General features: G+C 65.5%; 53 protein-coding genes and 3 tRNA genes (2 of these 56 running past the window's edge). 31 read left to right on the top strand and 25 right to left on the bottom strand.

Annotation, left to right across the window (positions count from 1 at the left end; all coding sequences use genetic code 11):
- From JLK41_RS17045 to JLK41_RS17030, 4 genes are all read right to left on the bottom strand, one after another.
- Positions 1–192 carry the 5' end (the start) of an EAL domain-containing protein gene (locus JLK41_RS17045; RefSeq protein ID WP_047586710.1) on the bottom strand. 972 nt of this gene lie to the left of the window's left edge, so only the first 192 of its 1,164 coding nucleotides appear in the window; it begins with the start codon at positions 190–192; its stop codon lies off the left edge, out of view.
- Positions 193–306: 114 nt separating this feature from the next.
- Positions 307–594: a hypothetical protein gene (locus JLK41_RS17040; RefSeq protein WP_047586713.1), complete on the bottom strand. Its 288-nt coding sequence runs from the start codon at positions 592–594 to the stop codon at positions 307–309.
- A complete protein-coding gene (locus tag JLK41_RS17035) occupies positions 591–950 on the bottom strand; it encodes a phage holin family protein (RefSeq protein WP_150605789.1) in 360 nt (119 codons plus the stop codon). Before JLK41_RS17035 ends, JLK41_RS17040 begins: the two co-directional genes overlap by 4 nt.
- Positions 951–958: 8 nt before the next feature.
- Positions 959–1,276, bottom strand: a complete 318-nt coding sequence (locus JLK41_RS17030; RefSeq protein ID WP_037053213.1) for an ElaB/YgaM/YqjD family protein — start codon at positions 1,274–1,276, stop codon at positions 959–961.
- Between the two features lie 370 nt (positions 1,277–1,646).
- Between JLK41_RS17030 and JLK41_RS17025 the strand changes: the two genes are divergently transcribed.
- A complete protein-coding gene (locus JLK41_RS17025; protein ID WP_037053212.1) occupies positions 1,647–2,855 on the top strand; it encodes an ammonium transporter in 1,209 nt (402 codons plus the stop codon).
- Positions 2,856–2,932: 77 nt separating this feature from the next.
- Here the strand turns inward: JLK41_RS17025 and JLK41_RS17020 are convergent, their stop codons facing one another.
- From JLK41_RS17020 to purM, 3 genes are read right to left on the bottom strand one after another with little or no spacing between them, the layout of a single operon-like run.
- Positions 2,933–3,649, bottom strand: a complete 717-nt coding sequence (locus JLK41_RS17020; protein ID WP_210389428.1) for a DUF3108 domain-containing protein — start codon at positions 3,647–3,649, stop codon at positions 2,933–2,935.
- Positions 3,650–3,657: 8 nt separating this feature from the next.
- Positions 3,658–4,302, bottom strand: coding sequence for a phosphoribosylglycinamide formyltransferase (gene purN / locus JLK41_RS17015; RefSeq protein ID WP_210389427.1), 645 nt, complete (start codon positions 4,300–4,302; stop codon positions 3,658–3,660).
- Positions 4,302–5,360 (bottom strand): phosphoribosylformylglycinamidine cyclo-ligase, encoded by a 1,059-nt coding sequence (gene purM / locus JLK41_RS17010; protein ID WP_037053207.1) that lies wholly within the window; start codon positions 5,358–5,360, stop codon positions 4,302–4,304. Before purM ends, purN begins: the two co-directional genes overlap by 1 nt.
- Positions 5,361–5,747: 387 nt before the next feature.
- On the opposite strand from purM, the gene JLK41_RS17005 reads away from it, so the two are divergent.
- The 3 genes from JLK41_RS17005 (at position 5,748) to hda (ending at position 8,650) form a co-directional block, all read left to right on the top strand.
- Positions 5,748–6,788, top strand: a complete 1,041-nt coding sequence (locus JLK41_RS17005) for a DUF2066 domain-containing protein (RefSeq protein ID WP_210389426.1) — start codon at positions 5,748–5,750, stop codon at positions 6,786–6,788.
- 72 nt (positions 6,789–6,860) lie between these two features.
- On the top strand, positions 6,861–7,949 hold the full coding sequence (locus JLK41_RS17000) for an AI-2E family transporter (RefSeq protein ID WP_134675432.1): 1,089 nt from the start codon (positions 6,861–6,863) through the stop codon (positions 7,947–7,949).
- Complete coding sequence (gene hda / locus JLK41_RS16995; RefSeq protein ID WP_037053203.1) at positions 7,946–8,650, top strand: DnaA regulatory inactivator Hda; 705 nt, start codon at positions 7,946–7,948, stop codon at positions 8,648–8,650. The genes JLK41_RS17000 and hda overlap by 4 nt, the downstream gene beginning before the upstream one ends.
- 28 nt (positions 8,651–8,678) lie before the next feature.
- Here the strand turns inward: hda and JLK41_RS16990 are convergent, their stop codons facing one another.
- From JLK41_RS16990 to arsC, 4 genes are read right to left on the bottom strand one after another with little or no spacing between them, the layout of a single operon-like run.
- Positions 8,679–9,362, bottom strand: a complete 684-nt coding sequence (locus tag JLK41_RS16990) for an alpha/beta fold hydrolase (protein WP_210389425.1) — start codon at positions 9,360–9,362, stop codon at positions 8,679–8,681.
- Positions 9,362–9,772, bottom strand: a complete 411-nt coding sequence (locus JLK41_RS16985) for a DUF2069 domain-containing protein (protein ID WP_037053201.1) — start codon at positions 9,770–9,772, stop codon at positions 9,362–9,364. The genes JLK41_RS16990 and JLK41_RS16985 overlap by 1 nt, the downstream gene beginning before the upstream one ends.
- 2 nt (positions 9,773–9,774) lie before the next feature.
- On the bottom strand, positions 9,775–10,371 hold the full coding sequence (wrbA, locus tag JLK41_RS16980; protein WP_152489190.1) for an NAD(P)H:quinone oxidoreductase: 597 nt from the start codon (positions 10,369–10,371) through the stop codon (positions 9,775–9,777).
- Positions 10,368–10,721 (bottom strand): arsenate reductase (glutaredoxin), encoded by a 354-nt coding sequence (gene arsC, locus JLK41_RS16975; protein WP_037053199.1) that lies wholly within the window; start codon positions 10,719–10,721, stop codon positions 10,368–10,370. Before arsC ends, wrbA begins: the two co-directional genes overlap by 4 nt.
- A 137-nt stretch (positions 10,722–10,858) precedes the next feature.
- On the opposite strand from arsC, the gene JLK41_RS16970 reads away from it, so the two are divergent.
- Both JLK41_RS16970 and JLK41_RS16965 read left to right on the top strand, forming a co-directional pair.
- Complete coding sequence (locus JLK41_RS16970; protein WP_134675435.1) at positions 10,859–12,076, top strand: YihY family inner membrane protein; 1,218 nt, start codon at positions 10,859–10,861, stop codon at positions 12,074–12,076.
- 425 nt (positions 12,077–12,501) lie between these two features.
- On the top strand, positions 12,502–12,702 hold the full coding sequence (locus JLK41_RS16965) for a hypothetical protein (protein ID WP_210389424.1): 201 nt from the start codon (positions 12,502–12,504) through the stop codon (positions 12,700–12,702).
- Between the two features lie 48 nt (positions 12,703–12,750).
- On the opposite strand, the gene JLK41_RS16960 is transcribed toward JLK41_RS16965, so the two are convergent.
- Positions 12,751–13,143 (bottom strand): hypothetical protein, encoded by a 393-nt coding sequence (locus JLK41_RS16960; RefSeq protein ID WP_210389423.1) that lies wholly within the window; start codon positions 13,141–13,143, stop codon positions 12,751–12,753.
- A 114-nt stretch (positions 13,144–13,257) separates the two neighbouring features.
- Positions 13,258–14,664: a PilZ domain-containing protein gene (locus tag JLK41_RS16955; RefSeq protein WP_210389422.1), complete on the bottom strand. Its 1,407-nt coding sequence runs from the start codon at positions 14,662–14,664 to the stop codon at positions 13,258–13,260.
- Between the two features lie 30 nt (positions 14,665–14,694).
- Here JLK41_RS16955 and JLK41_RS16950 point away from each other — a divergent pair, with 30 nt between their 5' ends.
- The 4 genes from JLK41_RS16950 (at position 14,695) to JLK41_RS16935 (ending at position 18,720) form a co-directional block, all read left to right on the top strand.
- Positions 14,695–15,171, top strand: a complete 477-nt coding sequence (locus JLK41_RS16950) for a TlpA disulfide reductase family protein (protein WP_210389421.1) — start codon at positions 14,695–14,697, stop codon at positions 15,169–15,171.
- 100 nt (positions 15,172–15,271) lie between these two features.
- On the top strand, positions 15,272–16,444 hold the full coding sequence (locus JLK41_RS16945; RefSeq protein ID WP_210389420.1) for an MFS transporter: 1,173 nt from the start codon (positions 15,272–15,274) through the stop codon (positions 16,442–16,444).
- A 219-nt stretch (positions 16,445–16,663) separates the two neighbouring features.
- On the top strand, positions 16,664–17,341 hold the full coding sequence (locus JLK41_RS16940; protein WP_037053189.1) for a response regulator transcription factor: 678 nt from the start codon (positions 16,664–16,666) through the stop codon (positions 17,339–17,341).
- Positions 17,338–18,720, top strand: a complete 1,383-nt coding sequence (locus JLK41_RS16935) for an ATP-binding protein (protein WP_037053187.1) — start codon at positions 17,338–17,340, stop codon at positions 18,718–18,720. The genes JLK41_RS16940 and JLK41_RS16935 overlap by 4 nt, the downstream gene beginning before the upstream one ends.
- Positions 18,721–18,951: 231 nt before the next feature.
- Here the strand turns inward: JLK41_RS16935 and JLK41_RS16930 are convergent, their stop codons facing one another.
- Positions 18,952–19,950 (bottom strand): AraC family transcriptional regulator, encoded by a 999-nt coding sequence (locus tag JLK41_RS16930; protein ID WP_037053181.1) that lies wholly within the window; start codon positions 19,948–19,950, stop codon positions 18,952–18,954.
- A gap of 165 nt (positions 19,951–20,115) precedes the next feature.
- Here JLK41_RS16930 and JLK41_RS16925 point away from each other — a divergent pair, with 165 nt between their 5' ends.
- Both JLK41_RS16925 and JLK41_RS16920 read left to right on the top strand, forming a co-directional pair.
- The gene (locus tag JLK41_RS16925; RefSeq protein ID WP_037053179.1) at positions 20,116–21,255 is read left to right on the top strand and encodes an acyl-CoA dehydrogenase family protein; all 1,140 of its coding nucleotides are present in this window, start codon (positions 20,116–20,118) and stop codon (positions 21,253–21,255) included.
- 91 nt (positions 21,256–21,346) lie between these two features.
- Positions 21,347–22,528, top strand: a complete 1,182-nt coding sequence (locus JLK41_RS16920; RefSeq protein WP_210389419.1) for a CaiB/BaiF CoA transferase family protein — start codon at positions 21,347–21,349, stop codon at positions 22,526–22,528.
- A gap of 37 nt (positions 22,529–22,565) precedes the next feature.
- Here the strand turns inward: JLK41_RS16920 and JLK41_RS16915 are convergent, their stop codons facing one another.
- The 3 genes from JLK41_RS16915 to JLK41_RS16905 all read right to left on the bottom strand — a co-directional run bounded on the left by JLK41_RS16915 (position 22,566) and on the right by JLK41_RS16905 (position 24,590).
- Complete coding sequence (locus tag JLK41_RS16915) at positions 22,566–23,060, bottom strand: SprT family zinc-dependent metalloprotease (protein ID WP_037053176.1); 495 nt, start codon at positions 23,058–23,060, stop codon at positions 22,566–22,568.
- Between the two features lie 169 nt (positions 23,061–23,229).
- Positions 23,230–23,829: a Yip1 family protein gene (locus JLK41_RS16910; protein ID WP_037053175.1), complete on the bottom strand. Its 600-nt coding sequence runs from the start codon at positions 23,827–23,829 to the stop codon at positions 23,230–23,232.
- Positions 23,830–23,996: 167 nt separating this feature from the next.
- The gene (locus tag JLK41_RS16905) at positions 23,997–24,590 is read right to left on the bottom strand and encodes a DNA-J related domain-containing protein (protein ID WP_047590731.1); all 594 of its coding nucleotides are present in this window, start codon (positions 24,588–24,590) and stop codon (positions 23,997–23,999) included.
- 101 nt (positions 24,591–24,691) lie between these two features.
- Here JLK41_RS16905 and ttcA point away from each other — a divergent pair, with 101 nt between their 5' ends.
- The 3 genes from ttcA to JLK41_RS16890 all read left to right on the top strand — a co-directional run bounded on the left by ttcA (position 24,692) and on the right by JLK41_RS16890 (position 28,267).
- The gene (gene ttcA / locus JLK41_RS16900) at positions 24,692–25,516 is read left to right on the top strand and encodes a tRNA 2-thiocytidine(32) synthetase TtcA (RefSeq protein ID WP_037053173.1); all 825 of its coding nucleotides are present in this window, start codon (positions 24,692–24,694) and stop codon (positions 25,514–25,516) included.
- A 915-nt stretch (positions 25,517–26,431) separates the two neighbouring features.
- On the top strand, positions 26,432–27,493 hold the full coding sequence (locus tag JLK41_RS16895; RefSeq protein WP_037053172.1) for a 3-deoxy-7-phosphoheptulonate synthase: 1,062 nt from the start codon (positions 26,432–26,434) through the stop codon (positions 27,491–27,493).
- Positions 27,494–27,595: 102 nt separating this feature from the next.
- On the top strand, positions 27,596–28,267 hold the full coding sequence (locus JLK41_RS16890; protein WP_210389418.1) for a DNA-3-methyladenine glycosylase I: 672 nt from the start codon (positions 27,596–27,598) through the stop codon (positions 28,265–28,267).
- Here JLK41_RS16890 and JLK41_RS16885 read toward each other — a convergent pair.
- From JLK41_RS16885 to JLK41_RS16865, 5 genes are all read right to left on the bottom strand, one after another.
- Entirely contained in the window at positions 28,257–28,508 is a 252-nt protein-coding gene (locus tag JLK41_RS16885) for a YheU family protein (RefSeq protein WP_037053170.1), read from the bottom strand. The genes JLK41_RS16890 and JLK41_RS16885 overlap by 11 nt on opposite strands.
- Positions 28,509–28,579: 71 nt before the next feature.
- Complete coding sequence (locus tag JLK41_RS16880; RefSeq protein WP_210389417.1) at positions 28,580–31,324, bottom strand: hybrid sensor histidine kinase/response regulator; 2,745 nt, start codon at positions 31,322–31,324, stop codon at positions 28,580–28,582.
- A gap of 157 nt (positions 31,325–31,481) precedes the next feature.
- Positions 31,482–32,681 carry an osmoprotectant NAGGN system M42 family peptidase gene (locus JLK41_RS16875; RefSeq protein ID WP_037053167.1) on the bottom strand — a complete coding sequence of 400 codons (1,200 nt, stop codon included), beginning with the start codon at positions 32,679–32,681 and terminating at the stop codon, positions 31,482–31,484.
- Between the two features lie 64 nt (positions 32,682–32,745).
- Positions 32,746–34,485 carry an N-acetylglutaminylglutamine synthetase gene (gene ngg, locus JLK41_RS16870; RefSeq protein ID WP_210389416.1) on the bottom strand — a complete coding sequence of 580 codons (1,740 nt, stop codon included), beginning with the start codon at positions 34,483–34,485 and terminating at the stop codon, positions 32,746–32,748.
- Positions 34,486–34,611: 126 nt separating this feature from the next.
- The gene (locus tag JLK41_RS16865; RefSeq protein WP_210389415.1) at positions 34,612–36,381 is read right to left on the bottom strand and encodes an N-acetylglutaminylglutamine amidotransferase; all 1,770 of its coding nucleotides are present in this window, start codon (positions 36,379–36,381) and stop codon (positions 34,612–34,614) included.
- Between the two features lie 108 nt (positions 36,382–36,489).
- Here JLK41_RS16865 and JLK41_RS16860 point away from each other — a divergent pair, with 108 nt between their 5' ends.
- From JLK41_RS16860 to JLK41_RS16845, 4 genes are all read left to right on the top strand, one after another.
- Complete coding sequence (locus tag JLK41_RS16860) at positions 36,490–36,963, top strand: MarR family winged helix-turn-helix transcriptional regulator (RefSeq protein WP_037053159.1); 474 nt, start codon at positions 36,490–36,492, stop codon at positions 36,961–36,963.
- Between the two features lie 97 nt (positions 36,964–37,060).
- Positions 37,061–37,136 (top strand) — tRNA-Val (locus JLK41_RS16855).
- Between the two features lie 32 nt (positions 37,137–37,168).
- Positions 37,169–37,245, top strand: a tRNA-Asp gene (locus JLK41_RS16850).
- 98 nt (positions 37,246–37,343) lie between these two features.
- Positions 37,344–37,420: transfer RNA gene (locus JLK41_RS16845), tRNA-Asp, on the top strand.
- Between the two features lie 189 nt (positions 37,421–37,609).
- Here the strand turns inward: JLK41_RS16845 and JLK41_RS16840 are convergent.
- A complete protein-coding gene (locus JLK41_RS16840; protein WP_037056265.1) occupies positions 37,610–38,695 on the bottom strand; it encodes an AraC family transcriptional regulator in 1,086 nt (361 codons plus the stop codon).
- Complete coding sequence (locus JLK41_RS16835; RefSeq protein ID WP_037056263.1) at positions 38,692–39,717, bottom strand: carbon-nitrogen hydrolase family protein; 1,026 nt, start codon at positions 39,715–39,717, stop codon at positions 38,692–38,694. The genes JLK41_RS16840 and JLK41_RS16835 overlap by 4 nt, the downstream gene beginning before the upstream one ends.
- Before the next feature lie 202 nt (positions 39,718–39,919).
- On the opposite strand from JLK41_RS16835, the gene JLK41_RS16830 reads away from it, so the two are divergent.
- The 5 genes from JLK41_RS16830 (at position 39,920) to JLK41_RS16810 (ending at position 46,253) form a co-directional block, all read left to right on the top strand.
- Positions 39,920–41,953, top strand: coding sequence for an NADPH-dependent 2,4-dienoyl-CoA reductase (locus tag JLK41_RS16830; protein WP_037056259.1), 2,034 nt, complete (start codon positions 39,920–39,922; stop codon positions 41,951–41,953).
- 66 nt (positions 41,954–42,019) lie between these two features.
- A complete protein-coding gene (locus tag JLK41_RS16825) occupies positions 42,020–42,451 on the top strand; it encodes a nuclear transport factor 2 family protein (protein WP_037056258.1) in 432 nt (143 codons plus the stop codon).
- Positions 42,452–42,809: 358 nt separating this feature from the next.
- Positions 42,810–44,177, top strand: a complete 1,368-nt coding sequence (locus tag JLK41_RS16820; protein ID WP_080756991.1) for a chromosome partitioning protein ParA — start codon at positions 42,810–42,812, stop codon at positions 44,175–44,177.
- A gap of 2 nt (positions 44,178–44,179) precedes the next feature.
- Positions 44,180–45,121, top strand: a complete 942-nt coding sequence (locus JLK41_RS16815) for a 1-aminocyclopropane-1-carboxylate deaminase/D-cysteine desulfhydrase (protein ID WP_210389414.1) — start codon at positions 44,180–44,182, stop codon at positions 45,119–45,121.
- 22 nt (positions 45,122–45,143) lie between these two features.
- A complete protein-coding gene (locus JLK41_RS16810) occupies positions 45,144–46,253 on the top strand; it encodes a cyclic nucleotide-binding domain-containing protein (RefSeq protein WP_047586351.1) in 1,110 nt (369 codons plus the stop codon).
- A gap of 28 nt (positions 46,254–46,281) precedes the next feature.
- Here JLK41_RS16810 and JLK41_RS16805 read toward each other — a convergent pair whose 3' ends face one another.
- Positions 46,282–47,211: a DUF1853 family protein gene (locus JLK41_RS16805; RefSeq protein WP_210389413.1), complete on the bottom strand. Its 930-nt coding sequence runs from the start codon at positions 47,209–47,211 to the stop codon at positions 46,282–46,284.
- Positions 47,212–47,296: 85 nt separating this feature from the next.
- On the opposite strand from JLK41_RS16805, the gene JLK41_RS16800 reads away from it, so the two are divergent.
- The 7 genes from JLK41_RS16800 to JLK41_RS16770 form a co-directional block, all read left to right on the top strand.
- Complete coding sequence (locus JLK41_RS16800) at positions 47,297–48,184, top strand: NAD(+) kinase (RefSeq protein ID WP_037056253.1); 888 nt, start codon at positions 47,297–47,299, stop codon at positions 48,182–48,184.
- A complete protein-coding gene (locus tag JLK41_RS16795; RefSeq protein WP_210389412.1) occupies positions 48,185–49,159 on the top strand; it encodes a metallophosphoesterase in 975 nt (324 codons plus the stop codon). It abuts the gene before it with no gap.
- Positions 49,156–50,013, top strand: coding sequence for a rhomboid family intramembrane serine protease (locus tag JLK41_RS16790; RefSeq protein WP_047586347.1), 858 nt, complete (start codon positions 49,156–49,158; stop codon positions 50,011–50,013). The genes JLK41_RS16795 and JLK41_RS16790 overlap by 4 nt, the downstream gene beginning before the upstream one ends.
- An 88-nt stretch (positions 50,014–50,101) precedes the next feature.
- The gene (locus JLK41_RS16785; RefSeq protein ID WP_037056249.1) at positions 50,102–50,365 is read left to right on the top strand and encodes a YeaC family protein; all 264 of its coding nucleotides are present in this window, start codon (positions 50,102–50,104) and stop codon (positions 50,363–50,365) included.
- The gene (locus JLK41_RS16780; RefSeq protein WP_210389411.1) at positions 50,365–51,210 is read left to right on the top strand and encodes a DUF2797 domain-containing protein; all 846 of its coding nucleotides are present in this window, start codon (positions 50,365–50,367) and stop codon (positions 51,208–51,210) included. Before JLK41_RS16785 ends, JLK41_RS16780 begins: the two co-directional genes overlap by 1 nt.
- 60 nt (positions 51,211–51,270) lie before the next feature.
- Positions 51,271–53,928 carry an aminopeptidase N gene (gene pepN, locus JLK41_RS16775; RefSeq protein ID WP_210389410.1) on the top strand — a complete coding sequence of 886 codons (2,658 nt, stop codon included), beginning with the start codon at positions 51,271–51,273 and terminating at the stop codon, positions 53,926–53,928.
- 483 nt (positions 53,929–54,411) lie between these two features.
- On the top strand, positions 54,412–55,213 hold the start of the coding sequence (locus JLK41_RS16770; protein ID WP_210389409.1) for a DUF1302 domain-containing protein. It continues 1,232 nt past the right edge of the window; the window shows 802 of its 2,034 coding nt (coding positions 1–802); it begins with the start codon at positions 54,412–54,414; its stop codon lies off the right edge, out of view.

Below are 55,213 nucleotides of genomic sequence, written 5' to 3'. Positions count from 1 at the left end.
ATCCTCGCGAACCTGGCGGTCGAGTCGGCGCAGCGCCGCCGGTGGCGTTTTCGGATCGGCGAACAGTGGCCCGGCCGAGTGCATCCGGCCATCGGCGTCACGCAGGCGAGCCAGCGCCTCGACACCTGCGATACGGCCCGTGGCGGTGTCGATGAAGGGTTGGAAGACGGCGAAAGGCAGTCCGTCGATCACCTGGGTGTCCTTAGCGTCAGCGGTTGAGCCACCGAGTGGTGGAGGATCACTCGAGCAAGCAAGATCGCGGCCAGCTCAGGACTAGACCAGCCATGCTGGCCGTTTGCCTGCCTTTCAGCGACGTCGCAGGAGTGGCGCGACGATCAGCGCCAGGCGCGCCCAGCGACGCCAGCCCCGTTTGCCGCCCAGCAGGCCGGCCAGCGCCAGCACGCCGCCGGTGAGCAACAATGGTGCATTGCCGGTGCGCAGGCGTTTGCCGTATTCGCGCACCTGCTGCAGCGGTTCGCTGATCTGCAGCACTTCATGGCGCACCTCCTGGCGATGCATTTCCAGGCGCATGCGCAGCACGGCCTTGCGCAACTGGCGGCGCGAAGCGCCCGGGGGCAGGGTAGGCAGGGTCATGGCAGCAGTTGCTCGCGGTCTCGTTGCAGTTCCTCCAGGCTGGCGCTGAAGGGCGGTTCTGCGTTGCGCAGGCTGAGCAGCAGCCAGGCGACGCAGCCGAGCAGGCCCAGGCCGTAGAACAGGCACAGGCCGATGGCGACTTCCAGGCGATGGCTGTCCCAGTAGAGGATCAGCAGCAGCGCGGACAGACCGATCAGCAGCAGCAGGGCGAAGCCCAGGCACAGTCCGCCCAGAAGCAGCGAGCGCAGGGCCTGGTTGCGCTGGTCTTCGAGTTCGTGGGCGAACAGCGCCACGTGCCCCTGCAGCAGGCCCAGCAGCGCTGCGCCGAGGCGACGTGGCGATGGCCCGGTGGGCATGGGCGCGCTCAACGGCGGCTGATCAGCAGGCCGATGACCAGGCCGATGGCGGCCGACAGGCCCAGTGCCTGCCACGGGTGCTTGTGCACGTAGTCCTCGGTGGCATCGACCGCGATCTTGCCTTGCTCGCGCACGCCGGCCTCGGCCTTGTGCAGCGTGTCGCGGGCGCGGCCCAGGCTGCTGCGGATGTCGTCGCGTAGCGCCTCGGCTTGCTCGCCGGCCAGGCTGGCGGAATGTTGCAGGAGCTTTTCGGTGTCGCTGACCAAAGCCTGGAATTCATCCAGCAGGGCGTCCTTGGTGCTAGGCGTAGCGGCTTTGCGTGGCATAGAGCAGTCCTCTGCGTAGGGGGTGTAAGGGTTACGAGTGTTCTGTGGCGCGAGGGTTCCAAGAGGATAGTCGGGAAGTGACTGGCTTGGCGTTTGGTATAGCGCTTGCAACTTGTCGGTGCGCGAGGGTGGTCGAATGCTCCCTGATGGGGCTGTTTCGGCCTGGCTCAGGATGGCCGGATTCGCACATAACTATTTGATTAACAAGAATTAAGCATCGATTTACGAGTTTTTGGTGGTGCCATTTTGGGGCCGCCTGCCAGCACTCTTCGAGGGCGCGCACAATCGCTTGGCTGCATTGTGGTGCGTGATTTCGGGGTCGTGCCTTCGTTTGGTGCCTTTTCTTCTGCCTCTGGAGTTTTCTCGCCCGATGGAAAACATCAACAGTGCCGTGGCCACGCTGATCCACGGCTCCAATACCCTGTTCATCCTGCTGGGTGCGATCATGGTTCTGGCCATGCATGCCGGCTTCGCCTTTCTCGAAGTGGGGACGGTGCGGCAGAAGAACCAGGTCAACGCGCTCTCCAAGATTCTCTCGGACTTCGCCATCTCGGCCCTGGCCTATTTCTTCATCGGCTACTGGATCGCCTACGGCATCACCTTCCTCGAGCCAGCCGCAGTGTTGACCGAGAACCACGGCTATGGGCTGGTGAAGTTCTTCTTCCTGCTGACCTTCGCTGCTGCCATTCCGGCGATCATCTCCGGCGGTATCGCCGAACGGGCCAAGTTCGGTCCGCAGCTGTGCGCCACGGCGCTGATCGTCGCCTTCGTCTATCCCTTCTTCGAGGGCATGATCTGGAACGGCAACTACGGCCTGCAGGCCTGGCTGGAGGGGCGCTTCGGTGCGGGCTTCCATGACTTCGCCGGGTCGGTGGTGGTCCACGCGGTAGGTGGCTGGCTGGCGTTCGGCGCGGTGACGCTGCTGGGGCGCCGCAATGGCCGCTATCGCGATGGCAAGCTGGTCGCCATGGCACCGTCGAACATCCCGTTCCTGGCGCTGGGCTCGTGGATCCTGATCATCGGCTGGTTCGGCTTCAACGTGATGAGTGCGCAGACCCTTGAGGGCGTCAGCGGGCTGGTCGCCGTCAACTCGCTGATGGCCATGGTCGGCGGTACCGTCGCAGCGTTGCTGGTCGGGCGCAACGACCCGGGCTTCCTGCACAACGGCCCCCTGGCCGGCCTGGTGGCCGTCTGTGCCGGTTCGGACCTGATGCATCCGGTGGGTGCGCTGGTCACGGGGGCCATCGCCGGCGCGCTGTTCGTCTGGGCATTCACCGCGACCCAGGTGAAGTGGAAGATCGACGACGTGCTCGGCGTATGGCCGCTGCATGGCCTGTGCGGGGTGTGGGGCGGCATCGCCTGCGGCATCTTCGGCCTCGAGGCCCTGGGCGGCCTGGGCGGGGTGAGCCTGGCCAGCCAGGTGATCGGTACTGCGCTGGGCGTTGCGGTGGCCCTGGCCGGCGGTTTCCTGGTGTATGGCGTGCTCAAGGCATCCCTGGGTATCCGCCTCAGTCAGGAGGAGGAGTACAACGGCGCCGACCTCTCGATTCACAAGATCGGTGCGGTCAGCCAGGACTGAGCACGGCGCCGCGAGGCGGGGCCGGATCCAGGCAATAAAAAACCGGGCAGTTGCCCGGTTTTTTATTGCCTGTGAGATCAGTCGCGGCGGCCTGCGACCTGCTTGCCGTCGACCGTGCCTTCCTTGAGCATGATCTGGTATTCCTTGCCGTCGGTTTCCACCTGGTGCAGGCGCACCAGCAGGTGCCCCCAGTCCTTGGCGAACCACAGCACGGTCTTGCGGCTGCTCTGCGTGGGGTCACGGACGCGCTCGACCTTGATCGCATCGATCAGGCCGGCCTTGGTGCGCACCACTTCCTCGCCGAGCACGCGGAAGTCGTAGGTCTCGATCTCGTCGCCATCGACCACCTGGTAGCTGACGCTCTTCTTGCCGGCGGCGACGTCCTGTTGCAGGGCGATCTGGTAGGTCGACTTGTCCAGCAGGCCACGGTTGAGCGGGAAGTTCACGGCGTCGCCACGGTCATTGCCGATGACTTGCTTCTGCTCCCAGTCGAAGTCCTGCTCGACCTTCTTGCCCTTGCCCAGACCGCTGCGGTTCAGGCGGTAGGTCAACGGCATGAGGGTCTGGTTGTCGACCCGGAAGGTGCTTTCCTCGGTCAGGCCGGCGACCAGCATCGAGGCTTCGAAGTTGAGGGTCCAGCGGCCGTCGGCATCCTGCTTGAGGCTGCGTTCGGCGCTGCCGCTGACGGGCAGCTGTTTCCAGTCCGCGGTGTAGCTGGCGGAGAAGGGCAGCAGGTCTTCGGCAAGAGCGGGCAGGCTGAGCAGGGTCAGGGCGAACAGCAGGGCACGACGCATAGAGTCTCCTAGGTTCGGATCAGGTGGCCGCCAGCGGGCAGCGGCTTGCCGTCCAGCATTGCGCCTTGCGCACCAAGACGCAAGCGCCCTTCGGCAAACCAGCGAACCGCCAGCGGGTAGATCGCATGTTCCTGCTGGTGCACGCGACGGGCCAGGCTCTCGGCCGTGTCGTCCGGCGCGACCGGCAGCACTGCTTGTACGACCAGAGGGCCACCATCGAGTTCCTCGGTGACGAAGTGCACGCTGCAGCCGTGCTCGGCGTCTCCGGCTTCCAGGGCGCGCTGGTGGGTGTGCAGGCCCTTGTGCCTGGGCAGCAGCGAAGGGTGGATGTTGAGCAGGCGACCGCTGTAGTGGGCGACGAAACCAGGGGTGAGGATGCGCATGAAGCCGGCCAGCACCACCAGCGCGGGCTGGTGGGCGTCGATGGCCTGGATCAGTGCGGCATCGAAGGCTTCGCGGCCATCGAACTGCTTGTGGTCGAGCAGTTCGGTGGCGATGCCAGCTCGCCTGGCGCGTTCCAGGCCATAGGCATCGGCGCGGTTGCAGACCACCGCAGCGATGCGAGCCGGGTTGCCGTCGTGGGCGATGCTGTCGATCAACGCCTGCAGATTGCTGCCTGAACCGGAGATCAGGACGACGACATTGCAGGGCATCAGTGGCCTTTCAGGTTGTTCAGCTGAACCTGCGCCGCGCCTTCGGCCGCCGCGTTGATCTGGCCGATGACCCACGGCTCCTCACCGCTGGCACGCAGGCTGGCCAGGGCGGTTTCGACCTGATCCTGGGCCACGCAGATGACCATGCCGACGCCGCAGTTGAGTACGCGGTGCATTTCGTGCTCGTCGACGTTGCCTTGTTCCTGCAGCCAGTCGAACACCGCCGGGCGCTTCCAGCTGGCCACGTCGATCACGGCCTGGGCGCCTTGCGGCAGCACGCGCGGGATGTTGTCCAGCAGGCCGCCGCCGGTGATGTGGGCCATGGCCTTGACCGCGCCGGTGTCCTTGATCAGCTTGAGCAGCGGCTTGACGTAGATGCGCGTCGGCGCCATCAGCAGGTCGGTCAGCGGCTTGCCGTCCAGTTGCACCTGCTCGATGTCGGCGCCGGAGACTTCGATGATCTTGCGGATCAGCGAGTAGCCGTTGGAGTGCGGGCCGGAGGAGGGCAGCGCGATCAGCGCGTCACCGGTGACCACCCTGGAACCGTCGATGATCTCGCTCTTTTCCACCACGCCGACGCAGAAGCCGGCCAGGTCGTAGTCCTCGCCTTCGTACATGCCCGGCATCTCGGCGGTTTCACCACCGACCAGGGAGCAGCCGGCCAGCTCGCAGCCGGCGCCGATGCCGGTGACCACGGTGGCGGCCACGTCGACGTTGAGCTTGCCGGTGGCGTAGTAATCGAGGAAGAACAGCGGCTCGGCGCCACAGACCACCAGGTCGTTGACGCACATGGCGACCAGGTCCTGACCGATGCTGTCGTGCTTGTTCAGGTTCAGCGCCAGGCGCAGCTTGGTGCCGACACCATCGGTACCGGAGACCAGAACGGGCTGCTTGTAGCCGGCCGGGATCTCGCACAGGGCGCCGAAGCCACCCAGGCCACCCATGACTTCCGGACGGGCGGTGCGCTTGGCCACGCCTTTGATGCGTTCGACCAGGGCTTCACCGGCATCGATGTCGACACCTGCGTCCTTGTAGCTGATGGAGGGTTGCTTGCTCATAGATCCGGGCCTTTGGATGGGGAGTTCGTGTAGGCGCCGACTGGGCGCAGGCTCATGCACAGAGCCCGGCGCGCATAGCGGCTGGCGAAGGCGCGCGATTTTATCAGGCTTGCCCGGTAGCGGCCACTCGCACGCATGCGCTTTGTCGCCGGGCCTGCCTGCGGTTGCCGGGGCACCAGCGGCTGTTTAAGGTATAGGCCTTTGCGCACGCCGGCAGACCGTTGCATGACTGCCTGCGTTGCCATTGCTGCGTCGAAGCCGGCCCGCAATGCTCGTTCACTGTGCGTGAAATCGAGCGTTGCGGGCCGGCTTTTGCCTGGCACTGGCCGACGCTCGGGCTGTTCAGCTGCCTGCGCCGCGTGCCGCCATCCCTAGCGAGAGTTCGCCATGCGTCTGTCTGTCCGCCTGATGTTCATCTGTCTCACCTGCCTGGGCCTGCCGGCCATGGCCGCGCCGGTCGCCGAGCTGTACCAGGTCCGTGAGGCGGTTGCCGACCAGCAACCGGAAAACCGCGATGTCGCCATGCAGCAGGCGCTGCAGACGCTTGTCCAGCGTCTGACCGGTGACACCAAGGCGCTGCAGAACGCTGGACTGGAGGGATTGCGCAAGGACCCGCAGCAGATCGTCAGCCGTTACGGCTACGAAGGCGATGCGCTGGTGGTCGAGTTCGACCCGGCCAGCACCGACCGCGAGTTGCGCAAGGCTGGCCTGGCGCTCTGGGGCAGCAATCGCCCGGCGATCCTGACCTGGTGGCTCAGTGAATCCGTCGGTGGCAGCCAGTTGATCGGCGAGAGCCAGGGGGCGGCAGCGACGCTGCGCGCGGCGGCCCAGCACCGTGGCTTGCCGTTGCGTCTGCCGCTGGCCGATCTCAGTGAGCAACTGGTGGCAACCGGCGAAGCCCTGGCGGCCAATGACCCGCAGGCCTTGCGCGAGGCCTCCGAGCGCTACGCCGCCGACGCCATGCTGGCTGTGCAGGCCACCGAGGCAGGTGGCGCCTGGCAGGCGACCTGGCGCCTGTGGCTGGGCGATGAGCGCGAGCAGGGCAAGGCGGAGGCGGCCGACCAGGCGGCGTTGGCCGATGCCGTGATGCTGGCGGTCAATCAGCGTCTGGCGCCACGTTTTCTGGTCAAGCCAGGCGCGGCGCAGAGCCTGACGCTGGTGATCGAGGGGGCCGACCTGGGCCGCTTCGCCGCGCTGGAGCGCCTGCTCGAGCCGTTCGCCGCGCGCCTGGTGGATGTCGACGGGCAGACGCTGACCTACCAGGTCAGCGCCACCGCCGAACAACTGCGTGCACAGCTGGCCCTGGGACACCTGCAGGAAGTGACCGAGCCAGTAGATGCTGGCGAGCCGGTCGCCGGGCCGGACGGGACCGGCAGCGAAGCGCCGCAGGTGAAACCGCGCACCGATCAGCTGCGATTCCGTTGGTAGACTACAGGGCGGGCTGAGTGTGCAGCCCTGTCACGCGGCGCCTGGGCGCCGTTTCGCATCGAGGACGCGAGCATGACCGATTCCACTCGTTGGCTATGGATGGCCGGGCTGTTTCTGCTCGGCTGGCTGCTGTACCTGCTGCACCCGATTCTTTCTCCTTTCCTGATCGGCATCCTGCTGGCCTACCTCGGCGATCCGCTGGTCGATCGCCTGGAGCGTCATCGCCTGTCGCGCACCGGCGGTGTGGTCGTGGTGTTCGCCCTGTTCGCGCTGGTGCTGCTGATCCTGTTGCTGGTCCTGGTACCCATGCTCGGCCGCCAGCTGGTGCGCCTGTATCAGCTGGCGCCGGAGATGCTCGACTGGCTGCAGGGCACGGCGCTGCCCTGGACGCAGTCGCACCTGGGGCTGCAGGATGTGCTGCAGCTCGATCAGCTCAAGCAGGTGTTCACCGAGAACATCGGCAAGACCACCGACGTGCTCAAACTGGTGCTGGCCCAGGCGACGTCCTCGAGCCTGGCGTTCCTCGCCTGGCTGGGCAACCTGCTGCTGATTCCGGTGGTGAGCTTTTACCTGATGCGTGACTGGGACCTGCTGGTCGAGCGCATGCGTCGCCTGTTGCCGCGCCAGCGCGAAGGGCTGGTGGTGAAACTGACCAGCGAATGCCATGAGGTACTGGGCGCCTTCCTGCGTGGGCAGCTGCTGGTGATGCTGGCGCTGAGCGTCATTTATGCCTCGGGGCTGATGCTGGTCGGCCTGGAACTGGGGCTGTTGATCGGCCTGCTGGCCGGCCTGGCGAGCATCGTGCCGTACATGGGCTTCATCGTCGGGATCGGTGCGGCGCTGACCGCCGCGCTGTTCCAGTTCGGCCTCGATCCCTACCCGCTGCTGGGCATCGGCGTGGTGTTCATGATCGGCCAGATGCTCGAAGGGATGGTGCTGACGCCAATGCTGGTGGGGGATCGCATCGGCCTGCACCCGGTGGCGGTGATCTTCGCTATCCTCGCGGGCGGCCAGCTTTTTGGCTTCACCGGGGTGCTGCTGGCGCTGCCGGTGGCTGCCGTGATCATGGTTTTGCTGCGTCATGCTCATGATTTATATAAACTTTCCGGTCTTTACGGAGAGTCCAATAGCGGTTCCGATGAACCGCCGAGCCCTGCATGAAACCAATCCAGCTTCCCTTGGGGGTGCGTCTGCGTGACGACGCGACCTTCGCCAACTACTACCCCGGTGCCAATGCGGCGGCGCTGGGCTATGTCGAGCGTCTGTGCGAGGCCGATGCCGGCTGGACGGAGAGCCTGATCTACCTGTGGGGTGGCGAAGGCGTAGGGCGCAGTCACCTGCTTCAGGCGGCCTGCCTGCGTTTCGAGCAGCGCGGCGAAGCGGTGGTCTATCTGCCGCTCGGCGAGGTGGTGCAGCACGGCCCGGAACTGCTCGACAACCTCGAACTGTGCGAGCTGGTCTGCCTCGATGACCTCGATGCGGTGGCCGGGCGCAGCGATTGGGAGGAGGGCCTGTTCCACCTGTTCAATCGCCTGCGCGACAGCGGCCGGCGCCTGTTGCTGGCCGGCACCATGTCGCCGCGCGAGCTGCCGATCCAGCTGCCGGACCTGAAGTCGCGGCTGACCCTGGCGCTGGTCTTCCAGCTGCACGAGCTGTCCGACGAAGACAAGCTGCGCGCCCTGCAGCTGCGTGCCTCGCGACGCGGCCTGCAGATGAGCGATGACGTCGGTCGCTTCATCCTGACCCGTGGTGAGCGCAGCATGAGTGCGTTGTTCGAGCTGCTGGAACGCCTGGATCAGGCTTCGCTGCAGGCCCAGCGCAAGCTGACCATTCCCTTCCTCAAGGAAACGCTGGGCTGGTAGGGGCTGGCGTGGGTATCTGCCACAGTCGCTAGCCTTGCTGCTTAGCCATGTCCGCCATGAAGGTGCGAATCGCCTGTGCGCAGGCGTGTGGACGTGTCTGCAGAATGAAATGCGGCCCGTCCAGGCGGACCTGGCGCAGGTCATCGCAATGCGCGGCAAGGCTGCCGGCTGCCCTGGCCGCAACCAGCCGATCCTGTTGTGGCCATAGCTGCAGGGCGGGCACGGCGAGACGTCCTTGCGCTGCCCGCAGTCCTGCCAGGCTGCCGAGGCGGGCACGTAGCAGCGCTTGATCCAGACCGCGAACTTCCTCCTGTACCCGTCTCAGTACTGCATCCTCGACGTCGCGACCCAGGCACAGCGCGCGCAGTATCGGCGCATGCGTGACCAGTGCCGGTGGCATGGGCATGTGCCTGAACAGCGCGAGGAATGGGGACGGGCGGGTCAGGAAGGTGGCGGCGAAGATGACGGCGCGCAGGCCTTCGGGTTTTCGCAGCGCCAGGCGAAACGCCAGTGGGCCCGAGAAGGATTCACCCAGCAGTACGAAGGGGGCATGCCCCAGCTCAGCGAGCAACCTGTCGGTCAGGCTGGCGTAATCCTGCGGGCCTTGATCCGGGAGTGCGAGCGGCTGGCAGTCGACATCCCGCAGCGCGTCGAGCAGAGGGGCGAAGAGGTTGCTGCTGCCGTTGAGTCCTGGCAGCAGCACCAGACGCATCAGGCGTCTCCTGCCAGCTTGCGGTCGTACTGGAAGCGCCAGCGGGTGTAGAGCAGGGCGCAGCAGAACAGGTTGAAGCTGATCAGCGCCTCCAGCACACCGAACAGGGCGCGTGCCGGGTCGATGGCGGCGAGCACGCCCTGGATGAAGTAGAGGTTGACCACGAAGCAGGCCCAGGCGTGGGCGCGGGCGTTGCCCAGGACGATGCCGGGGGCGAGCAGCGCCAGCGGCAGCAGCTGGATGGCCAGGACCACGCCGATGCGTGCGCCGTGCAGGTCGGCGAAGGCCAGGTTCCAGACCAGCAGCAGGAGCAGCAGGGCGACGAAGCTGAACAGGCTGAGCGCGCGGCTGAGCTTCATGCGTGGTTGCAGCCACTCGAGGCTGGGCAGCGGTTTCTTCTCACGGGCCACGATCAGCGCTCCAGTTTGCTGGCGGTCTGGGCCAGGCGTTGGCCAAGTGCGCGGCACAGGGCGGTTTCATGTTCGTCCAGTGCCCGTTTGCCATCGCCGCCGGCATGGTGGCTGGGGCCGTAGGGGGTGCCGCCGCCGCGTGTGTCGAGCAGCGCCGACTCGCTGTAGGGCAGGCCGCAGAGCAGCATGCCGTGATGCAGCAGGGGCAGCATCATCGACAGCAGCGTGGTTTCCTGGCCGCCATGCAGGCTGGCGGTGGAGGTGAACACGCCGGCAGGTTTGCCGACCAGCTCGCCGGTCAGCCACAGGTTGCTGGTGCCGTCGAGAAAATATTTCAGGGGCGCGGCCATGTTGCCGAAGCGGGTCGGGCTGCCCAGGGCCAGGCCCGAGCAGTGCTTGAGGTCATCCAGGGTCGCGTACATCGCGCCGTCCTCGGGCACATCGGGGGCGACCGCCTCGCATTCGCTGGAAACCGCCGGCACCGTGCGCAGGCGCGCTTCCAGGCCGGCCATCTCCACGCCACGGGCGATCTGTCTGGCCATCTCCGCGGTGGCGCCATGGCGGCTGTAGTAGAGCACCAGGATATAGGGCGAACTCATGCCAGCAGCTCCAGCACCTTCTCCGGCGGGCGACCGACCACGGCCTTGTCGCCGGCGACCAGGATCGGACGTTCGATCAGCTTCGGGTGGCTGACCATGGCGTCGATCAGCTGCGCCTCGTCGAGGCTGGCGTCGGCCAGGCCCAGGGCCTTGTACTCGTCTTCGCCGGTGCGCAGCAGGGCACGGGCGCCGATGCCGAGCTTGCCGAGGATGCTCGCGAGCTGTTCGGCAGTAGGCGGCGTTTCCAGGTAGCGCACGACAGTGGGCTGCAGGCCTCGGGCCTCGAGCAGTTCCAGGGCACCGCGCGATTTGGAGCAGCGCGGGTTGTGATAGAGGGTCAGGTCGGTCATGGTGGCTCGCATCCGGCGTGAAGTGGCGGGTATTCTAACCGCCTGGTGCGCGGATGCACGAAAACCACCGGGTGACTCGGGTGCGACCTTTTCTCGCGGCGCACGGTCTGTTCAGGTTTGAAGGCTAAGGAGAGGTCATGCAGCGTCATCTCAGGGATTGGCTGGGGTTCTGGCTGAGTCTGTACCAGCGTTTCATGGAGAACCGCGGGGCGGGTAACGCGGCGGCGCTGACCTACACCACGCTGTTCGCCGTGGTGCCGATGATGACCGTGACCTTCGCCATGCTGTCGGCGATTCCGGCGTTTCAGGGCGTCGGCGAAGAGATTCAGGCGTTCATCTTCCGTAATTTCGTGCCCTCGACCGGCGAGACGGTGCAGGAATACCTGCGTGAATTCACCACCCAGGCGCGCCAGCTGACCTGGTTCGGCGTCGGGCTGCTGGCGGTGACGGCCTTTCTCATGCTGGTGACCATCGAGAAGACCTTCAACGTGATCTGGCGCGTGCGTCAGCCGCGTCGCGGGATGTCCAGCTTCCTGCTCTACTGGGCGATCCTCAGCCTGGGCCCCTTGCTGCTTGGCGCGGGGTTCGCGGTGAGCACCTATATCGCCTCGCTGGCGCTGATTTCCGGGCCGGATGCCGTGCTGGGAGCCAAGACCCTGCTGGCCTTCGCGCCGCTGCTGTCCAGTATCGCGGCCTTCACCCTGCTCTACGCAGCGGTACCCAACACGCGGGTGCCCTTGCCCCATGCACTGCTCGGCGGGCTGTTCGCCGCGATTCTGTTCGAGGTCGCCAAGGCGCTGTTCGGCCTCTATGTCCGCCTGTTCCCCGGTTACCACCTGATCTACGGGGCGTTCGCCACCGTGCCGCTGTTTCTGGTGTGGATCTACCTGTCCTGGCTGATCGTGCTGTTGGGTGCCGAGCTGGTGTACGGCCTGTCGCAGCCTCGCCACTGGCGGCGTGAACCGATCGCCAAGGCGCTGATCCTGCTGGTGATCCTGCGCTTGCTGTTGAAGCGTCAGCAGAAGGGGGAAGCGCTGCACCACGGCGACCTGCAGCGCGCCGGCTGGCGTCTGCCGGAGGACCAGTGGGCCGAGGTGCTGAGCTTTCTCGAGCGCGAGCGCCTGGCATGCAAGGTCGGTAATGCGGGCTGGGTGCTGTGCCGGGACCTGCACAACTTCACCCTGCATCAGTTGCTGGAGCTCAGCCCGTGGCCGTTGCCCAACGTCTCGCAGTTGCCTGCGCAGCTCGACGAGCCCTGGTACCCGAGCCTGTGCAAGGGTCTCGAGCACCTGCAGAACGAGCGCGAAGAACAGTTCGGTATCAGCCTGGCGCTCTGGTTGCCGGGCAAGGAGTGAGCGCACGCCGTCGCTGAGGGTGGCGTGAAGGATCACCGGCATTTCCGGGAGAAATGCTTGACGTTGCGTAGCGACGGCCCGGAGGGTCACTGCCAGGGATGGCAGGTGACAAAGGATTTCCGGGAGAAATGCTTGACGTCGCGTAGCGACGGCCCGAAGGGTCACCGCCAGGGATGGCAGGTGACAAAGGATTTCCGGGAGAAATGCTTGACGTCGCGTAGCGACGGCCCGGAGGGTCACCGCCAGGGATGGCGGGTGACAAAAAACGTCAGTTTGCGGCGTCACTACTCCGCGCTTTCATCAGTGCAGCAGGCGTGACGCCGAGTAACAGCGTGATACACAGGGCTGGCATGTTTCTGGCAAAGGCAGTTTCAGTTGCTATCGAACTGCCAGCAGGGCAGGGATCGCTGAGGACGCATGCAGGAATGACTGGCAGGAACAAAGTAGTCCATCTCCATCGACGCGACCCGCAGGACGCGCTGGAGCGGCTCAACCGCATCACCGGGCTGCGTTTCGCGCGCTGGCCCGAATCGCTGCTCGAACAGGTCGCCCCCGAGAATCTGCCGCAGGCTGCGGAGCCGGCCGTCGAGCAGCCGTCCTCCAATCCGGAGGCTTCCTCCGGCTGAAACGAAAACCCCGCGCAGTGCGCGGGGTTCTGGTCTTGCCGGTTCGCCTCAGGCGAGGGCCTGGCGACTTTCGCTGCTGGCCTGCTCGACGGCTTGCACGAAGAACTCCTCGACCACCAGGCTCTGCGCCGGCACGGCGGAGCGCAGGCGCACCTGCATGTCTTCGACTTTCTGCCGCACCGGCATGCGTGCGATGCCGGACAGCAGGATCTTGCCCTGGGCATTGACCTTGCCGTGGTCGACATTCACTTCGCGGCGCTTGTCACCGTCGCGGTAGCTGACCAGCAGCGACACCGGCAGGTTGGCCAGGCTCGGCAGCTGCAGCCAGGTCGCGACGTTGTATTCGGCCACGCGACCCTCGTAGGGCGTGACCACCAGGCGAGCGACATCGACGATGCGTGAGGGTACGGAGCCGATCAGCTTGTCTTGCGCTTGGGACATGATGCTATTCCAGGCAGGTTGAGACTTCAGTGCCAGGAATTATAAGCAGCCCTCGCGTGACGAAACTGTGCGCTCGACAGACAGGATGCGTGATTGGGATCGCACTTTTGTGTATCAAGCCAGACGCAAAGGATGGCGCGTGACCGACGAGGTTCCCAGGTTGCTTTCGGGCAGCGGCAGGATGGCCTGGTTGTGCACGCTGGCGAGTTGCAGCCAGAGGTGTTCTCCGGTGGCGAACTGGCCGTTGGGCAGCCACAGGCCGTGATGCCAGCCGTTGCCAGGGGCCGGGGTGCTCTGCAGCACGCCGGGGTGGGTTTGCGCGTTGGGCGCCCGTCGCAGCCACACCGGACGCGGCAGGCCCTTGAGGTAGCGCAGGCCCAGGTGCAGGCCTTCGGCGTTGAGGTGGCGCCAGCGCACCAGGGCCAGCGTGGGCGTGCCATAGGTGAGCAGCAGCACCAGTTGCCCGACCTGCAGTTGCCCCCCTTGGTTGGCATTGCACAGCAGCCTCGCGCCGCCGGGGCTGGCGTCGAGTATCTGCGCCTCGGTGCGTTGCGGCAGCTTGTCGAGCAGTTGCGCGTGAATGGCCGGCAGCCCGACCACCAGGCTGCACTGGCCGTCGAGTTCGGCACGTTCATGGCGACGTTGCTGGCGCGTCAGCCAATGCTGACGCACGCGCTCGAGCAACTGACGCTCCTGGCCGCTCTGCAGCGGGGCCGGCTCGTGCAGGGCGATCAGCAGGGCACCCAGTTCGAAGCGGCGAAGATTCTCCGGCTCGCCCTCGGCCTGCTGTTCGAATGCCAGGCAGGGCTGCGATTCGCTGAGATCGACCAGCGGGCCCTCGGCTTCGTCTTCCTCGTCCCAGGGCAGCAGCCTGGGCAGTGCCGCGAGCGGGGCCAGCGCACTGAACAGCGTCAGGCACTCACCTTCGTCCAGGTGGAAGGGGTTGCTCTGCGCCAACAGCAGCATCTGCTGGTAAAGGCCGCGCAAGGTGCTGGCCGGCTTGGGCTCGAAGGCCGCCGCGACGGGTTCGTCCAGGCACTGCTGGTGCTCGCCGATCCAGTACAGCAGGTGGCTGTCGCGCCACAGGGCCGCAGGCGGTTCCTGATACAGCTGGTAGTGGCGCAGCAGCTGTTGAGCGAGAAAGTGCTGGGCCATGTACAGGCACCAGGCCAGGTGCGGCAGGGATGGCTGGCGGCCTTGCAGGATCTGCAGCAGCAGGCGCTTGAAACCGGTCGCCAGCTCGCCGCACAGGCGTACGAACAGCGCGCTGGGCGGTGGCTGGCGATTCGCCAGGCTGGCGTAGTAGCGATACTCGTCACTGAAGCTTTGCAGCGCACGTTGCCTTTCCAGTAAGGTCAGGCCGCTGCGATTGAGCGTGAACAGCAGGCCCAGCACTTGCTGCAGGCCGTGTTCCGCTTCGAGCAGGCGCGCGGCGGCGAGTCGTTCGACGATCTCCGCTGGCGATACACTGCTGTCCTCGCGGATGTCCGGTACTTCCAGACGCAGGGCATCCAGCGTCATATCAACCCCGAGAGGACGAGGATCGAGTACATGGGCTTACGGCTCCGGATTGTCGGCAAGGCTGTTCTGGGTATTTGCGCCGGTCTACTGTTGGCCGGTTGCAGCGAAGATTTCGGACCTGATCAGCATGGACGAAAGGTAACGGCTGACAGCCTGGATGGCCAGTGGCTGGTCATTAATTATTGGGCCGAGTGGTGCGCGCCTTGCCGCACGGAAATTCCCCAGCTCAATGCATTGGCGAAGGCGCTGGAAACGCAGTCGGCGCAAGTCATCGGCGTCAACTTCGATGGCTTGCAGGGCGATGCGCTGAAGCGTGCTGCGGATGGCTTCGACATTCGTTTCACCGTGCTTGCCGAGGACCCGGCAGCGCGTTTCGAACTGCCGCACAACGATGTGCTGCCGGCGACCTACATCGTCGATCCCGAGGGCAGGTTGCGTGAGCGCTTGGTCGGCGAGCAGACCTCGGCGGGGCTGCAGGCGCATCTGCAACGCCTGCGCGAGGAGTGACGCGCCGATAAAAAGCACTGCGACGAGCAGTCGCAGTGATAGATAGCATGCTAAGCTTTTGTCGCGGCCGAATCTGCGCCGTGTTCCATGAGCTTGCCCGATGTTCGCACCCCATCTCGTTCGTGGCAGCGCCGGTTACCGGCGTGCCACCCTGGCGCTGTTCTGCGCCGGCTTCGCCACCTTCGCCATGCTCTATTGCGTGCAGCCGCTGCTGCCGCTGCTGGCTGCGCACTTTCGCGTCTCGGCGGCCAGCAGCAGCCTGGCCCTGTCGCTGACCACCCTGAGTCTGGCCCTGTGCCTGCTGGTATCCGGCGCCCTGGCGGAAAGCTGGGGGCGCAAGCCGGTGATGGCTGCTGCACTGGGGCTCGCTGCACTGTTGGGAATGGCCTGTGCGCTGGTGGACGAGTGGAGCAGCCTGCTGTTGTTGCGCGCCCTGCTGGGCCTGGCCCTGAGTGGCCTGCCGGCGCTGGCCATGGCCTATGTCGGCGAGGAGTTCGATCCCGAGGCGCTGCCCGCCGCCATGGGCCTGTACATCGGCGGTACGGCCCTGGGTGGACTGCTCGGGCGTTTGCTCGCCGGGCTGTTGAGCGACCTTGGCGGCTGGTCCTGGGCCCTGGGCGGGATTGCCTTGCTGGGCCTGCTGGCGCTGCTGCTGTTTCTCTGGTTGCTGCCGCCGTCCCGGCATTTCTCCGCCCAGCCACTGTCGCTACGCGGGCTGCTGCGCAACTTCATCCTGCACCTGGGCAACCCGCGCCTGCGTGTGCTGTTCGCCCTGGCATTCCTGCTGATGGGCGGTTTCGTCGCGCTGTTCAACTACGTGGGCTTTCGCCTCGCCGCCGAGCCATTCAACCTGTCCGCCACGGTGATCGGCCTGCTGTTCACGGTCTACCTGCTGGGCATCTTCAGTGCCGGCTGGGCAGGGCGGCTGGTGCCGCGCTTCGGTGCGCGTCAGGTGCTGTCCGGGGGCATCGCCCTGATGCTGCTGGGCGTCGCCCTGTGCGTCGGGCCCTGGCTGGGTTCGGTGGTCGTCGGGCTGGCCTTGTTCACCCTGGGCTTCTTCGCCGCGCATGCGGTGGCCAGCGGTCAGGTCGGCGCTCATGCGCAGGGCGCCAAGGCGCAGGCATCGGCGCTCTATCTGTGTGCCTATTACCTGGGCTCCAGCGTGGTTGGCTATGGTGGAGGGTATGTCTGGGAGCATGCCGGCTGGCTGGCATTGCTCGGCGTATTGGCCATGCTGTTCGTGCTGGCGGCTGTCCTGGTGCGCCGCCTCTAGGCTGTTTGGCGCTCATTCAGTAGGTGTTCAAGGAAGGTTCAGCGCCTGTTCAGTAGTCTTCCCGCAGGCTTGGCGTCGAGTCGTTGATGGCCGCGCCGAGGCCTGCAACCCTGGCGTGGCGCTTCGCTACCGACAGCGGTTGTGGCTGTCGCCGACTTTTTCGTTATCTGGCCGGGTATCTGCCCGGCCTTCGCAGTCTTGAGTAGAAGGGAGAAGAACATGAAGTTGCTGGTGGTGGAGGATGAGGCGCTGCTGCGTCACCATCTGTTCACTCGCCTCAGCGAGAACGGGCACGTGGTGGATGCCGTGCGCACGGCTGAAGAGGCGTTGTACCGTGCCGAGTCGTTCAATCATGACCTGGCGCTGGTCGATCTCGGCCTGCCGGGCATGAGCGGTATCGACCTGATCCGGGAGTTGCGCAGCCAGGACAAGCATTTCCCGATCCTGATCCTCACCGCACGTGGCAACTGGCAGGACAAGGTCGAAGGGCTCTCCTGCGGGGCGGACGATTACGTGGTCAAGCCGTTTCAGTTCGAGGAGCTGGAGGCGCGCCTGAATGCCTTGCTGCGTCGCTCGTCGGGGTTCACCAAGTCGACCATCGAGGCCGGTGCGCTGGTGCTGGACCTGAACCGCAAGCAGGCGAGCGTCGATGAGCAGTCCCTGCAGCTGACGGCCTACGAGTACCGCATCCTCGAGTACCTCATGCTGCATCACCAGCAGGTGGTGGCCAAGGAACGCCTGATGGAGCAGCTCTATCCGGGCGACGACGAACGCGACCCCAACGTCATCGAGGTGCTGGTGGGGCGTTTGCGGCGCAAACTGGAGGCGCTGCTGAACGGCAAGCCGATCGAGACGGTGCGTGGCCAGGGCTACATGTTCAACGAGCGCTGCAAGTGAAGCGACTGCGCAGCATCCTGCGCAAGCTGCGCATCCGTCTGGGCTCGCTGCGTCTGCGGCTGATGCTGGCCAGCGCGGCCCTGGCGATGCTGTTCATGCTGTCGCTGATGCCGGTGCTGCAGGGCGTTTTCCTCATGGCCCTGGAGCAGACGGTGGAGAAGCGCCTGGCCTCCGACGCGGCGGCGCTGATCTCGGCCGCGCGTATCCACGATGGCGAGCTGCACATGCCGGAGAAGATGCCCGACGAGGAGTTCGACAACCTCGATTCCCATCTGCTGGGGTTCATCTTCGACCGGGACGGCACGCTGCTCTGGCGTTCGCGCTCGTCCATCGACGAGCTGGTGCGCTACCTGCCGCACTATGACGGCCAGGGCCACGAATTCGCGCGTATCCGTGACGACAGTGGCCATGAGTACTTCGTCTACGACATCGAGGTGGACCTGCTGCGCGGCGATGAAACGGCGCTGAGCATCGTCACCATGCAGCCGACGCGTGAATATCAGGTGCTGTTCAACGGCTTCGCCTGGCAGTTGCGCCTGTGGCTGGGCATCGCCCTGCTGGTGCTGCTCGGCTTGCTGTGGTTCGGCCTGACCTGGGGCTTTCGCAGCCTGCGCGGGCTCAGCGATGAACTCGATGGCGTAGAGGCGGGCACGCGCCAGCGCCTGAGCGACGATCACCCGCGCGAGCTGCTGCGCCTGACCAATTCCCTCAACCGCCTGCTCGACAGCGAACGGCGCCAGCGCGAGCGCTATCGCGACTCGCTCGAAGACCTCGCCCATAGCCTGAAAACGCCGCTCAGCGTGCTGCAGGGCATCGGCGAGACCCTGGCCGTTCAGGAGGGCAATCGCGAGCAGGCGCAACTGATGCAGGCGCAGATCGAGCGCATGAGCCAGCAGGTCGGCTACCAGCTGCAGCGTGCGAGCCTGCGGCGCAGCGGCCTGGTGCGCCATCGCGAGCAGATCTGGCCGCTGCTGGAAGGTCTGTGCCGTTCGCTGGACAAGGTCTATCTCGACAAGCAGGTGGAGGCGACGCTGGAGGTGCCCGAGCACAGCCAGGTCACCATGGAGCGTGGTGCCCTGATGGAGCTGCTCGGCAACCTGCTGGAGAACGCCTATCGGCTGTGCCTGCAACGGGTGCGGGTGAGCGTGCAGCCGTTGCTCGACGGCTGCCTGATCACCATCGAGGACGATGGCCCCGGCGTGCCGCAGAATCAGCGTGAGCGCGTGCTGCAGCGGGGCGAACGGCTGGATGCGCAGAATCCGGGGCAGGGCATCGGCCTGGCGGTGGTCGAGGACATCATCGAGAGCTACGACGGTGAGCTGAGCCTGGAGGATTCCGAGCTGGGTGGCGCCTGTTTCAGGGTGCGCCTGTACGACTGAGGCGCATGCCTCAGTCAACACACTGCGGGTTCCACACTGCTTCCCAGAGATGCCCATCCGGGTCCTGGAAGTAGCCGGCATACCCGCCCCGGAAGGTGGCATGCGCCGGTTTTACGAGCGTCGCGCCTGCGTCATGAGTGCATCGACCTCTTCCGCGCTGGCCAGATTATGGCCAAGGGTGATGACGCTGATACGGGGTCGCATGGGCGCGCTCCTGTTATGCCGTGGCGGTCAGCCCTCCTGGGCACGATAGGCGCCAGGGGTCAGCCCGGTCCACTTCTTGAACGCCCGATGGAATGCAGACGGCTCGGAAAAGCCCAGCTGTTCGGCGATGTCCTGGATGGCCAGTTCGTCGCGGCCCAGGTGATAGATCGCCAGGTCACGGCGCAGGTGGTCCTTGAGTTCCTGGAAACTGGTGCCTTCCTCGCGCAGGTGACGGCGCAGGGTCTGCGGGCTGGTGTGCAACTGGTGAGCGACCTGTTCGAGGTCGGGCCAGGTACGGCAGTCGCGCCCGAGCAGGCGGCGAATCTGGCTGATCAGGCTGTCACCGCCGTCGGGGCGTGCCAGCAGGTCGGCCGGGGAGTGCTCGAGAAACTGCTTGAGGGTGCGCTCGTCCTGCAGCAGCGGCATGGCCAGGTAGCGGGCATGGAACAGCAGGCTGGTCTGCCCGGCGGCGAAGCGTCGGCTGCAGGGAAACAGCAGTTCGTACTCGGCGACATGTTCCGGCTCGGGGTAGGCGAAGGTGGCTTCCTCGAGGCGGATGCGCTGGCCGATCAGCCAGCTGCCGAGGCGGTGCCAAATCACCAGCAGGCTTTCCACCAGAAAGTGATCCGGGTCCCACAGCGTGCTGTCGTCCACGCTCAGCCGCGCCCAGTCGCCCTCGCGCTGCAGATGGATGCTCGGTGCATCCGGGAACAGGCCATAGAACAGGGCACCACGGCTCAGGGCCTTCTCCAGGCTGCGGCAATGGATGATGGCGTGGCCCATCATGGCGAAGGTGCCGCGTTTGCTGGGCTGGCGCCCGAAGCCCAGGTACTCGTCGTCCAGTGCCTCCCAGAGCAGCTGCATCAGCCGGGCGAACTGCTCGGGGGCGATGCGTGCACGCGGTTCCACCAGCACCGCCGGCTGGATCCCGGCCTGGCGCAGTAGCGCGTCGCAGGCGAGGCCGCGGCGCCCGGCACCGCGCAGTGCGGCGCGGACGAAGTGGCTGGCGATGGTGCGTTCGCGCATGCTGGTTTTCCAAGGTCGAGGGGCACCGATGGTAGGCGGCTGGCGTTCGCGGCGGCAAGCCAGCCGAGCGATTGGGTCAATTCAGGCTGAGCGCATGGGTCATTGAGGGGGCAGCGGGGCGGCACTTACCCTCTGGCTCATAAAAAACAGCGGAGGACCCGCCCCATGCAGCGCAATCATTTCGACACCGAACACAACCTGTTTCGCGATGCCTTCGCGGCATTCCTGGACAAGGAGGTGGTGCCCCATCAGGAAGCCTGGGAAGAGGCCGGAGTGGTGGATCGCAGCGTGTGGCGCAAGGCGGGCGAAATGGGCTTCCTGCTGCCCTGGGCGGACGAGGAATATGGTGGCACGGGGCTCAAGGACTTCCGCTACGAGCAGATCATGTGCGAGGAGCTGGCGCGTATCAACGAGCCCGGTTTCATGATTCCGCTGCACTCGGCGCTGTGCGGCCCCTATATCGCCGAATACGGCAATGCCGAGCAGAAGGCGCGTCTGCTGCCAGGCATCATCCGTGGCGAGACCATCCTGGCCGTGGCGATGACCGAGCCGGCCGCCGGCTCCGACCTGGCCGGCATGCGCACCACGGCGGTGGACAAGGGCGATCACTGGCTGCTCAACGGCTCCAAGGTGTTCATCTCCAACGGTTACTTGGCCGACGTGGTGATCGTCGCGGCCAAGACCGATCCGGCCAACAAGCACGCCATGGGCCTGTTCCTGGTCGAGCGTGGCATGCCGGGTTTCGAGCGCGGCAAGAAGTTGAAGAAGCTCGGCATGCACAGCCAGGACACCGCCGAGCTGTTCTTCAACGAGGTCAAGGTGCCCAAGGAGAACCTGCTCGGTGACGCCAAGGGCGGCTTCTTCTACCTGATGAACATGCTGGCCCAGGAACGCCTGACCAACGCCTGTGGCGCGGTGGCCGGGGCCGAGGCGGCGCTGCAGGCGACCGTCGAGTACGTCAGGGAACGCCAGGCCTTCGGTCGCCCGGTGGCACACTTTCAGAACACCCGCTTCAAGCTCGCCGAGATGCGCACGCAGATCGACGTGGCGCAGGTGTTCACCGACCGCTGCGTGATGGACCACAACCAGAAGCAGCTCAGCCCCGAAGTGGCTGCCGAGGCCAAGCTGTTCACCACCGAGCTGCTCGGCAAGGTCGTCGACGAGGGTGTACAGCTGCATGGCGGTTGGGGCTACATGTGGGAGTATCCGATCTGCAAGATGTACGCGAACGCGCGCATCCAGCGCATCTTCGCCGGTACGTCGGAGATCATGAAGGAAATCATCAGCCGTGGCATGAAGCTGTAAGGTCGCGCAGGAGCGATCAGCGCATCGGCGTTGCGGGGGCGTATGAACGCTGCCGCCGCGTCGGCCAACCGGTCACTTATCAGGAGACGCCATGAGCGGCCCACTGTCTTCGTTGAAGGTTCTCGACTTCTCCACCCTGTTGCCAGGGCCATTCGCTTCCTTGCTGCTCGCCGACATGGGCGCAGACGTTTTGCGCGTCGAGTCGCCGACGCGCATGGACCTGGTGCGCGTACTGCCTCCGCACGATGGCGGCACCTCCACCAGCCACGCCTACCTGAACCGTAACAAGCGCAGCATCGCCCTCGACCTCAAGCGCGCGGAGGCGGTCGAGGTGGTCAAGCAACTGGTGCTTGAGTACGACATCGTGCTGGAGCAGTTTCGCCCCGGTGTAATGGACAAGCTGGGCGTCGGCTACGAGGCGCTCAAGGCGATCAACCCGAGGCTGATCTACGTGTCGATCACCGGTTATGGCCAGAGCGGGCCGTATCGTGATCGCGCCGGGCACGACATCAACTACCTCGCACTGGCCGGCATCGCCAGCTATACCGGGCGTGCTGACAGCGGCCCGCTGCCGCTGGGCGTCCAACTGGCGGACCTGGCCGGCGGCTCGCTGCATGGGGTGATCGGCCTGCTTGCCGCCGTGGTGCAGCGCCAGGTGAGCGGCCAGGGCCAGCAGGTCGACGTGAGCATGACCGATTGTGCCTTCAGCCTGCATGGCATGGCAGGCGCAGGCTACCTGGGCGCCGGTGTGGAACCCGACATGGAGAATCAGGCGCTCAACGGTGGCAGTTTCTATGACTACTACCGCACGCGCGATGGCCGCTGGTTCTCGGTCGGCAGCCTGGAACCACAGTTCATGCAGCAGTTCTGCGCCGCCATTGGTCGTCCCGAGCTGGCGGCACGCGGGCTTTCGCCCAAGTTGGACGACCAGCGTGCGCTCAAGCGCGAGATCGAGGTCGAGATCGAGAAGCGCGACTTCGCCGAATGGAGCGAGGTGTTCGCCGCGCTGGATGCCTGCGTCGAGCCCATGCTGCCCCTCTCCGAGGCGGTGGCGCATCCGCAGATCAGGTCCCGTGAGCTGGTGGTCGAGGTGCCGCGCGAGGGGCTGCCGGCGCAGGCGCAACTGGCCTGCCCGCTGAAATTCTCCGACGGCCTGGCGCCACCCCGGCATGTCGGCGCGGCGGTCGGCGCGCACACCGAGCAGGTGCTGCAGGAGCTGGGCTACGACGCCGAGCGGATCGCCGCGCTGCGCGAGGCGCGTGTGTTCGGTTGAGTCGCGCTGGGCGGATGCGCGTGCTGAGGCGCTCTGCTTACTCCTGGCGCTGCTCGCCGCTGAAGGTCAGCGTCACCTTGCAGCGTCTGCAATAGTAGCGGCGGCCCTTGGCGACCAGGGCATGGCGCTGGGCCGAGAAGGGGAACTCGCCGTCCGTGCAGCCGCAGCGGTAGATGAAGCGATTGACCTTGCGGCGCTCGACCTCGTAGCTGTGGCAGCGATGCGGCGGCAGCTCGTAGACACCCCGCATGATCAGCTGCCACTCCTCGCCATGCGGCTGGATGCGTGGGCCGAACAGCTGGTGGGCGATCATGTGGGCGACTTCGTGAGGCACCGTCTGGCGCAGGAAGTCCTCATGGTTGTCCCGGTACAGCTGCAGGTTGAAGCGCAGCTTGTTCTCCGTCAGGTGGGCGACGCCCGCCTTCTGCCCGCGCAGCTTGAAACTGATCTGCGGGCGGGCGAAAGGTTGCTTGAAGAAGGCCTCGGCCTGTTGGTAACAGGCTTCGACACGGGCATGGATCTGTTCGGGCATGGCAGGTAGCGGCTGCGGTTCGACGGGGGATTATGCCGCAAGCGCCAGGGATACGGCGAAGTTGCCCGGACCTGCGGACCAGGTGCCGCCTTCCGGGCCGACGAATGGTGGCCCAGATGCAAGAAGGGCCGACATCGCTGCCGGCCCTTGCTGTCGACGCGCTTCAGCGCTAGCTGGTGTAGACCGGGCCGACGCCCATGCCCCAGAGAATCACCGAGCTGGCGATCATCGCCACCAGTACCACCAGACCGACCGCCAACACCGAGCTGGAGAACATGAAGCCTTCGTCCTCGGGGATGCTCATGAAGGTCGGTATGCCGACGTAGAGCAGGTAGACCGTGTAGCAGATGGCGATCGTACCCACGACCATGCCCAGCCACAGGTGCGGGTACAGGGCCGCCAGGCCGCCGATGAACAGCGGGGTCGCGGTATAGGCGGCGAAGACGATGCATTGGGTCAGGCTGGGATTGGCATCGTAGGTGCGCGCCATCCAGTGGATGAAGGCGCCCATTACCGCGACGCCGGCGAGCATGGCCAGGTAGGACATGATGGTCATCACCATCGCACTGCCTTCGGTGAGCATTACCGGTGCTCGATCACCGATGGCCCAGCCGACCTGGGTGGTGCCGATGTAGGCTGAGATCGCGGGGATGGCCGCGAGGATCAGCACGTGGGTCAGGTACATGTGGCTGATGGATTCTTCCTCGCCACGGATTTCTTGCCATTCTTGGTCGGGATGGGTGAAGAGCCCCCAAACGTGGTGGATCATGCCAGACACCTCCTCATTCTTATGACGGTCGCCCCCCGCGGACGCCCGGCGCGCATGGGCAGCGCCACCGGGTGACCAAGCCGAATCAATGCGACCTTATGTCGCAGTATAGGCAGGGGCTGGAGCAGGCGTGGTGCCTGGCTTTAGAGCAAATCGCTCTCTCTGGATCAGCGGTAATAGCGCTCTAGAATTTCCATCGCCAGGTTGATCGACTGCAACCGCTCTGTGCTGCCGCCTCGGTCGGGGTGGTGCTGGCTGACCATCTGCCGATAGCGTTGCTTGATCCTTGGCAGGTCGAGGGCCCGCTCGTCGTCCAGTTCGAACAGCTCCAGCGCGGCCTGCTTCTCGTCGCCACCCTGCATGCGCGTCCAGAAGCTGGTCAGCAGGCGTTCGACGTCGCGCTCGTCGGTATCGCGCAGCTGGCTCATGTCGAGGTAGTAGTCACGCAGCTCGTCACGCTCGCTCAGCGCAGCGGCGCCGGGCTCGTACGGCAGCAGGCGAATGCACAACGGGCTGATCTGCAGCAGGTGGCTGCCCTGCTGCCAGAGCCGCTCGCGCAGGCGATACAGGGCGTTGAACAGCAGGAAATGGGTGCGGAACAGCACCAGTTTGTCGGCCAGCGGCAGGTTGGGGATATGGCCGCTGTGGCGCTCTTTCAGTTGCTGGATCAGCGCGTACTCGGCAAGCCCCTCGGGAGCGGCCTGCAGCAATTGCAGCACCTGTTCGGCGAGGTCCTGGGTGGGGTCTAGGTCGTCATTCATCGGCCGAGCCTAGCATTTCGTTGCCGGTGGGGTAGGGGCGAGACGCCATTGTGCGTAAAATGTCGCGCTTTCGTTCCCACCCCCTCGGATTTCGACGCACCATGGGCACCCTTTCGGTCAACCAGAACAAACTGCAGAAGCGCATTCGCCGCCTGGCCGGCGAGGCCATCACCGATTTCAACATGATCGAGGATGGCGACAAGGTGATGGTCTGCCTGTCCGGCGGCAAGGACAGCTACACCATGCTCGACGTGCTGCTGTACCTGCAGAAGGTGGCGCCGATCAAGTTCGAGATCGTCGCGGTGAACATGGACCAGAAGCAGCCCGGTTTCCCCGAGCACGTGCTGCCGGCCTATCTGGAATCCATCGGTGTGCAGTACCACATAATCGAGAAGGACACCTACTCGGTGGTCAAGGAGAAGATTCCCGAGGGCAAGACCACCTGCTCGCTGTGCTCGCGCCTGCGTCGCGGCACGCTGTACACCTACGCCGACGAGATCGGTGCGACCAAGATGGCGCTGGGGCACCACCGCGACGACATCCTGGAAACCTTCTTCCTCAACATGTTCTACGGCGGCACGCTCAAGGCCATGCCGCCCAAGCTGCTCTCCGACGACGGCCGCAACGTGGTGATCCGCCCGCTGGCCTACTGCGCCGAGGCGGACATCGAGGCCTACAGCCAGCTCAAGGAATTCCCCATCATCCCGTGCAACCTGTGCGGTTCGCAGGAGAACCTGCAGCGCCAGGTGGTCAAGGAGATGCTGCAGGAGTGGGAGCGCAAGAGCCCCGGCCGTGTCGAGATCATGTTCCGCGCCCTGCAGAACGTGCACCCGTCGCAACTGGCCGACCGCAACCTGTTCGACTTCAGGAGCCTGAAGATCGACGATAGCGCCACCCCGCGCTTTCTCGATGTGATGAGCCTGTAACCGGGGTGGGGTGGATCACGCTTCACCAATCCACCGTGCGGCCGTTGGTGGATGTAAGAAGCGACATCCACCCTACGGGGCGACGGCAGCGGCGTGCCGCGCTTTCTTGACCTGATAAGTCCGTAACCGGTGTAGGGTGGATCACGCTTCACCGATCCACCGTGCAGGGGTATTGGTGGATGTAAAAGGCGACATCCAGGGTCGACGACAGCGCCGTGCTGCGTTTTCTTGACCTGATAAGTCCGTAACCGGTGTAGGGTGGATCACGCTTCACCGATCCACCGTGCCGGGGCATTGGTGGATGTAAAAGGCGACATCCACCCTACGGATCGACGACAGCGCCACCCCGCGCTTTCTCGACGTGATGAGCCTGTAACCAGGGTAGGGTGGACCACGCTTCACCGATCCGCCGTGCTGGGGCTATCGGTGGATGCAGGAACCGACATCCACCTTGCGCCGCATGGGTGCTTGCCAGGCCGCCAGGGCCTGGAGTAAGGTTCAGCCATCGTTTTGGAGAATTCCATGTCTGTCAGCCACAACCTCCTGTCCATGCTGCAAGCCGGTGCCTCTCGCGCCGCGCTGGCTCGTGCGCAGGCGCTCGTGGCGGCGGCGTATTATTTCTTTGGGTATTGGTTTAGCCACAGGCGCGCCTGATACCCCACAGGCGGCCTAGCAGAACAGGGTCGCCACCAGAGACGTTTTCCAGAAAACCCCCGGTCGGCAACCCGACCGGGGGTTTTGTTTTTTCGGTCGAAAAAGACCACGTATCGAGGACATGCAGATGAACCGTTATTACCGCAACTACCGCTACGACTGGCGATTTAGCAGCGTTACCGCCGCCCTGACACCTTTGCAACGAACACTCAGCTAGCGCCGCCGCGGCACCGACCGCGCCGGCCAAGGAACCGCCAGATCATGAACGCATCCGTCTCCGCTCAACTCGCTTCCCACGCCACCTCCATCGTCCGTCGCAGCGCCCAGCCGCTGCCCAGTCCCGCCGTCCTGCGCCAGCGCCTGCCGTTGCCCAGTCTGCTTGCCGAACGCATCTGCGCCGACCGTGCCGCCATCCGTGCCGTGCTCGATGGCGAGGATTCGCGTCTGCTCGTCGTCGTCGGCCCGTGCTCCCTGCATGACCCGGTTTCGGCTCTCGAATATGCCGAGCGCCTGGCGGAACTCGCGCCTCAGGTCGACGACCAGCTGTTGCTGGTGATGCGCGCCTACGTGGAGAAGCCACGTACCACCGTGGGCTGGAAGGGCCTGTTGTATGACCCGCATCTCGACGGCAGTGGTGACATGGCCGAGGGGCTGCGCCAGTCGCGGCAACTGATGCTGGATATCCTGGCGCGCGGCCTGCCACTGGCGACCGAGTTGCTGCAACCGTTGGCTGCCGGCTACTTCGATGACCTGCTCGGCTGGGCGGCGATTGGTGCACGCACCAGCGAATCGCAGGTGCACCGCGAGATGGTCAGTGGCCTGGACCTGCCGGTCGGCTTCAAGAACGGCACCGATGGCAGCGTCGGCATCGCCTGCGACGCCATGCGTTCGGCTGCGCACCCGCACCAGCACTTCGGTATCGATGAGCTTGGCCACCCGGCACTGCTGCACACCGCCGGCAACCCCGATACCCATCTGGTGCTGCGCGGTGGCCACGGTGCGCCCAACCACGATGCCGCCAGTGTCGCCGCCGCGCGCGACGCGCTGCAGCGTCAGGGCATAGCGCCGCGCATCATGGTCGATTGCAGCCATGCCAACAGCGGCAAGGACCCGCTGCGTCAGCCGGCGGTGCTGGACAGCGTGATCGACCAGCGCCTGGCCGGCGATCTCAGCCTGCGCGGGGTGATGCTGGAGAGTCACCTGTTCGACGGCTGCCAGGCGCTTTCCGGCGAGCTGCGCTACGGTGTCTCGATCACCGATGGCTGCCTGGGCTGGAGCGCGACCGAGGTCGCCCTGCGTCAGGCGGCCGAACGCCTGCGCTAGGGGCGCCCGCCGATCCGCGAGCGGCAGTGCCTTCGGGCGGGACTTGAGTGTTCGGCGAACTGCGTGCAGGCTTCGTCACTGGTTTCAGCAAGGATTCGATTCATGCGTGATTACAAGTGGCTGCACGCGTTCTGCCTCAATCGCTTCGGTTCGGAGAAGGCGCTGCAGGCGATGCTGCTGCAGCCGCGCAGCGAGGCCGAGCTGCGCGCATTGAGCGACGATCGCTACCTGTCGTTGATCAGCCTGCGCATCTTCCGCGCAGGGCTCAAGCACAGCCTGGTGGACGCCAAGTGGCCGGCGTTCGAGGAGGTGTTCTTCGGTTTCGACCCGGAGAAGGTGGTGCTGATGGGCGGCGAGCGCCTGGAGAACCTGATGCAGGACGCGCGTCTGATTCGCCATCTGGGCAAGTTGAAGAGCGTGCCGCGCAACGCCCAGTTCATCCTCGATGTCCGTCGCGAGAAAGGCAGCTTCGGCGCCCTTGTCGCGGACTGGCCGGCAAGCGATATCGTCGGTCTGTGGAAGTACCTGGCCAAGCACGGCAGCCAGTTGGGCGGGCTGTCCGCACCGCGCTTCCTGCGCATGGTCGGCAAGGATACCTTCGTGCCCACCGATGACATGGTGGCGGCGCTCAAGGCCCAGGGCATCATCGACAAGGCGCCGACCAGCCAGAAGGATCTGGCTGCCGTGCAGGCGGCCTTTAATCAATGGCACGCCGAGAGCGGCCGGCCACTGTGTCAGCTATCGGTCATGCTGGCGCATACGGTCAATCACTGAAGTCGTCGTTCAGCGCATCCAGCCACTCTTTCGGCACGTCGCGTTTCATCGCCAGCTGGCACTGCTGGCTGTCGGGATCGAACACGATCACCGCCTCGCCCTTGTCCAGGGCGCGGCGCACGCGCTGGACGCGGGTCTCCAGCGGGGTTTCGTCACCGTTGTCGGTACCGTCGCGGGTGACGAAGTCTTCGATCAGGGCGGTGAGGGTGTCGGCTTGCAGCAGGTGGGCGGGAATCAGCACAGCGAACGGGCTCCAGTGGCAGGCGCTCATGATAGAGGCAGAGCGCCTGCCGCCGCGAGCCTCTGCCGATGTCAGGCGCCCTGCGGGTCGAGGTAGCGCTCCAGGGTGCTGTAGAGCACGCCGCTGTCCAGCGGTTTGCCGAGGAAATCGTCCATGCCGGCGTCCAGGCCGTGCTGGCGGTGCTCTTCGAGGATGTGTGCGGTCAGGGCGATGATGGGCACGGCGGCCAACTGCTGGCCGCGTTCCAGGCGACGGATCTGCCGGGTGGCCTCGAAACCGTCCATCACCGGCATCTCGCAATCCATCAGGATCAGCTGCACGGCGGCGGGGTCGCGCGCATATTCGTCGACGGCCGCCTGGCCGTTGGTCACCAGGCGCACGCTGTAGCCGCGTTTCTTGAGAAAGCCCTGAACCACCAGCTGATTCACCGGGTTGTCCTCCGCCACCAGGATGCACGGGGCGTTGCCATTGTCGCTGCGTACTTCTCTCACCAATCGATGTACCTGTGCTCTGGGTTCTTCATACAGCCCGCTCAGTGCCTGGCGCAGGGCGTTGATCGCCACGGGCTGGGCCAGGTGTTGCAGGCGCAGGCCGTGACTGGCCGGTAATTGCTGGCAGGCTTCGGGCGGGCAGACCAGCAGCACACGCTGCTGCGTCTGCAGCATGGGCCTGAGCGAGTCGAGCCAGTGGTTCACCCCGCCCGGCCAGGGCGCCATCAATATCAGCAATGGCGGCGCGGCGAAATCCTCCAGATAGCCTTGCAGGCGCTCCGGTGTCTGGCAGCGCTCGGTGCGCATGCCCCAGCGCCCGAGCAGGCGGCTCATGGCATCCAGGCCCAGGCCGTCCAGCGAGGCGAGCAGGGCGGTGCGTCCGGCCAGCAGACGGCTGAGTTCGTCGGGCACGTCCGGTTCGGCCAGCAAGGGTATATCGAATGCGAAGCGCGTGCCTTGGCCGAGGGTGCTCTGGACCTCGATCCGTCCCCCCATCATCTCCACCAGCTCCTTGCTGATGGCCAGGCCCAGGCCGCTGCCGCCGTAGCGGCGGGTGGTGCTGGAGTCGCCCTGGGCGAAGGACTCGAACAGCTGCGCCAGTGCCTGCTCGCTGATGCCGATACCACTGTCGCTGACGGCGAACACCAGGTGCGGTTCGCCGTGGCTGTCGCTGCGGCGGCTGACGCTGAGCGCGACATGGCCTTCGGCGGTGAATTTCAGGGCGTTGCTGAGCAGGTTCATCAACACCTGCTTGAGGCGTGTCGGGTCGCCCTGAATCCGCCGGGGCACGCCGTTTTCCAGGCTGACGTAGAGGCGCAGGCGCTTGTCCATGGCCTGCCCGGTGAACAGGCTGAGGGTGTCGGAGATCATGTCCTCGAGGTCGAACTCGATCTGTTCCAGGCTGAGCTTGCCGGACTCGATGCGGGCGTAGTCGAGGATGTCGTTGATCACCGCCATCAGCGAGCTGCCGGAGCTGGAGATGGTGTCGACGTAGAAGCGCTGGCTGCGATCCAGCGGCGTCTCGCGCAGCAGTTGCAGCATGCCCAGCACGCCATTGAGCGGCGTGCGGATCTCGTGGCTCATCTTGGCCAGGAAGCGGCTCTTGGCCTGGCTTTCGAACGCCGCCTGCTCGGCGGCGCGGCGCGACTGGAAGCCTTCTTCCTTGAGCAGGTTGATGCGGTCGGCCAGGCCGATGGACAGGGTGATCAGCTCGATGGTGACGCCGATCTTCACCGCCGTGGCGCCGAACACGCCGAACACCTCCAGGCCCAGCGAGCCAGTGGTGGCCTGGATGAAGGCGAACAGCAGGATGGCCCAGGCCAGGGTGTAGTAGGAGCCATAGCGCACGCCCCGACGCCAGATGTAGATGCCGGTGAGCAGCAGGATCAGCGACACCACGGAGACGGTGACGCTGGCCAGGATGTTCCAGGCGGCGAAGCCGATCAGCGGTACCGACAGCAGGCAGCCGATGCACACCAGCATCAGCAGGCGCAGGCCGGTGTCGAGTGTCGGAAAGTACTGCCGCGCGTGGAGGAAGTGGCGGCTGAACTGGATGGCCGTGAGGCAGTGCACGTACATCAGGATGTAGATGCTGACCGACTGGAAGGCCACGTGTTCGGGGAGCAGCTTGAACAGCATGCCGTCGAAGCAGGCGGCGAGCAGGCCGACGTTGAGGTTGTAGGCCAGGTACCAGAGGTAGGCCGACTCGCGCAGTGACAGGTAGAGGAACAGGTTGTAGCAGAACATCGCGAACAGCACGCCGTAGAAGGCGCCGGCGAACCCCATCAGGTTCTCCTGCGCCGCCGCGCTGGCGCCGTAGGTGGCGAAGAACAGCGGCACGAACACCGTGCTGCTGGTTTCCACGCGGATCAGCAGCGTGCTGACCCCCGGCTCCATCTGCATGGGGAACCAGAAGTTGCGGACCTGCACCGGGCGTTGCGAGAAGGCGAAGCGGTCACCGCTTTCCTGGGCCTGGCGCCGGCCCTGGGGATCGATCAGGTAGACCTGCAGGTGATCGAGAAGCGGGTAATTGACTTCGAGGTAGCCGCCGAGCGGGTGATCGAGGCTGCTGACCAGGCGCACCTTGAACCACCACACGGAGGCATTCTTGCCGAGATTGGCATGCTCGCCGTCCAGGTCGTGGAAGGCGCCATCGTCCAGGGCCTGGACCTGCTCGACGCTCAGGCTGCCGTCCGCGTCCTCGTAGTAGCCGGTGTAAGGGCCCAGGGAAAAACGCAGGTCGTCACTGTCCAGCGGCGCGGGCGTGAGGGCCCAGCTCGGACATGCAAGCCAGAACAGCAGCAAAGCCAGACATAGACGAGGCATCCGTGAACCTCAGAAGGCCATGTGCATGGCCGGAAGTCGTTTTAACGTCGCATGGCGACGACCCGCAGGTTGGCCAAGGTGCTGGCGGCCATAAAAAGGGGAGCCTGAGCTCCCCCTGTCGTCCTTCGTGCCACTTTGCCCTTATGTGGGAAACCCTTCAAGCATCCCGATCATGTTGCTTGACCAGGCTGTCCACCGGCGGCACCCGGGTGCCGCTTTCCATCTGCGCATCGTGCTCCAGCTGATGGCTGAAATGCTCCAGCGAGCCCTGGGCGGGCTGGGCGTCGCTGGCGAACACCGGCGGGCTCATCATGTAAGCGGTGAGCAGGCTGCTGAGCGCCTTGAGGCTGTCGATGTGCGTGCGCTCGTAGCCGTGGGTGGCATCGCAGCCGAAGGCCAGCAGCGCCGTGCGGATATCGTGGCCGGCGGCGACGGCGGACTGGGCATCGCTGTGGTAGTAGCGGAACAGGTCGCGGCGCACCGCCACCTCCTGTTCAGCGGCCAGGCGCAGCAGCTGGCGGGACAGGTGGTAGTCGTAGGGGCCGCCGGAGTCCTGCATGGCCACGCTGACGGCATGCTCGCTGGATTGCTGACCGGGCGCGACCGGGGCGATGTCGATACCGACGAATTCGCTGACGTCCCAGGGCAGGGCGGCGGCGGCGCCGGAGCCGACTTCCTCGGTGATGGTGAACAGCGGGTGGCAGTCGATCAGCGGTTGCAGGCCGTGGTCGCGAATGAGCTTGAGCGACGTCAGCAGGGCGGCCACGCCGGCCTTGTCGTCCAGGTGTCGGGCGCTGATGTGACCGCTTTCGGAGAACTCCGGCAGGGGGTCGAAGGCGACGAAGTCACCCACCGAGATGCCCAGCGAGTCGCAGTCGGCGCGGGTGGCGCAGTAGGCGTCCAGGCGCAGCTCGACGTGGTCCCAGCTGATCGGCAGGGTGTCGACCGCCGTGTTGAAAGCGTGTCCGGACGCCATCAGCGGCAGCACGCTGCCACGGATCACGCCGTTGTCGGTGAACAGGCTGACGCGGCTGCCCTCGGCGAAGCGGCTCGACCAGCACCCCACCGGGGCCAGGCCGAGGCGGCCGTTGTCCTTGATCTCGCGGACGATGGCGCCGATGGTATCCAGGTGTGCGGAGACGGCGCGGTCAAAGCGTTCGTATTCGCTCTGGCGCCCGCGCAACGTGGCGCGGATGGTGCCGCGACGGGTCAGTTCGAAGGGGATTTCCAGCTCTTCCAGGCGCTCGGCGACGTAGCGCACGATGGTGTCGGTGAAGCCGGTCGGGCTGGGGATGGCGAGCATCTCCAGCAGCACCTTCTGCAGGTAGTCGAGATCGGGTTCGGGTAGTTGTTGCATACAAGCTCCTCGGCGTTTGAGTCTTCCCACTCCCGTTCGCGGGAGTGGGCCGGGGGAGTGGGGTTCAGCTCGTGGCCTGGCTCAGCGGGAACAGCAGGTCGACGAAGCGTTCGGCGGTCGGCTGCGGTTCATGGTTGGCCAGGCCGGCGCGCTCGTTGGCTTCGATGAACACGTAGTCGGGCTGGTCGGCGGCCGGCACCAGCAGGTCGAGGCCGACCACCGGAATCTCCAGCGCACGCGCCGCCTTGATCGCGGCATCGCGCAGCTTCGGATGCAGGATCGCGGTGACGTCTTCCAGTGTGCCGCCGGTGTGCAGGTTGGCGGTCTTGCGCACCGCCAGGCGCTGTCCGGCGGGCAGCACGCTGTCGTAGTCCAGGCCGGCGCCGTGCAGGGTGCGCAGGGTCTCGGCGTCCTTGGGAATGCGGCTCTCGCCGCCGGTGGCGGCCTGGCGGCGACGGCTCTGCGCGTCGATCAGCTCACCGATGCTGTGGCGGCCGTCACCGATGATCTCGGCCGGGCGGCGGATCGCGGCGGCGACGACTTCATAGCCGATCACCAGCACGCGCAGGTCGTGGCCGGCATGGTAGCTCTCCAGCAGCACGCGCTGGTCGAACACCCGTGCGCGCTCGATCGCTTCCTGCACCTCGCCGGGCGTGCGCAGGTCCACGGCGACGCCCTGGCCCTGTTCGCCATCGACCGGCTTGACCACCACCGAGCCGTGTTCGGCGAGAAACGCGGCATTGTCCTCGGCACTGCCTGCGAGGCGCTGGTCGGGCACGCTGAGCTGTACCCGCGACAGCGCGCGGTGGGTCAGGCGCTTGTCCTGGCACAGGGTCATGCTCACCGCGCTGGTCAGGTCGCACAGCGATTCGCGGCAGCGGATGCGCCGGCCGCCATGGCTGAGGGTGAACAGCCCGGCCTCGGCGTCGTCCACCTGCACCTCGATGCCACGGCGCAGGGCTTCGTCGACGATGATGCGTGCATAGGGATTGAGTTCGGCCTGCGGTCCGGGGCCGAGGAACAGCGGCTGGTTGATCCCGTTCTTGCGCTTGAGGCTGAAGGTCTGCAGCTCGCGAAAACCCAGCTTGGCGTACAGCCGCTTGGCCTGCTGGTTGTCGTGCAGCACCGACAGGTCGAGGTAGCTCAGGCCGCGGCTCATGCCGTGCTCGATCAGGTGGCGCACCAGCACTTCGCCGACGCCCGGCCGGCTGCACTGCGGGTCGACCGCCAGGCACCAGAGGCTGCTGCCGTTTTCCGGGTCGCGGAAGGCGCGCTGGTGATTGAGGCCCATCACGCTGCCGATCACCGCGCCGCTGTCCTCGTCCTCGGCCAGCCAGTAGGTCGGGCCGCCATCGTTGTAGGGGGTGAGCTTGTCCGGATCGATCGGCAGCATGCCGCGGGTCTGGTACAGGCAGTTGATCGCCTGCCAGTCCGCCTCGCTCTGCGCGCGGCGGATGCGGAAACCGCGAAAGCTGCGACGCGCCGGCCGGTAGTCGGTGAACCACAAGCGCAGGGTGTCGGACGGGTCGAGGAACAGCTGTTGCGGGGCGTGGGCCAGCACCTGGTGCGGGGCGGCGACGTACAGGGCGATGTCGCGCTCGCCGGGTTGTTCGTCGAGCAGGGCTTCGGCCAGCGCCGTGGCGTCCGGGTAGGTGTGGCCGATCAGCAGCCGCCCCCAGCCGCAGTGGATGGCCTGCGGCTGGCTGGGCTGGCTGCTGTGGTCCTCGGCCAGACGCGCCTGCAGACGTTCGTAGGAGGGTGTCTGGCCGCGGATCAGGCGTTGGTTAAAGGCAGGGGAGCGCATGAGTTGTCCTTAATCTCTACCTCCGGTCTGGGCCGGATCGAGTGTTGAGTCGCGACAACCCCGGATGACATCCGGGCTACGACCGTTGATCCGGCAGGCGCGCCGCGAGCGCCGCGCCTGCCCGCTTTACAGACCCTGTTCGCTCAGCCACAGGTTGAGCGCCGCGAGCTGCCACAGCTTGGAGCCGCGCAGCGGCGTCAACTGGCTCTGCGGGTTGGTCAGCAACTGGTCGAGCATGCTCGGATTGAACAGGCCACGATCCTGGCTGGGGTCGAGCAGCAGGTCGCGTACCCAGCCGAGGGTGGCGCCTTCCAGGTGCTTGAGGCCCGGTACCGGGAAGTAGCCCTTGGGCCGGTCGATCACCTCGCTGGGGATGACCTTGCGTGCCGCTTCCTTGAGCACGTGCTTGCCGCCGTCGGGCAGCTTGAACTGCGCCGGAATGCGCGCCGACAGTTCGGCCACGCGGTAGTCGAGAAACGGCGTGCGCGCCTCCAGGCCCCAGGCCATGGTCATGTTGTCCACGCGCTTGACCGGGTCGTCGACCAGCATCACCGTGCTGTCCAGGCGCAGGGCCTTGTCCACCGCCGCCTCGGCGCCTGGCTGGGCGAAGTGCTCACGGACGAACTCGCCGGCCATGTCGCCAGTCAGCCAGGCCGGCTGCACGCAGGCGGCGTACTCGTCGTGCTCGCGGTCGAAGAAGGCGGCGCGGTAGGCGGCGAAGGCATCCTTGGCGCCGTCGACCTGCGGGTACCAGTGGTAGCCGGCGAACAGCTCGTCGGCGCCCTGGCCGCTCTGCACCACCTTGCAGTGCTTGGCCACTTCACGCGAGAGCAGATAGAAGGCGATGCAGTCGTGGCTGACCATCGGCTCGCTCATGGCGCGAAAGGCCTGCGGCAACTGCTCGAGGATCTCGTGCTCGCCGATACGCAACTGGTGATGGTGGGTGGCGAAGCGCTGGGCGATCAGGTCCGAGTACTGGAATTCGTCACCACGTTCGCCGCCGGCATCCTGGAAGCCGATGGAGAAGGTCAGCAGGTTTTCCACACCGGCTTCACGCAACAGGCCGACCAGCATGCTCGAGTCGACGCCACCGGAGAGCAGCACGCCGACATCCACGGCGGCGCGCTGGCGGATCTCCACCGCCTGGCGCATGGTTTCCAGCGTCTGCTCGCGCCATTCTTCCAGGCCGTAGCCGGCTTCGTCGCCGCGCGGGCCGAATTGCAGCGACCACCAGCTCTGCTGCTCGACCATGCCATCCGCGTCGACGCGCATCCAGGTCGCTGGCGGCAGTTTCTCGACGCCGGCCAGGATGGTGCGCGGCGCCGGCACCACGGCATGGAAGTTCAGGTAATGGTTGAGCGCCACGGCATCCAGCGTCTTGGCGATGTCGCCGCCTTGCAGCAGCGCCGGCAGCGACGAGGCGAAGCGCAGGCGCTGACCGGTGCGCGACAGGTACAGCGGCTTGACGCCGAGGCGGTCGCGGGCGATGAACAGGCTCTGCGTGTCGCGCTCCCAGACGGCGAAGGCGAACATGCCGTTGAGCTTGGGCAGCAGTTGCTCGCCCCAGGCGTGATAGCCCTTGAGCAGCACTTCGGTGTCGCCGCCGGAGAAGAAGCGATAACCCAGCGCCTCCAGTTCGGCGCGCAGCTCGGGGTAGTTGTAGATGGCGCCGTTGAACACCATGGACAGGCCGAGGTCGCTGTCGATCATCGGCTGGCCCGAGGCTTCGGCCAGATCCATGATCTTCAGGCGGCGATGGCCGAGGGCGATGGGGCCCTGGCTGTGGAAGCCGTGGGCGTCGGGGCCGCGAGGGGCCAGGTGGTGGGTGATGCGTTCGACTGCCGCCAGGTCCGCGGGGCGTCGATCAAAACGTAGTTCTCCAGCTATTCCGCACATAGTTCCTTACCGGTGTTTCCGTTGGGGAGTGGTCCGTTCCCGGACCTTTTACACCAAAACAAAAAAATGCTTTCATGTCAAAGTTTTGGTGGCTATGAATTGGTGCTTATGAGCGATAAAAAAGTTCCTGTTGAAATAGATTTGTCATCTGTCATGGCATTCGAGATGCCGCTTTTCCAGGCCTTGCGGCGCTTGCAGCAGGCGGGGGAGGTGCACGCCAAGCGTCTGGCCCGCTTCGGTGGGCTGACCCCCATGCAGCTGATGATCCTGCAGGTACTGGCCAGCGAGACGCGCCTGACCGCCAGCGTGCTCAGCAGCCGGGTCAGCCTGACGGCGGCGACGCTGTCCGGTCTGCTCGATCGCCTGGAGGAGCGCGGCCTGCTGCAACGCCAGCGCGACGATCAGGATCGCCGTCGCCAGTGGTTGCTGATCAGCGAGGCCGGCCGCGAACTGATCCAGCAGGCACCGTCGTTGATGCCACCGGAATTCAACCGGCGTTTTGCCGCCCTTGCCGACTGGGAGCGCCACGCTCTGACGGCGGCGCTGTTGCGTGCCGCCGAGCTGTGCGGGGAAATGGATTGAGGCGCGGCGGGCGACGCGTCTTTTTCAGAAAAAATTCAAGCAGGGTGTTGACTTAGCGTCGCCACCTGCATAAAGTGCGCGCCTCGCTAAGGCACATGGGTGGTTAGCTCAGCCGGGAGAGCATCTGCCTTACAAGCAGAGGGTCGGCGGTTCGATCCCGTCACCACCCACCATTAGCGAATTCGGACGCAAGTCCGGCCGACGCGCAGCGGTAGTTCAGTCGGTTAGAATACCGGCCTGTCACGCCGGGGGTCGCGGGTTCGAGTCCCGTCCGCTGCGCCATTATTTCCCAGATCGACCTTGGTCGGTTTGAGATGGCAAGGCCCGCAAGGGTGCCATCAGATGCAACAGAGTTCTCTGGACGCAAGTCCAACCGACACGCAGCGGTAGTTCAGTCGGTTAGAATACCGGCCTGTCACGCCGGGGGTCGCGGGTTCGAGTCCCGTCCGCTGCGCCATATACGAAACCCGTCGATCGCGAGATCGACGGGTTTTTTATTGCCTGCGCTCCGGCGTCGCCGTCCTGCGGCGTTTCGTCATCTTGTCTTCATACTGACAACGTAGCTTGCTAACGAAAGACGCAATGACCCAGGAGAACGGGCAATGGATGACTATCAGGAAGAACTGCTCGAGCGTGACGGCTTCGATCAGGACGTGATCGACGTGGACGACGACGCCACGGAGCTCTGAGCTTCGCTATCGGCCCGGCGCTGTGCGCGGCGATAGTCGCCGGGCGTCTGTCCGAGCCAGCGCTTGAAGGCGCGCTGGAAGGCTTCGGCCGAGGCGAAACCGAGCAGGTAGGCGATTTCACCGAAGGCCAGTTCGGTATCGCGGATATAGGCCGTCGCCAGGTCGCGGCGGGTGTCATTGACGATGGCGCGAAACTGCGTGCCTTCCTCGGCCAGCTTGCGACGCAATGTCCAGCTGGGCAGTTGCAGGTTGCGCGCGACTTCCTCCAGGTCCGGCTCGTGCCCGTGCAGCATGGGGCCGAGCAGCTGGATGACCCGTTCACGCAGGCTGCGCGTGCGGGTCAGCTGATCCAGTTCGCGCTCGCACAGTTCCAGCAGGTGCCGCCAGGTGCCGGGGCAGTGCTGCGGGTTGCGCAGCGCCAGGGTGTCGCTGCTCAGGCGCAGGCGGTTGGCGCTGGCCGCGAATTCCACCGGGCAGCCGAACAGACTCTCGTAGCGCTCGCCGTATGCCGGCAGCGGAAATTCGATCTCGACTTTTTCCAGGGCAATGCTGCGGCCGACCACTTGCCCCAGGTTCTGTTGCCAGCCCGCCAGTACCGAGTCCACCACGAAGCGGTTGTAGGTGTTGTACGGACTGATGGAATAGAAGTGCAGCCAGGCACCACGGGCATCCTCGCTGAAGCCCGAGCGCCCGCGGTAGTTGGCGGCGTACAGCGGCTCGAAGCGGGTCAGGGTGCGTGCCGCTTCGCGCAGGTCGGGCGCCTGCATGGCGCAGACGCCGGCCAGGCCGACCTGGCCGAGGCGACTGTGGCGCCCCATGTCCAGGCCCAGTGCGGGGTTGTTGCTCAGGGCGATGGCGCTGTGGCCCAGGCGCATGAAGCGAGGGATCGACAGGCGTGCGCGCGGCTCGCTCAGGCGCGCGGCATCCAGGCCGAACTGTTCGAGCAGGGGCTCGGGAGCCTGGCCCTGCTCGCGCAGGGCTTCGGCCAGGGCCTGGGTGAAGCCGACGGACAGGTCGCCGAGGCGTACGCGTGAAGTTTTCATAACCACAGGTTGACCAGTTGTGCACCGCTGGTGCTCGCGCCCAGGGCGCTCGTCCCGGCGCGGAATGCCAGTGCCGGCGGTTGCCCCTGATGCTCCCAGAGTCGTCCGCGCAGATGGACCTGCATGCCGGCATGGATGCCGCTGCGCAGCAGCTGTTCATGCAGCAGGGTGGCGTCTGCGGCGGCCTGCAGGTCGCTGGGCATGGCCAGCAGGTCGAGCCGGCTGGCAGCCAGTGTCCGTGCGTCCGCCAGGCGGGCGACGTCGCCGCCCAGCAGCACGCCGAGTCGGCCGGCTGGGGTGTCCAGGACCTGCAGGGTAGTGGCCGTGGTCGTCGTGCTGGCGTCGGCATCGTAAGCATGCCGCTGGGGTTGTCCCAGGGGCTTGCCGGCGCGGTCGAACACCAGGCTGACGTTGTACAGCGGGCCGCGCCCGACCTGCAGGCGGCCGTGTTCCACGCGCGGCTCCGGCAGGACGATGGAGCCTGCCACCAGGGTGATGCCGTAGTCGCGCGCCAGGTCGCCGAACAGCTGCTGGTAGTCGTGCGCCATCGATTGCGCCTTGGTGCGCAGCAGCGCATCGCTCACGCGCGACGGGGCCTGGGCGGCGAACAGGGCGCCGAGAAAGTCCAGCGGGTTGCTGGCCGCCAGCCAATGCAGGGCCTGGCGCTGTCCGGGGGCGTGATAGAGCTCGTCCTTCTCGCCCACGGCCAGCAGCCAGGTGCCGATGTGTTCGGGCAGCACGACCACCGTGCGCGCATTGAGCATGCCGCGCTCGCGTGCGTGGTCCAGGTAGGCGGCCAGCTTCAGGCGCAGGCGCGACAGGCTCTGATAGTCACCGGCGAACAGTTCCGGCTGGATGCCCAGCAGGTTGCCGCGAGCGCCGGGTTGGCCGAGGTCGAGTGCGACCTGGCTGCGCAGGTCGGACAGGTAATGGCTGACAGGGCGTTGCTGGCACCAGCGGGCGTAGCTGCCGAGGCCGGCCAGCAGCGTGAGCGCCAGCGCGAGGATGATCAATGGACGCATGCAGGTTCTTTCGACTGAGTTGTGTTGCAGGTTAGGTCGATCGCGCCGGGCTGCCAAGGCTAATTGCAAGTTTTGATCATTATCTTGTCAGTTTTGATCATTGAGCATGCCTGGCCGCCTCTTTATCGTCTGGCTCCATAACCGACCGCGTGCCCATGAGACCGCGGCAACCCGTGAACTGCACCGCGATGTGGAGATTTCCATGACTGCTCGTTACCCGAACCTGCTGGCCCCGCTCGACCTCGGCTTCACCACCTTGAAGAACCGTACCCTGATGGGCTCCATGCACACTGGCCTGGAGGAGAAACCGGGCGGTTTCGAGCGCATGGCGGCCTACTTCGCCGAGCGCGCCCGTGGCGGTGTCGGCCTGATGGTCACCGGCGGCATCGGCCCGAACGAGGAGGGTGGCGTCTATGCGGGCGCAGCCAAGCTGAGCACGCCGGAAGAGGCCGACAAGCACAAGGTCGTGACCCAGGCCGTGCACGAAGCCGGTGGCAAGATCTGCATGCAGATCCTGCATGCCGGGCGCTACGCCTACAGCCCGAAGTCCGTGGCGCCGAGCGCCATCCAGGCGCCGATCAACCCGTTCAAGCCGCGCGAGCTGGACGAGGAGGGGATCGAGAAGCAGATCGCCGATTTCGTCAATTGTGCCGCGCTGGCGCAGCAGGCGGGCTACGACGGTGTCGAGGTGATGGGCTCGGAAGGCTACTTCATCAACCAGTTCCTGGTCGCCCACACCAACCATCGCACTGATCGCTGGGGCGGCAGCTTCGAGAACCGCATGCGCCTGCCGGTGGAGATCGTCCGCCGTGTGCGCGAGGCGGTCGGCAGCGACTTCATCATCATCTATCGCCTGTCGATGCTCGACCTGGTCGAAGGGGGCAGCACCTGGGACGAGATCGTCCTGCTGGCCAAGGCCATCGAGCAGGCCGGCGCCACCCTCATCAACACCGGTATCGGCTGGCACGAGGCGCGCATCCCGACCATCGCCACCAAGGTGCCGCGCGCGGCCTTCACCAAGGTCACCGCGAAGCTCAAGGGCGAAGTGTCGATCCCGCTGATCACCACCAACCGTATCAATACCCCGGAAGTGGCCGAGCAGGTGCTGGCCGAGGGCGACGCCGACATGGTGTCGATGGCGCGCCCGTTCCTGGCCGACCCGGATTTCGTCAACAAGGCCGCCGAAGGCCGTGCGGACGAGATCAACACCTGCATCGGCTGCAACCAGGCCTGCCTGGACCACACCTTCGGCGGCAAGCTGACCAGCTGCCTGGTCAACCCGCGTGCCTGCCACGAGACCGAGCTGAACTACATCCCCACGACCACGGTGAAGAAGATCGCCGTGGTGGGCGCCGGCCCTGCCGGGTTGGCGGCTTCCACCGTCGCTGCCGAGCGTGGTCATGCGGTGACCCTGTTCGACGCGGCCGGCGAGATCGGCGGTCAGTTCAACGTGGCCAAGCGCGTGCCGGGCAAGGAAGAGTTCTTCGAGACCCTGCGTTACTTCAAGCGCAAGCTGGAAACCACCGGTGTCGACGTACGCCTGAACACCCGCGTATCGGTGGATGACCTGGTCGCCGGCGGCTTCGACGACATCATCCTGGCCACCGGCATCGCGCCGCGCACCCCGGAGATTCCGGGCATCGATCACCCCAAGGTGATCGGCTACCTGGACGCGATCCTCGAGCGCAAGCCGGTCGGCCAGAAGGTCGCGGTGATCGGCGCCGGCGGTATCGGTTTCGATGTTTCCGAGTTCATCACGCACCAGGGCACGGCCACCAGCCTCGACCGCGAAGCGTTCTGGAAGGAGTGGGGCATCGACACCGCGCTCGAGGCGCGTGGTGGCGTGGCGGGCATCGAGGCGCATCCGCACCCGGCTGCGCGTCAGGTGTTCCTGTTGCAGCGCAAGAAGTCCAAGGTCGGCGATGGCCTGGGCAAGACCACCGGCTGGATTCACCGCACCGGCCTGAAGAACAAGAACGTGCAGATGCTCAACAGCGTCGAGTACGTGCGCATCGACGATGCCGGTCTGCATATCCGCATCGCCGCAGGCGAGGAACAGGTGCTGCCGGTCGACACCGTCATCGTCTGCGCCGGTCAGGACCCGCTGCGTGAGCTGCAGGATGGTCTGCAGCATGCCGGTCAGCGCGTGCACCTGGTCGGTGGCGCGGACGTCGCCGCCGAGCTGGATGCCAAGCGGGCCATCAACCAGGGCTCGCGCCTGGCGGCCGAACTCTGATCGAAACAGCGCCCCGCTTCCAGCGGGGCGTTTGCTATCCGGCTTGAAAACAACAAGGAGAAGCCGATGTCTCTCGCCGCCCAACTGCACCCTGCTGCCGCCGCCAGCCTCGAACGCTGGCACCAGTTCGTCGCCGCCAAGGACCTGAGTGCCCTGCCCGAACTGCTGCACCCGCAGGCCGTGTTTCGTTCGCCCATGGCGCATACCCCCTATCCGGGCGCGCAGGCGGTCAACCTGATTCTCAACACCGTGCTCAAGGTCTTCGAAGACTTCACCTACCACCGTGAACTGGCCACCGCAGATGGCCTCAGCGTCGTGCTGGAGTTCTCTGCGCGGGTCGGCGAGCGTGATCTGAAGGGTATCGACATGATCCGTTTCGACGAGTCGGGGCAGATCGTCGAGTTCGAGGTGATGATTCGTCCGATGAGCGGGCTGCAGGCCCTCGGCGCGGAAATGGCGCAACGCCTGGCGCCTTTTCTCGCGGCAGCCAAGCGCTGACAGGCGCTGAACGGCGCCCGGCCCTCGACCAGACCAGGGCGCCGCAGGGTTACCTGAGAGCGCCGCCTCAGGATAGAAACGGCTCGGCACTGGCAGCCATCCGTCGATCGAAGGCGCTGGCCTGACTGCCCGATATGCGTGCGGCGGTCGTCGCCTGCAGTGCAATCCCGTCACATTTTCGCGCCGCCGGTGCTTCCTCCGGCGTTGTTGGCAGAGTGAGTGCCAACCCAGTCACATTGCTGGGGTTGGCTTTTCCCCTAGACTTGTCTGAACTGTCAGGGATGATATCTGTACCGGAGCACGCGAGGCTTCGGCATTTGATCGTGCGCGCGTATCCCGTTGGTTCAGAGGGCCCTCAATGAGCATGCAGAACAAGCCGCAGATGGTGGAAGCCGTGATGTTCTTCAGTGAACGCGGTATCTGCAAACAGATGATGTTCCCTGAATTCGAGGCGTTGCTCGACGGCGTGGTCAACATGCCCGAGTTCGCCGACGAACAGATGCGCGCCGTGTTCGTGGTGATCAACCCGCGCCTGCTGGTCAGGGCTGCGGTGTTCTTCTTTCTCGACTTCGATGATGATGGCCGCCCTGACAAGGGCTGGAACATTCCGCTGCAGCACCTGGCCGAACGCGCTGGGCGTGGTCCCGATCTGGGCGCCGGGCCGATTCGTCTCGCCTGCCGCAGCCAGTGCCCGGTGTCCTGGCACCAGATGCACCTGTGGGACCCCAATCTGGCGCCGACGCAGAACGATCTGGTGACGCTGCGCGATGCGGTCAAGCGCAATCAGCTCGGGTTGCTGGTCGAGGACGACAGCGCTCAGGCGGTGGTCGCCGAGCGCCTGCAGGTGGCCTCCGAAGACAAGTGGTATGCGCCCGACCCTGCCAAGGAAGTGTCCGAGCAGCTGGCGCAGAAAATGGATCAGGAACACCGCGCCAAGACTGCGCAGCTGATCCAGCAGCAGCGCCTGCGTATCACCAGCCTGACCCAGCAGCATGAAGAGGAGCTGGCCAAGTTCAAGCTGGCCAGCGAGGAACAGAGCAACAATCTGCAGGCGCAGATCCATGGGTTGCATCAGGCGGTGCGCCAGCAGCAGGAACTCAATGCCAACCTCAAGGCGCAACTGGCGGCGCAGGCGGAGAGCTTCCAGAGCAGTCGTGAGGAGATGACCCAGCAACTGCGGGCGCTGGAGCGTCACGGGCGCACCGAGGGCGATATCCTGCGTGCCCAGTTCGAAGGCGAGATGCGGGCGAAGGTGGCTGCGGCCGTGGCCGAGGCCAAGGAGCAGATCGCCATTCGTGACGTGGAACTGGCCTATCGCAACGAGCTGGATGCCCAGTTGCAGGCGGAGATCGAGCGCCTCAAGCGAGAGCGCAACGAGTTCGCCAGCCAGGGCGGCGATCAGGTGCTGGAGCGCCTGGCCAAGCTCGGCGTGGTGTTCGTGGTCTACCATCCCGGCGCCGGCCACCTGACCATTCCCCTGCAGGATGTCGCCCGCTACCAGGACAACCCCATGGCCTACGCTGCCGCCAAGTGCTTCGTGTCCGAGGAGCAGTATCGCCATTGGCTGGGGCACTATCAGCAACCCTCCTGCGAGGCGAGCCTGCCCAGTGGCGAGCGTTGCGCCATTCCCATCGACCGCATCGACACGCCGAGCCGCTTCGTGCTGGGCGAATCCAACTGCTGCTCGCGGCACAAGGCGAGCAGCCGCCTGCGTACCGTCGGCTGACCTTGGCGATACGCGTTCCCGACTGGCGCCCACAGGCGCCCCTGCAACGCATTCATCTCGACTGGCTCGATGCCGCTGGCGCCGAGCTGGCCTGCCTGCGCCTGGACCTCATCGATCCGCTGGTGTCCGGCAACAAGTGGTTCAAGCTCGCGCCCTACCTGCAGCAGGCCGCCGCTGACGGCGCGCAGGGCCTGATCAGCCTGGGTGGCGCCCATTCCAATCACCTGCATGCCCTGGCCGCGGCTGGCCAGCGCTTCGGTTTCGCCACGGTCGGCCTGTTGCGCGGCGAAGCGCAGCGTACGCCGACGGTGGATGATCTGCAGGCGTTGGGCATGCGGTTGCACTGGCTGGGTTACGGCGGCTACCGCGCACGCCACCAGGCCGATTTCTGGCAACCGTGGCTGGCGCGCTACCCGGGATTCCAGGCGGTTGGCGAGGGCGGCCTTGGGCTGCCGGGCGCCGAAGGTTGCCGCTGTCTGGTGGCGATGGCGCAAGCGCAGCTGGCGGATCTCGATTGGCCGGACTTCGATGCCTGGTGGCTGGCCGCCGGGACCGGTACCACGCTGGCGGGCCTGCTGCTCGGTGATAGCCGCCGCTCCGTGTTCGGCGCATTGGCGGTACCTGCCAGCCATGGCGTGGCTGCCCAGGTTGCCGAGTTGCTGGGGCTGGCGGGCGTCAGTGGCGGGCGCCAGCAGTTCATCGATGCCGCGCGCGGCGGCTTTGCGCGTTTCGATCAGGCGTTGCGTCAGTTCATTCTGGAGACCGAGCAGGCCGCCGGCCTGCCGCTGGATCCGCTGTATACCGGCAAGGCGCTGATGGCCTTGCGTGATTTTTGCGCGAACGGGCAACTTGTGCGCGGCACGCGGCTGATCTTCATTCATACTGGCGGCCTGCAGGGGCGCCGAGCCCTGATGGGCACGAACACCGACTACACTCAGGGCTGACCAGCGGAGCCTGGATTACTTCATGAGCGAACCCCTTACTCCCGAGCAACTGCGCAGCCTGACGCCCCTCAATGTGCTGTCCGAGCAGCAGTGGCGCGAGTTGCGCAGCCAGCTGGTGCCTCAGCCACTGCTGGCCGGCCAGCCGCTGTTTCGCCTGGGCGACCAGGCGCGGCTGACCTGCTACCTGCTGGCGGGGGAGCTGCAGCTGCAGGATGCCGAGGGGCATGTCCAGTCCGTGAGCGCCGGCAGCGAGGTCAGCTGTCATCCCCTGTCACCCAGTCTGCCGCGTCTGCACGAGGCCCGGGCGCTGACGGATGCCAGTGTGCTGATGATCGACAGCGCCACGCTGGACCGTCTGCTGACCTGGCGCCTGGCCTACCAGGATCTGCTGCTGGCCTTGCAGCAGCGTGGGGCCGATATCGAGTGGCTGGAGCGCCTGCTGGAGAACCCGTTGTTCGCCAAGGTGCCGCCGGCCAACGTGCAGAGCATGCTTGCCCGTCTGCAACGGGTCGAGTTCGAGGCGGGTAGCCAGGTGCTGCAGGAAGGCGCGGCCGGGGACTGCTGCTTCTTCCTGGAAAGCGGCCGTGCCGAAGTGATCCGCAGCGCCGGCAGCGATCGTCAGGTGCTGGCGGAGCTGGACGTCGGTGCCTGCTTCGGCGAGGAAGCGCTGCTGGCCGACCGGCCGCGCAATGCCACGGTGACCATGGTCGAGCGCGGCAGCGTGCTGCGGCTGGATCGCCAGGATTTCTTCGCCCTGCTCAAGGCGCCGGTCGTCGCCGAGGTGTCGCTGGGCGAGGCGTCGCGCCTGCTCAGCCATGGCGCGCAATGGCTGGACGTGCGCCTGCTGGAAGAGTACGAGAGGGCTCATGCGCCGCAGGCCCTGCACATGCCGCTGCAGCTGTTGCGGCTGAAGGCGCGCCTGCTGGACAAGTCGCGCACCTACCTGTGCTACTGCGACAGCGGCAAGCGCAGCAGCAGCGCGGTGTTCCTGCTCTCGCAGCTCGGTTACAGCGTCTACGCCCTGCGGGACGGGCTGGATGCCTTGCCGGCCGTGCAGCGTGGCGCGTTGCTGTGCGAGAGCGGTTCGGGCTATCTGGCGCGTTCCGGCGGGCGTACCGAACGCAGCCGCTGAGCGGAGCTGCTTTCGACGTGCTGCGCCCTCAGGTTGGCCATTGATCGCTGACCAGGAAGAGCCGCTCGACCTCTCGCCAGTCGCCGGCCTGATCCTCTTCCAGTCGCACCAGCAGCTGGGAGCGGGAGGACAGGCCCTCCAGCCAGTGCGCGAACGTCTCGCGCGACCAGCGTTCCTCGCCGTCAATCAGCGCCGGCGCCAGCCAGGACAGGCGTGGCAGGGGTTGCCAGTGCGCCTGCGCTTGCCGGGCAGAGAATGCTGCCCAGTCACGTTGCCGCAGCCAGTACCCTCGCCAGTGCGCCGGCAAGGCGCCGCGCGGTGAATCGCAGCCGGTCGGCCAGGGGTAGAACAGGTAGCCGGCGAGCCAGAAGGACGATCGGGTGTCGCTCAGGCGCAGCTCGTTGAGATCGCCACGCGCCTCGCGTCGGGACGACAGCGGCAGTTGATGCTGGGCGAGATGATTCAGTTTCAGGTCGAGCCGGTCGTGGCTGCCGGGGCCGAGCCAGAGGCCGGCATCGTTGCCGTCGCCCGCCAGCGGACCCAGGTAGAACTTCACCGCCAGCTCCAGATGGTGCTCGCCTTCGGCGTCGCGCAGCAGCAGGTCCAGCTCGCCCAGGGTCTGGCCGTTCTGACGTATCGGCAGGTTGGCCGCGACCACCTCGACGTCGTCGGCGGCGTGCAGGGCGAATTGCCACAGGCGCTCGTAGTACAGGCCGAGGCGCCTGGCCGGTTTCGTCAGCAGCCAGGCATGCAGTGCATCCGGGGCGCTATCCAGCCCGCTCAGCCAGTTCTCGAGCAGCTCCGGGGTATGGCGCCATGCGCTGGCCTGCAGCGGGTGGCGCTGGGGTTTCGTGGTCTGCCCCAGCAAGGGGGGCGAGAGCAGGGTCCAGGCGAGGTCGCGCACCGCCGGGGTGCGCAGTCTCTGCAGCAGAGCGTGCAGCAAGTCGTGAGCGGTCATGGGCAGAGCATAGCCCCGGTTTGCCGCGTACCGCGCCTTTGGCCGATAATCCTCGTTCGTTTCTTATCTGTCTGGCGGGAGTCCCATGGAGCAATTTCGCAATGTCGGCATCATCGGGCGCCTGGGTAGCACGCGGGTGCTGGAGACCGTTCGCCGGCTCAAGCGCTTCCTCATCGACCGCCACCTGCATGTGATCCTCGAGGACACCATCGCCGACCTGCTGCCCGGCCACGGCCTGCAGACCTCGTCGCGCAAGATGCTTGGCGAGGTCTGCGACCTGGTGATCGTCGTCGGCGGCGATGGCAGCATGCTGGGCGCGGCGCGGGCGCTGGCGCGACACAAGGTGCCGGTGCTGGGGATCAACCGCGGCAGCCTGGGCTTTCTCACCGACATCCGCCCCGACGAGCTTGAACTCAAGGTGGCGCAGGTACTCGAAGGGCAATACCTGACTGAAAACCGCTTCCTGCTCGAGGCCGAGGTACGCCGCCAGGGCGAAGCCATCGGCCAGGGCGATGCGCTCAACGATGTGGTGCTGCACCCCGGCAAGTCGACGCGAATGATCGAGTTCGAACTCTTCATCGATGGCCAGTTCGTCTGCAGCCAGAAGGCGGACGGGCTGATCGTCGCCACGCCCACCGGCTCGACCGCCTATGCACTGTCCGCTGGCGGGCCGATCATGCATCCCAAGCTCGACGCCATCGTGGTGGTGCCGATGTACCCGCACACGCTGTCCAGCCGGCCCATCGTGGTGGATGGCAACAGCGAGCTGAAGGTGGTGGTGTCGGCGGACATGACCATCTACCCGCAGGTGTCCTGCGACGGCCAGAACCACTTCACCTGTGCCCCGGGCGACACCCTGCACGTGGCCAAGAAGGCGCAGAAGCTGCGCCTGATCCATCCGCTGGATCACAACTACTACGAGGTCTGCCGGACCAAGCTGGGTTGGGGCAGTCGCCTGGGAGGACAGGACTGAATGTCCCTCGACCCTCATCGTGGCTATGACCTGATCGGTGATATCCACGGTTGTGCGCGTACCCTCGAGCGTCTGCTCGAACGCCTGGGCTACAGCCGCCAGGATGGCGTATGGCGGCATCCTCTGCGCATGGCGATCTTCCTGGGTGACCTGGTCGATCGTGGCCCCGGCATTCGTGAGGTCCTGCACCTGGTGCATGACATGGTGCGTGCCGGCCAGGCGCTGTGCATCATGGGCAACCACGAATTCAACGCGCTGGGCTGGAGCACTCCGGCACCGCCTGGCAGCGGTCGCCAGTACGTGCGCGAACACAGCCCGCGGCACCAGCGGCTGATGCGCGAGACCCTGGCGCAGTTCGAGGATCATCCGCAGGAGTGGCGCGAGTTCCTGCGCTGGTTCTACGAGATGCCGCTGTTCATCGATGCCGGACGCTTCCGTGTCGTGCACGCCTGCTGGGATGCCGAGCTGATCACGCCGCTCAAGGCGCAGTTTCCCGACGGCTGCATCGACGAGCATTTCCTCCAGGCCGCTGCCGTGCCTGGCAGCTTCGCCAACATGGCGCTCGACCGCCTGCTGCGGGGGACCGACATGCGCCTGCCGCACGGTCTGACGCTGACCAGTGGCGACGGTTTCACGCGCTCCTACTTCCGCACCAAGTTCTGGGAAGAGAATCCGCAGACCTACGGCGATATCGTCTTCCAGCCCGATGCCCTGCCCGAGCTGGCGGCACAGACGCCGCTGACCGAGCTGCAGAAGGACGAGCTGCTCAGGTACGGCGCGCATGAGCCGTTGCTGTTCGTCGGTCACTACTGGCGGCGTGGCAAACCGGCACCGATCCGCGCCAACCTGGCCTGCCTGGACTACAGCGCGGTGGTCGGCGGGCGTCTGGTCGCCTATCGCCTCGATCAGGAAACGCGGCTGGATGCGGGCAAGTTCGTCTGGGTCGACGTCGACCCGCAGGAGGCTCCTCGATGACCGCCGTAGCTGTACTGCGCTTGCCGCTGGATAACGACCTGAGTGGTTTCGTGGCCTTGTTGCAGCGCCTGCGCGTGCCGCATCGGGTCGCGGAGGAGGGCGGCGAGCAGGTGCTCTGGGTGCCCGGCGAGGCGCTGGCCGAGCAGGTGCGCGAACTCTATGCGCGCTACCCGCAGGGAGATGGCGGCGAGTCGGCGCCGGCCTTGCCGCCTGTGCGGGAAGGTTTTTTCAGTCAGTTGCGGCGCAGCCCGGTGACGGCGCTGATGCTGCTGGTGACCTTCATCGTCTTCGCCGTGACCCTGGCGGGCGAGAACTATGCGGCCATTTCCTGGCTGAGCTTCGTCGATTTTCGTCTCGACGGCGACAACATCTACCTCAACTACCTGGATGCGACCCTGGAGAGCGGTCAGTGGTGGCGCCTGATCACACCGATGCTGATCCATTTCGGCTGGCTGCACCTGGCGATGAACAGCCTGTGGTACTGGGAGCTGGGCCGGCGCATCGAGTTTCGCCAGGGTGCCATCGGCCTGTTCGGCCTGACCCTGCTGTTCGGCCTGGCCTCCAACTTCGCGCAGTACGCGTGGGCCGGCCCGTCACTGTTCGGCGGCCTGTCCGGCGTGCTCTACGGCCTGCTCGGGCATTGCTGGATCTACCAGCGCCTGGCGCCGAACGCGGCGTATCGTCTGCCGCCGGGCGTGCTGGTGATGATGCTGGTGTGGCTGCTGATCTGCATGACCGGCATCTTCGAGCTGCTGCAGTTCGGCGCCATCGCCAACGCTGCGCATGTCGGTGGTCTGCTGACCGGCTGCCTGACCGGGCTGCTTGGCGGTATGCTGGCCAGACGAAGCGCCTGATTCGATTTTTGACCTGTAGGGCGGGTGCAATCCGCCAGAACAGTATTTTGGCGGGTTTCACCCGCCCTACGATTCATTGGAGACCTCTATGTCGTCCTTCCTCGAAGCCATCGACAACATCACCCCGGAAATCTACGAGAGCCTCAAGCTGGCCGTGGAGATCGGTAAGTGGCCGGACGGCCGCAAACTGACCCAGGAGCAGAAGGAACTCAGCCTGCAGGCGATGATCGCCTGGGAAATGAACAATCTGCCGGAAGAAGAGCGCACCGGCTACATGGGCCCGCAGGAGTGCAAGTCCAAGTCCGAGCCGGTTCCCAACCTGCTGTTCAAGTCGTCGGATACCCTGCACTGATGACCGAGTTAGGACGTGGCTCGCTGAGCAAGATGAAGGCGCACCTCGATGCGCCGGTGCAATACGCCTTTCGCCTCGGCGACGAGGAGGTGCCGGTCAATCCGCTGGTGGGCAGGCGCCTGCGCCTGGAGTACCTCGGCGCCATCCACTGCACGCATTGCGGGCGCAAGACCAAGACCAGTTTCAGCCAGGGTTACTGCTACCCCTGCATGCAGAAGCTGGCGCAGTGCGATATCTGCATCATGAGTCCGGAGAAGTGCCACTACGACGCCGGTACCTGCCGCGAGCCGAGTTGGGGCGAGCAGTTCTGCATGACCGACCATGTCGTCTACCTGGCGAACTCCAGCGGGGTGAAGGTCGGCATTACCCGTGCCAGTCAGGTTCCGACGCGCTGGATCGACCAGGGGGCGACCCAGGCGCTGCCGATCCTGCGCGTGGCGACTCGGCAGCAGTCGGGCTTCGTCGAGGACCTGCTGCGCAGCCAGGTGGCGGACAAGACCAACTGGCGCGCGCTGCTCAAGGGCGACGCCGTACCGGTCGACCTGCTGGCGATTCGCGAGCAGTTGTTCGACAGCTGTGGCGCAGGTATCGCCGATCTGCAGCAACGCTTCGGCCTGCAGGCCATCCAGCCGCTCACGGCCGCCGAGGTACTGGACATCCGCTATCCCATCGAGGCCTACCCGGCCAAGATCACCAGCTTCAACCTGGACAAGCAGCCCCTGGCCGAAGGTACCCTGCTCGGCATCAAGGGCCAGTACCTGATGTTCGACACCGGCGTGATCAATATCCGCAAGTACACCGCCTACCAACTAGCCATAAGCTGCACGCCACAAGCTGCAAGCTGACGACAACCCCACTTGCAGCTTGCGGCTTGAAGCTCGCAGCTGCCTCGAAGAGGCTTCGCCATGCGCACCGAACAATCCAAGACGATCTACCTCAAGGACTATCAGGTACCGGATTACCTGATCGACGAGACGCACCTGACCTTCGAGTTGTTCGAGGATCACAGCCTGGTGCATGCGCAGCTGGTCATGCGCCGCAACCCCGAGGCCGGTGCCGGCCTGCCGCCGCTGGTGCTCGATGGCCAGCAGCTGGAGCTGCTCGAGCTGAAACTGGATGATCGCGAGCTGGGCGAGGGTGACTACAGCCTGACCGCCAGCCACCTGACCCTGCAGCCGACCCAGGAACGCTTCGTGGTCGACAGCAGCGTGCGCATTCACCCGGAGAGCAACACCGCGCTGGAAGGCCTGTACAAGTCCGGCACGATGTTCTGCACCCAGTGCGAGGCCGAGGGTTTCCGCAAGATCACCTTCTACCTCGACCGTCCTGACGTGATGAGCAAGTTCACCACCACGGTCAGCGCCGAGCAGCATGCCTACCCGGTGCTGCTGTCCAACGGCAACCCGGTGGCCAGCGGCAGCGAAGAGGGCGGTCGCCACTGGGCGACCTGGGAAGACCCGTTCAAGAAACCGGCCTACCTGTTCGCCCTGGTCGCCGGCGACCTGTGGTGCGTCGAGGACAGCTTCACCACCATGAGCAGCCGCGAGGTGGCGCTGCGCATCTATGTCGAACCGGAGAACATCGACAAGGTGCAGCACGCCATGGACAGCCTCAAGCGCTCGATGAAGTGGGACGAGGAGGTCTACGGCCGCGAGTACGACCTGGACATCTTCATGATCGTCGCGGTCAACGACTTCAACATGGGCGCCATGGAGAACAAGGGCCTCAACATCTTCAACTCCAGCTGCGTGCTGGCCAAGGCCGAGACCGCCACCGATGCCGCGCACCAGCGCGTCGAGGCGGTGGTGGCGCACGAGTACTTCCACAACTGGTCGGGCAACCGCGTGACCTGCCGCGACTGGTTCCAGCTGTCGCTCAAGGAAGGTTTCACCGTGTTCCGCGACAGCGAGTTCTCCGCCGACACCCACTCGCGCACGGTCAAGCGCATCGAGGACGTGGCCTACCTGCGCACCCACCAGTTCGCCGAGGATGCCGGTCCCATGGCTCACCCGGTGCGCCCGGACGCGTACATGGAGATCTCCAACTTCTACACCCTGACCATCTACGAGAAGGGTTCGGAAGTTCTGCGCATGATCCACACCCTGCTTGGCCCCGAGCTGTTCCGCAAGGGCTCGGACCTGTACTTCGAACGCCATGATGGCCAGGCGGTGACCTGCGACGACTTCGTCAAGGCCATGGAAGATGCCAGTGGCATCGACCTGACCCAGTTCAAGCGCTGGTACACCCAGGCCGGTACGCCGCGCCTGCAGGTCAGCGAGGCTTATGATGCGTCCGCGCAGACCTACAGCCTGACCTTCCGTCAGAGCTGCCCGGCCACTCCGGGGCAGAGCGAGAAGCTGCCGTTCGTGATTCCGCTTGCGCTCGGCCTGCTCGACGCCCAGGGCAACGAGCTGCCGCTGCGTCTGCAGGGTGAGGCCACCGCCAGCGGTACTGGCCGCGTGCTGTCGATCACCGAAGCCGAGCAGACCTTCACCTTCGAGGGCATCGCCGAACAGCCACTGCCGTCGCTGCTGCGTGGCTTCAGTGCGCCGGTCAAGCTCAGCTTCCCCTACAGCCGCGACCAGCTGATGTTCCTCATGCAGCACGACAGCGACGGTTTCAATCGCTGGGAAGCCGGCCAGCAGTTGTCCGTGCAGGTGCTGCAGGAGCTGATCGGCCAGTACCAGCGCGGCGAAGAGCTGGCGCTCGATCAGCGCCTGGTGGAGGCGCTGCGTACATTGCTGCTGGACGAGTCGCTGGATCAGGCGATGGTCGCCGAGATGCTCTCGCTGCCTGGCGAGGCCTATCTCACCGAAATCAGTGACGTGGCCGATGTCGAGGCCATTCACGAGGCGCGCGAGTTCGCCCGCCTGCAGCTGGCCGATGCCCTGTACGCGCCGCTGCTGGCGCGCTACCAGGCCAACCGTGACGTCTCCAGGGCGACGCCCTACGTGGCCGAGGCGGCGCATTTTGCCCGGCGCAGCCTGCAGAACATCGCCCTGTCTTACCTGATGCTCAGCCAGCAGGCCGAGGTGCTGGCCGCCTGCGTCGAGCAGTTCGAGAACGCCGACAACATGACCGAGCGCCTGGCGGCGCTGGCGGTGCTGGTCAACTCGCCGTTCGAGGCCGAGCGTAGCAAGGCCCTGGCGATGTTCGCCGACTTCTTCAAGGACGATGCGCTGGTCATGGATCAGTGGTTCAGCGTGCAGGCCGGCAGCCCGCTGCCTGGTGGCCTTGAGCGCGTGCATGCGCTGATGCAGCACGAGGCCTTCACCCTGAAGAACCCGAACAAGGTGCGCGCCCTGATCGGTGCCTTCGCCAACCAGAACCTGATCAACTTTCACCAGGCCGATGGCTCGGGCTATCGCTTTCTCGCCGATCAGGTGATCACCCTCAACGCACTCAACCCACAGATCGCCTCGCGCCTGCTGGCGCCGCTGACCCGCTGGCGCAAGTACGCGCCTGCACGTCAGGCGCAGATGAAGGCCGAGCTGGAACGCATCCTGGCCAGCGGTGAGCTGTCCAGCGACGTTTACGAAGTGGTGAGCAAAAGCCTGGCCTAAGGCGGGTCGGCGTCAATAAAAGTGTTACCAGTCGATGGCTGGTAACACTTTTTTGTTACCCGTAGAAATATCCAGGTGCCGTGTTATTCGTGCGCACACTAAAGTTAGGGCTGCCTGGCTCTTGACATTGGGCTTGTCGCTCGTAGCCGAAAACCTCGCGGCCCCAGGGTTCGAGTGGCATAAAGCGTCGGATCGTAGGACAAAGTGCGCCAATTTCACGCTGAATAGCTGACGCACTGGTCAGTGGCTGATCAGTCACGAAAAGAAACCGCGCGAAGGCGCTGGCAAGCGGCTCTGCGCTGATACACCCGTTTGAATTGGCACCATGGTTGCAGTGTCGAGCAGGGTCTGACCGTGCGCAGCTGCGCGAAGGTCCCTGGAATACGCTGCACGAATAAAAAACAAGCCGTCGCCAGTACGGCATAACGCATCCCGCCAAATGGGATCGCCCAAAAGAATGATCTGTCCACGGAGTGAGTCTCGATGGAAATTAAGTCCCGCAAGCCCGTTCTACGTTTTGCCCCGGCCAAGGCCGGCTTTGCGTTCGCTGGCGTACTGCCTTTGCTGGTAGCCGCTCAGGCTCAGGCGGTGGAGTTCAGCTTCGCCGACAACGAGATCACCGGTTCCATCGATACCACCATCTCCTACGGCCAACTGTGGCGTGTCCAGGGGCAGGACAGGACCAACGACGACATCAACACCAACGACGGTAATCGCAGTTTCGATACCGGCCTGGTTTCCGAAGTGTTCAAGATCACCTCGGACCTCGAAGCGTCCTATCAGAACTACGGTGTGTTCATCCGTGGTACCGCGTTCTATGACACGCAGATCATGGACAAGCGCAACGACTACTACGATGCCAACTCCCCGGTTCAGCCGAGCCAGACCAATCCGCACGACAACACCTTCACCCGTGAGACCCGCCACAAGGCAGGTCGCGATGCGCAGATTCTCGACGCCTACGTATACGGGAACTGGGATGTGGGTGACATGCCGGTTTCCGGCCGCCTCGGTAAGCAGGTGTTCAACTGGGGCGAAGGCCTGTTCTATCGCGGTGGTATCAACACCACCAACCCGGTCGATGCCGCCAAGTTCCGCCTGCCTGGCTCCGAAGTGAAGGAAGTGCTGGTGCCCGTCGAGGCACTAAGCTTCAACCTCGGGCTGACCGACAATCTGTCGATGGAGGCCTTCTATCAGTGGAACTGGAAAGAAACCGCTATCGACCCGGTCGGTACCTATTTCTCCGAAACCGATTTGTTCGCGGATGGTGGTAACACCGCTTACT

Source organism: Ectopseudomonas khazarica (assembly GCF_017915135.1).
GTDB lineage: Bacteria > Pseudomonadota > Gammaproteobacteria > Pseudomonadales > Pseudomonadaceae > Aquipseudomonas > Aquipseudomonas khazarica.
This window is presented reverse-complemented; position numbering and strand designations above follow the sequence as displayed.

Excerpts from the sequence above, each read along its gene's own strand:
- JLK41_RS16805 (WP_210389413.1), bottom strand. The coding sequence starts at position 47,211 with ATGACCGCTCACGACTTGCTGCACGCTCTGCTGCAGAGACTGCGCACC.
- JLK41_RS16960 (WP_210389423.1), bottom strand. The coding sequence starts at position 13,143 with ATGTCCCAAGCGCAAGACAAGCTGATCGGCTCCGTACCCTCACGCATC.
- JLK41_RS16915 (WP_037053176.1), bottom strand. The coding sequence starts at position 23,060 with ATGCCCGAACAGATCCATGCCCGTGTCGAAGCCTGTTACCAACAGGCC.
- JLK41_RS16835 (WP_037056263.1), bottom strand. The coding sequence starts at position 39,717 with ATGCGTCCATTGATCATCCTCGCGCTGGCGCTCACGCTGCTGGCCGGC.
- JLK41_RS16905 (WP_047590731.1), bottom strand. The coding sequence starts at position 24,590 with ATGAATGACGACCTAGACCCCACCCAGGACCTCGCCGAACAGGTGCTG.
- JLK41_RS16940 (WP_037053189.1), top strand. The coding sequence starts at position 16,664 with ATGAAGTTGCTGGTGGTGGAGGATGAGGCGCTGCTGCGTCACCATCTG.
- JLK41_RS16800 (WP_037056253.1), top strand. The coding sequence starts at position 47,297 with ATGGAGCAATTTCGCAATGTCGGCATCATCGGGCGCCTGGGTAGCACG.
- JLK41_RS17030 (WP_037053213.1), bottom strand. The coding sequence starts at position 1,276 with ATGCCACGCAAAGCCGCTACGCCTAGCACCAAGGACGCCCTGCTGGAT.
- JLK41_RS16875 (WP_037053167.1), bottom strand. The coding sequence starts at position 32,681 with ATGCAACAACTACCCGAACCCGATCTCGACTACCTGCAGAAGGTGCTG.
- JLK41_RS16780 (WP_210389411.1), top strand. The coding sequence starts at position 50,365 with ATGACCGAGTTAGGACGTGGCTCGCTGAGCAAGATGAAGGCGCACCTC.
- JLK41_RS16880 (WP_210389417.1), bottom strand. The coding sequence starts at position 31,324 with ATGCCTCGTCTATGTCTGGCTTTGCTGCTGTTCTGGCTTGCATGTCCG.
- JLK41_RS17005 (WP_210389426.1), top strand. The coding sequence starts at position 5,748 with ATGCGTCTGTCTGTCCGCCTGATGTTCATCTGTCTCACCTGCCTGGGC.
- JLK41_RS16945 (WP_210389420.1), top strand. The coding sequence starts at position 15,272 with ATGTTCGCACCCCATCTCGTTCGTGGCAGCGCCGGTTACCGGCGTGCC.
- JLK41_RS16925 (WP_037053179.1), top strand. The coding sequence starts at position 20,116 with ATGCAGCGCAATCATTTCGACACCGAACACAACCTGTTTCGCGATGCC.
- JLK41_RS16920 (WP_210389419.1), top strand. The coding sequence starts at position 21,347 with ATGAGCGGCCCACTGTCTTCGTTGAAGGTTCTCGACTTCTCCACCCTG.
- JLK41_RS16970 (WP_134675435.1), top strand. The coding sequence starts at position 10,859 with ATGCAGCGTCATCTCAGGGATTGGCTGGGGTTCTGGCTGAGTCTGTAC.
- JLK41_RS16965 (WP_210389424.1), top strand. The coding sequence starts at position 12,502 with ATGACTGGCAGGAACAAAGTAGTCCATCTCCATCGACGCGACCCGCAG.
- purN (WP_210389427.1), bottom strand. The coding sequence starts at position 4,302 with ATGCCCTGCAATGTCGTCGTCCTGATCTCCGGTTCAGGCAGCAATCTG.
- JLK41_RS17035 (WP_150605789.1), bottom strand. The coding sequence starts at position 950 with ATGCCCACCGGGCCATCGCCACGTCGCCTCGGCGCAGCGCTGCTGGGC.
- JLK41_RS16825 (WP_037056258.1), top strand. The coding sequence starts at position 42,020 with ATGTCTCTCGCCGCCCAACTGCACCCTGCTGCCGCCGCCAGCCTCGAA.
- JLK41_RS16890 (WP_210389418.1), top strand. The coding sequence starts at position 27,596 with ATGCGTGATTACAAGTGGCTGCACGCGTTCTGCCTCAATCGCTTCGGT.
- JLK41_RS16795 (WP_210389412.1), top strand. The coding sequence starts at position 48,185 with ATGTCCCTCGACCCTCATCGTGGCTATGACCTGATCGGTGATATCCAC.
- JLK41_RS17025 (WP_037053212.1), top strand. The coding sequence starts at position 1,647 with ATGGAAAACATCAACAGTGCCGTGGCCACGCTGATCCACGGCTCCAAT.
- purM (WP_037053207.1), bottom strand. The coding sequence starts at position 5,360 with ATGAGCAAGCAACCCTCCATCAGCTACAAGGACGCAGGTGTCGACATC.
- hda (WP_037053203.1), top strand. The coding sequence starts at position 7,946 with ATGAAACCAATCCAGCTTCCCTTGGGGGTGCGTCTGCGTGACGACGCG.
- JLK41_RS16895 (WP_037053172.1), top strand. The coding sequence starts at position 26,432 with ATGAACGCATCCGTCTCCGCTCAACTCGCTTCCCACGCCACCTCCATC.
- JLK41_RS17000 (WP_134675432.1), top strand. The coding sequence starts at position 6,861 with ATGACCGATTCCACTCGTTGGCTATGGATGGCCGGGCTGTTTCTGCTC.
- ttcA (WP_037053173.1), top strand. The coding sequence starts at position 24,692 with ATGGGCACCCTTTCGGTCAACCAGAACAAACTGCAGAAGCGCATTCGC.
- JLK41_RS16865 (WP_210389415.1), bottom strand. The coding sequence starts at position 36,381 with ATGTGCGGAATAGCTGGAGAACTACGTTTTGATCGACGCCCCGCGGAC.
- arsC (WP_037053199.1), bottom strand. The coding sequence starts at position 10,721 with ATGACCGACCTGACCCTCTATCACAACCCGCGCTGCTCCAAATCGCGC.
- JLK41_RS16790 (WP_047586347.1), top strand. The coding sequence starts at position 49,156 with ATGACCGCCGTAGCTGTACTGCGCTTGCCGCTGGATAACGACCTGAGT.
- JLK41_RS16840 (WP_037056265.1), bottom strand. The coding sequence starts at position 38,695 with ATGAAAACTTCACGCGTACGCCTCGGCGACCTGTCCGTCGGCTTCACC.
- JLK41_RS16930 (WP_037053181.1), bottom strand. The coding sequence starts at position 19,950 with ATGCGCGAACGCACCATCGCCAGCCACTTCGTCCGCGCCGCACTGCGC.
- JLK41_RS16860 (WP_037053159.1), top strand. The coding sequence starts at position 36,490 with ATGAGCGATAAAAAAGTTCCTGTTGAAATAGATTTGTCATCTGTCATG.
- JLK41_RS16810 (WP_047586351.1), top strand. The coding sequence starts at position 45,144 with ATGAGCGAACCCCTTACTCCCGAGCAACTGCGCAGCCTGACGCCCCTC.
- JLK41_RS16820 (WP_080756991.1), top strand. The coding sequence starts at position 42,810 with ATGAGCATGCAGAACAAGCCGCAGATGGTGGAAGCCGTGATGTTCTTC.
- JLK41_RS16990 (WP_210389425.1), bottom strand. The coding sequence starts at position 9,362 with ATGCGTCTGGTGCTGCTGCCAGGACTCAACGGCAGCAGCAACCTCTTC.
- JLK41_RS17040 (WP_047586713.1), bottom strand. The coding sequence starts at position 594 with ATGACCCTGCCTACCCTGCCCCCGGGCGCTTCGCGCCGCCAGTTGCGC.
- JLK41_RS16955 (WP_210389422.1), bottom strand. The coding sequence starts at position 14,664 with ATGACGCTGGATGCCCTGCGTCTGGAAGTACCGGACATCCGCGAGGAC.
- ngg (WP_210389416.1), bottom strand. The coding sequence starts at position 34,485 with ATGCGCTCCCCTGCCTTTAACCAACGCCTGATCCGCGGCCAGACACCC.
- JLK41_RS16910 (WP_037053175.1), bottom strand. The coding sequence starts at position 23,829 with ATGATCCACCACGTTTGGGGGCTCTTCACCCATCCCGACCAAGAATGG.
- wrbA (WP_152489190.1), bottom strand. The coding sequence starts at position 10,371 with ATGAGTTCGCCCTATATCCTGGTGCTCTACTACAGCCGCCATGGCGCC.
- JLK41_RS16785 (WP_037056249.1), top strand. The coding sequence starts at position 50,102 with ATGTCGTCCTTCCTCGAAGCCATCGACAACATCACCCCGGAAATCTAC.
- JLK41_RS16950 (WP_210389421.1), top strand. The coding sequence starts at position 14,695 with ATGGGCTTACGGCTCCGGATTGTCGGCAAGGCTGTTCTGGGTATTTGC.
- pepN (WP_210389410.1), top strand. The coding sequence starts at position 51,271 with ATGCGCACCGAACAATCCAAGACGATCTACCTCAAGGACTATCAGGTA.
- JLK41_RS16830 (WP_037056259.1), top strand. The coding sequence starts at position 39,920 with ATGACTGCTCGTTACCCGAACCTGCTGGCCCCGCTCGACCTCGGCTTC.
- JLK41_RS17020 (WP_210389428.1), bottom strand. The coding sequence starts at position 3,649 with ATGCGTCGTGCCCTGCTGTTCGCCCTGACCCTGCTCAGCCTGCCCGCT.